Annotated in this window: 51 protein-coding genes and 1 pseudogene (2 of these 52 cut by a window edge); 31 read left to right on the top strand and 21 right to left on the bottom strand. The window is 62.5% G+C overall.

Features of this window, described 5'->3' with window-relative positions; genetic code table 11:
* The 3 genes in view from hemL to NIBR502773_RS11475 are tightly spaced (at most 32 nt apart) and all read right to left on the bottom strand, a layout consistent with a single transcriptional unit that may run on beyond the window.
* Nucleotides 1-1,198: the 5' portion of a glutamate-1-semialdehyde 2,1-aminomutase gene (gene hemL, locus NIBR502773_RS11485; RefSeq protein WP_141156091.1), read on the bottom strand. It extends 86 nt beyond the left edge of the window; 1,198 of the gene's 1,284 nt are visible here — the first part of the coding sequence; it begins with the start codon at nt 1,196-1,198; its stop codon lies beyond the left edge, outside the window.
* An 18-nt stretch (nt 1,199-1,216) separates the two neighbouring features.
* Nucleotides 1,217-1,840 carry a thiamine phosphate synthase gene (thiE, locus tag NIBR502773_RS11480; RefSeq protein ID WP_141156090.1) on the bottom strand — a complete coding sequence of 208 codons (624 nt, stop codon included), beginning with the start codon at nt 1,838-1,840 and terminating at the stop codon, nt 1,217-1,219.
* Between the two features lie 32 nt (nt 1,841-1,872).
* Complete coding sequence (locus NIBR502773_RS11475) at nt 1,873-2,670, bottom strand: hydroxymethylpyrimidine/phosphomethylpyrimidine kinase (protein WP_141156089.1); 798 nt, start codon at nt 2,668-2,670, stop codon at nt 1,873-1,875.
* Nucleotides 2,671-2,947: 277 nt separating this feature from the next.
* On the opposite strand from NIBR502773_RS11475, the gene NIBR502773_RS11470 reads away from it, so the two are divergent.
* The 4 genes from NIBR502773_RS11470 (at nt 2,948) to NIBR502773_RS11455 (ending at nt 9,472) form a co-directional block, all read left to right on the top strand.
* A complete protein-coding gene (locus tag NIBR502773_RS11470; protein WP_141156088.1) occupies nt 2,948-5,338 on the top strand; it encodes a hybrid sensor histidine kinase/response regulator in 2,391 nt (796 codons plus the stop codon).
* Nucleotides 5,339-5,441: 103 nt separating this feature from the next.
* Nucleotides 5,442-7,097, top strand: a complete 1,656-nt coding sequence (locus NIBR502773_RS11465; RefSeq protein ID WP_141156087.1) for an acyl-CoA dehydrogenase family protein — start codon at nt 5,442-5,444, stop codon at nt 7,095-7,097.
* Between the two features lie 195 nt (nt 7,098-7,292).
* On the top strand, nt 7,293-8,765 hold the full coding sequence (amn, locus tag NIBR502773_RS11460) for an AMP nucleosidase (protein WP_024077553.1): 1,473 nt from the start codon (nt 7,293-7,295) through the stop codon (nt 8,763-8,765).
* A 71-nt stretch (nt 8,766-8,836) separates the two neighbouring features.
* Nucleotides 8,837-9,472 carry a pseudouridine synthase gene (locus tag NIBR502773_RS11455; RefSeq protein ID WP_141156086.1) on the top strand — a complete coding sequence of 212 codons (636 nt, stop codon included), beginning with the start codon at nt 8,837-8,839 and terminating at the stop codon, nt 9,470-9,472.
* Here NIBR502773_RS11455 and NIBR502773_RS11450 read toward each other — a convergent pair.
* A complete protein-coding gene (locus NIBR502773_RS11450) occupies nt 9,467-9,676 on the bottom strand; it encodes a DUF2788 domain-containing protein (protein WP_025999909.1) in 210 nt (69 codons plus the stop codon). The genes NIBR502773_RS11455 and NIBR502773_RS11450 overlap by 6 nt on opposite strands.
* Nucleotides 9,677-9,896: 220 nt before the next feature.
* Here NIBR502773_RS11450 and NIBR502773_RS11445 point away from each other — a divergent pair, with 220 nt between their 5' ends.
* Entirely contained in the window at nt 9,897-11,045 is a 1,149-nt protein-coding gene (locus NIBR502773_RS11445) for an integrase core domain-containing protein (protein ID WP_141156085.1), read from the top strand.
* A gap of 138 nt (nt 11,046-11,183) precedes the next feature.
* On the opposite strand, the gene NIBR502773_RS11440 is transcribed toward NIBR502773_RS11445, so the two are convergent.
* Nucleotides 11,184-11,663, bottom strand: a complete 480-nt coding sequence (locus tag NIBR502773_RS11440) for an Lrp/AsnC family transcriptional regulator (RefSeq protein WP_003194418.1) — start codon at nt 11,661-11,663, stop codon at nt 11,184-11,186.
* Between the two features lie 431 nt (nt 11,664-12,094).
* Between NIBR502773_RS11440 and NIBR502773_RS11435 the strand changes: the two genes are divergently transcribed.
* Entirely contained in the window at nt 12,095-13,156 is a 1,062-nt protein-coding gene (locus NIBR502773_RS11435) for a DUF6515 family protein (RefSeq protein WP_141156084.1), read from the top strand.
* Here the strand turns inward: NIBR502773_RS11435 and NIBR502773_RS11430 are convergent.
* On the bottom strand, nt 13,153-14,046 hold the full coding sequence (locus NIBR502773_RS11430; RefSeq protein ID WP_065938350.1) for a cation diffusion facilitator family transporter: 894 nt from the start codon (nt 14,044-14,046) through the stop codon (nt 13,153-13,155). The two genes, NIBR502773_RS11435 and NIBR502773_RS11430, sit on opposite strands and share 4 nt — an antisense overlap.
* Before the next feature lie 9 nt (nt 14,047-14,055).
* The gene (locus NIBR502773_RS11425) at nt 14,056-14,475 is read right to left on the bottom strand and encodes a polyribonucleotide nucleotidyltransferase (protein WP_115487529.1); all 420 of its coding nucleotides are present in this window, start codon (nt 14,473-14,475) and stop codon (nt 14,056-14,058) included.
* A gap of 110 nt (nt 14,476-14,585) precedes the next feature.
* Here NIBR502773_RS11425 and hrpB point away from each other — a divergent pair, with 110 nt between their 5' ends.
* The gene (gene hrpB / locus NIBR502773_RS11420; RefSeq protein WP_141156083.1) at nt 14,586-17,093 is read left to right on the top strand and encodes an ATP-dependent helicase HrpB; all 2,508 of its coding nucleotides are present in this window, start codon (nt 14,586-14,588) and stop codon (nt 17,091-17,093) included.
* A gap of 141 nt (nt 17,094-17,234) precedes the next feature.
* On the opposite strand, the gene NIBR502773_RS11415 is transcribed toward hrpB, so the two are convergent.
* Both NIBR502773_RS11415 and NIBR502773_RS11410 read right to left on the bottom strand, forming a co-directional pair.
* Entirely contained in the window at nt 17,235-18,323 is a 1,089-nt protein-coding gene (locus NIBR502773_RS11415; RefSeq protein WP_141156082.1) for an endonuclease/exonuclease/phosphatase family protein, read from the bottom strand.
* Nucleotides 18,324-18,363: 40 nt separating this feature from the next.
* On the bottom strand, nt 18,364-19,023 hold the full coding sequence (locus NIBR502773_RS11410; RefSeq protein WP_141156081.1) for a YciC family protein: 660 nt from the start codon (nt 19,021-19,023) through the stop codon (nt 18,364-18,366).
* A 180-nt stretch (nt 19,024-19,203) separates the two neighbouring features.
* On the opposite strand from NIBR502773_RS11410, the gene NIBR502773_RS11405 reads away from it, so the two are divergent.
* The 3 genes from NIBR502773_RS11405 (at nt 19,204) to NIBR502773_RS11395 (ending at nt 21,199) form a co-directional block, all read left to right on the top strand.
* Complete coding sequence (locus tag NIBR502773_RS11405; RefSeq protein WP_141156080.1) at nt 19,204-19,947, top strand: DUF2076 domain-containing protein; 744 nt, start codon at nt 19,204-19,206, stop codon at nt 19,945-19,947.
* Nucleotides 19,948-20,064: 117 nt separating this feature from the next.
* Entirely contained in the window at nt 20,065-20,541 is a 477-nt protein-coding gene (locus NIBR502773_RS11400) for an NYN domain-containing protein (protein WP_065938345.1), read from the top strand.
* A gap of 46 nt (nt 20,542-20,587) precedes the next feature.
* A complete protein-coding gene (locus tag NIBR502773_RS11395) occupies nt 20,588-21,199 on the top strand; it encodes a PolC-type DNA polymerase III (RefSeq protein WP_065924992.1) in 612 nt (203 codons plus the stop codon).
* A 72-nt stretch (nt 21,200-21,271) separates the two neighbouring features.
* Here the strand turns inward: NIBR502773_RS11395 and NIBR502773_RS11390 are convergent, their stop codons facing one another.
* Together NIBR502773_RS11390 and NIBR502773_RS11385 are read right to left on the bottom strand one after the other, a co-directional pair.
* The gene (locus NIBR502773_RS11390) at nt 21,272-21,970 is read right to left on the bottom strand and encodes a cyclase family protein (RefSeq protein ID WP_141156079.1); all 699 of its coding nucleotides are present in this window, start codon (nt 21,968-21,970) and stop codon (nt 21,272-21,274) included.
* Nucleotides 21,960-22,415 carry an Lrp/AsnC family transcriptional regulator gene (locus NIBR502773_RS11385; protein WP_141156078.1) on the bottom strand — a complete coding sequence of 152 codons (456 nt, stop codon included), beginning with the start codon at nt 22,413-22,415 and terminating at the stop codon, nt 21,960-21,962. Before NIBR502773_RS11385 ends, NIBR502773_RS11390 begins: the two co-directional genes overlap by 11 nt.
* A gap of 161 nt (nt 22,416-22,576) precedes the next feature.
* Between NIBR502773_RS11385 and yedA the strand changes: the two genes are divergently transcribed.
* Both yedA and NIBR502773_RS11375 read left to right on the top strand, forming a co-directional pair.
* On the top strand, nt 22,577-23,473 hold the full coding sequence (gene yedA, locus NIBR502773_RS11380; protein WP_115487534.1) for a drug/metabolite exporter YedA: 897 nt from the start codon (nt 22,577-22,579) through the stop codon (nt 23,471-23,473).
* A gap of 48 nt (nt 23,474-23,521) precedes the next feature.
* Complete coding sequence (locus tag NIBR502773_RS11375) at nt 23,522-24,859, top strand: DEAD/DEAH box helicase (protein WP_141156077.1); 1,338 nt, start codon at nt 23,522-23,524, stop codon at nt 24,857-24,859.
* Nucleotides 24,860-24,982: 123 nt separating this feature from the next.
* Here the strand turns inward: NIBR502773_RS11375 and NIBR502773_RS11370 are convergent, their stop codons facing one another.
* Both NIBR502773_RS11370 and NIBR502773_RS11365 read right to left on the bottom strand, forming a co-directional pair.
* Nucleotides 24,983-26,209: a TIGR03862 family flavoprotein gene (locus NIBR502773_RS11370; RefSeq protein ID WP_141156076.1), complete on the bottom strand. Its 1,227-nt coding sequence runs from the start codon at nt 26,207-26,209 to the stop codon at nt 24,983-24,985.
* A gap of 171 nt (nt 26,210-26,380) precedes the next feature.
* A complete protein-coding gene (locus NIBR502773_RS11365) occupies nt 26,381-27,301 on the bottom strand; it encodes a histone deacetylase (protein ID WP_141156075.1) in 921 nt (306 codons plus the stop codon).
* Between the two features lie 76 nt (nt 27,302-27,377).
* Here NIBR502773_RS11365 and NIBR502773_RS11360 point away from each other — a divergent pair, with 76 nt between their 5' ends.
* Genes NIBR502773_RS11360 through NIBR502773_RS11350 form a run of 3 tightly spaced genes read left to right on the top strand, consistent with a single transcriptional unit; the run spans nt 27,378 to nt 29,484 of the window.
* Complete coding sequence (locus tag NIBR502773_RS11360) at nt 27,378-27,947, top strand: GNAT family N-acetyltransferase (protein ID WP_141156074.1); 570 nt, start codon at nt 27,378-27,380, stop codon at nt 27,945-27,947.
* Nucleotides 27,948-27,988: 41 nt separating this feature from the next.
* Nucleotides 27,989-28,858, top strand: coding sequence for an acyl-CoA thioesterase II (gene tesB, locus NIBR502773_RS11355; RefSeq protein ID WP_027605282.1), 870 nt, complete (start codon nt 27,989-27,991; stop codon nt 28,856-28,858).
* Nucleotides 28,855-29,484 (top strand): HAD family hydrolase, encoded by a 630-nt coding sequence (locus NIBR502773_RS11350; protein WP_141156073.1) that lies wholly within the window; start codon nt 28,855-28,857, stop codon nt 29,482-29,484. Before tesB ends, NIBR502773_RS11350 begins: the two co-directional genes overlap by 4 nt.
* Here the strand turns inward: NIBR502773_RS11350 and NIBR502773_RS11345 are convergent.
* The 3 genes from NIBR502773_RS11345 to NIBR502773_RS11335 are packed head-to-tail and all read right to left on the bottom strand — an operon-like array spanning nt 29,474 to nt 31,794.
* Nucleotides 29,474-30,451 (bottom strand): alpha/beta hydrolase, encoded by a 978-nt coding sequence (locus NIBR502773_RS11345; protein ID WP_141156072.1) that lies wholly within the window; start codon nt 30,449-30,451, stop codon nt 29,474-29,476. The genes NIBR502773_RS11350 and NIBR502773_RS11345 overlap by 11 nt on opposite strands.
* Entirely contained in the window at nt 30,452-31,336 is an 885-nt protein-coding gene (locus tag NIBR502773_RS11340) for a neutral zinc metallopeptidase (RefSeq protein ID WP_092488487.1), read from the bottom strand.
* Nucleotides 31,337-31,380: 44 nt separating this feature from the next.
* Entirely contained in the window at nt 31,381-31,794 is a 414-nt protein-coding gene (locus tag NIBR502773_RS11335; RefSeq protein WP_141156071.1) for a membrane lipoprotein lipid attachment site-containing protein, read from the bottom strand.
* Between the two features lie 258 nt (nt 31,795-32,052).
* On the opposite strand from NIBR502773_RS11335, the gene NIBR502773_RS11330 reads away from it, so the two are divergent.
* Entirely contained in the window at nt 32,053-32,871 is an 819-nt protein-coding gene (locus NIBR502773_RS11330) for a DMT family transporter (RefSeq protein WP_373682382.1), read from the top strand.
* Here the strand turns inward: NIBR502773_RS11330 and NIBR502773_RS11325 are convergent, their stop codons facing one another.
* Entirely contained in the window at nt 32,872-34,206 is a 1,335-nt protein-coding gene (locus NIBR502773_RS11325; protein ID WP_141156070.1) for an MFS transporter, read from the bottom strand.
* Nucleotides 34,207-34,429: 223 nt separating this feature from the next.
* Here NIBR502773_RS11325 and quiC point away from each other — a divergent pair, with 223 nt between their 5' ends.
* Nucleotides 34,430-36,331 carry a 3-dehydroshikimate dehydratase QuiC gene (gene quiC, locus NIBR502773_RS11320; protein WP_141156069.1) on the top strand — a complete coding sequence of 634 codons (1,902 nt, stop codon included), beginning with the start codon at nt 34,430-34,432 and terminating at the stop codon, nt 36,329-36,331.
* A gap of 80 nt (nt 36,332-36,411) precedes the next feature.
* Nucleotides 36,412-37,077 (top strand): TetR/AcrR family transcriptional regulator, encoded by a 666-nt coding sequence (locus tag NIBR502773_RS11315; RefSeq protein WP_027605289.1) that lies wholly within the window; start codon nt 36,412-36,414, stop codon nt 37,075-37,077.
* A 43-nt stretch (nt 37,078-37,120) separates the two neighbouring features.
* Here the strand turns inward: NIBR502773_RS11315 and NIBR502773_RS11310 are convergent, their stop codons facing one another.
* Nucleotides 37,121-37,969 carry a shikimate dehydrogenase gene (locus NIBR502773_RS11310; RefSeq protein WP_115487544.1) on the bottom strand — a complete coding sequence of 283 codons (849 nt, stop codon included), beginning with the start codon at nt 37,967-37,969 and terminating at the stop codon, nt 37,121-37,123.
* The gene (gene aroQ, locus NIBR502773_RS11305) at nt 37,966-38,415 is read right to left on the bottom strand and encodes a type II 3-dehydroquinate dehydratase (RefSeq protein ID WP_010206717.1); all 450 of its coding nucleotides are present in this window, start codon (nt 38,413-38,415) and stop codon (nt 37,966-37,968) included. The genes NIBR502773_RS11310 and aroQ overlap by 4 nt, the downstream gene beginning before the upstream one ends.
* 207 nt (nt 38,416-38,622) lie before the next feature.
* Between aroQ and NIBR502773_RS11300 the strand changes: the two genes are divergently transcribed.
* The 9 genes and pseudogenes from NIBR502773_RS11300 (at nt 38,623) to NIBR502773_RS11260 (ending at nt 49,413) form a co-directional block, all read left to right on the top strand.
* Nucleotides 38,623-39,144 (top strand): RNA polymerase sigma factor, encoded by a 522-nt coding sequence (locus tag NIBR502773_RS11300; RefSeq protein WP_065925006.1) that lies wholly within the window; start codon nt 38,623-38,625, stop codon nt 39,142-39,144.
* A gap of 63 nt (nt 39,145-39,207) precedes the next feature.
* Nucleotides 39,208-40,206 (top strand): FecR family protein, encoded by a 999-nt coding sequence (locus NIBR502773_RS11295; RefSeq protein WP_141156068.1) that lies wholly within the window; start codon nt 39,208-39,210, stop codon nt 40,204-40,206.
* Between the two features lie 152 nt (nt 40,207-40,358).
* Nucleotides 40,359-43,109, top strand: a complete 2,751-nt coding sequence (locus tag NIBR502773_RS11290; protein ID WP_141156067.1) for a TonB-dependent receptor — start codon at nt 40,359-40,361, stop codon at nt 43,107-43,109.
* 103 nt (nt 43,110-43,212) lie between these two features.
* Nucleotides 43,213-43,833, top strand: coding sequence for a heme acquisition protein HasA (locus NIBR502773_RS11285; RefSeq protein ID WP_027605294.1), 621 nt, complete (start codon nt 43,213-43,215; stop codon nt 43,831-43,833).
* Between the two features lie 173 nt (nt 43,834-44,006).
* Entirely contained in the window at nt 44,007-45,743 is a 1,737-nt protein-coding gene (locus NIBR502773_RS11280) for a type I secretion system permease/ATPase (RefSeq protein ID WP_141156066.1), read from the top strand.
* Nucleotides 45,740-47,065, top strand: coding sequence for an HlyD family type I secretion periplasmic adaptor subunit (locus NIBR502773_RS11275; RefSeq protein ID WP_141156065.1), 1,326 nt, complete (start codon nt 45,740-45,742; stop codon nt 47,063-47,065). The genes NIBR502773_RS11280 and NIBR502773_RS11275 overlap by 4 nt, the downstream gene beginning before the upstream one ends.
* Nucleotides 47,062-48,390, top strand: coding sequence for a TolC family outer membrane protein (locus NIBR502773_RS11270; protein WP_141156064.1), 1,329 nt, complete (start codon nt 47,062-47,064; stop codon nt 48,388-48,390). The genes NIBR502773_RS11275 and NIBR502773_RS11270 overlap by 4 nt, the downstream gene beginning before the upstream one ends.
* Nucleotides 48,391-48,525: 135 nt before the next feature.
* Nucleotides 48,526-48,949, top strand: a pseudogene (locus tag NIBR502773_RS11265) (DUF4160 domain-containing protein).
* On the top strand, nt 48,946-49,413 hold the full coding sequence (locus tag NIBR502773_RS11260; RefSeq protein WP_065938320.1) for a DUF2442 domain-containing protein: 468 nt from the start codon (nt 48,946-48,948) through the stop codon (nt 49,411-49,413). Before NIBR502773_RS11265 ends, NIBR502773_RS11260 begins: the two are co-directional and overlap by 4 nt.
* Here the strand turns inward: NIBR502773_RS11260 and trmA are convergent.
* Both trmA and NIBR502773_RS11250 read right to left on the bottom strand, forming a co-directional pair.
* The gene (trmA, locus tag NIBR502773_RS11255; protein ID WP_115487552.1) at nt 49,396-50,475 is read right to left on the bottom strand and encodes a tRNA (uridine(54)-C5)-methyltransferase TrmA; all 1,080 of its coding nucleotides are present in this window, start codon (nt 50,473-50,475) and stop codon (nt 49,396-49,398) included. The genes NIBR502773_RS11260 and trmA overlap by 18 nt on opposite strands.
* Nucleotides 50,472-51,767: an NCS2 family permease gene (locus NIBR502773_RS11250; protein ID WP_053137959.1), complete on the bottom strand. Its 1,296-nt coding sequence runs from the start codon at nt 51,765-51,767 to the stop codon at nt 50,472-50,474. The genes trmA and NIBR502773_RS11250 overlap by 4 nt, the downstream gene beginning before the upstream one ends.
* A gap of 188 nt (nt 51,768-51,955) precedes the next feature.
* Between NIBR502773_RS11250 and NIBR502773_RS11245 the strand changes: the two genes are divergently transcribed.
* The 4 genes from NIBR502773_RS11245 to NIBR502773_RS11230 all read left to right on the top strand — a co-directional run.
* Nucleotides 51,956-52,402, top strand: coding sequence for a DUF4879 domain-containing protein (locus tag NIBR502773_RS11245; protein WP_065938392.1), 447 nt, complete (start codon nt 51,956-51,958; stop codon nt 52,400-52,402).
* A 96-nt stretch (nt 52,403-52,498) separates the two neighbouring features.
* The gene (locus NIBR502773_RS11240; RefSeq protein WP_141156063.1) at nt 52,499-53,023 is read left to right on the top strand and encodes a (2Fe-2S)-binding protein; all 525 of its coding nucleotides are present in this window, start codon (nt 52,499-52,501) and stop codon (nt 53,021-53,023) included.
* The gene (locus NIBR502773_RS11235; RefSeq protein ID WP_141156062.1) at nt 53,020-54,009 is read left to right on the top strand and encodes a xanthine dehydrogenase family protein subunit M; all 990 of its coding nucleotides are present in this window, start codon (nt 53,020-53,022) and stop codon (nt 54,007-54,009) included. The genes NIBR502773_RS11240 and NIBR502773_RS11235 overlap by 4 nt, the downstream gene beginning before the upstream one ends.
* On the top strand, nt 54,006-55,961 hold the 5' portion of the coding sequence (locus tag NIBR502773_RS11230; protein ID WP_115487555.1) for a xanthine dehydrogenase family protein molybdopterin-binding subunit. It continues 228 nt past the right edge of the window; the window shows 1,956 of its 2,184 coding nt (coding positions 1-1,956); its start codon is at nt 54,006-54,008; the stop codon falls past the right edge of the window. The genes NIBR502773_RS11235 and NIBR502773_RS11230 overlap by 4 nt, the downstream gene beginning before the upstream one ends.

Here is a 55,961-nt window from a genome sequence, read left to right as displayed (position 1 = left end):
CTTCGAAGGCACTCGGCGCCAGGTACACGCCGCCTTCCAGCATCAGGTGGAAGAAGCGCTTGAACAGGTCGGCATCGCTGCCCATCACATCATCAAAGGTGACGATGTCATCGGCGCCGCTGAAGTACAGGCCAAACATGCCGCCTGCTTGCGTGGTCACGAACGGGATACCGGCGGCGTCGGCGCGCTGTTGCAGGCCGTCCAGCAGGCGGGTGGTGTAGTCGGTCAGCTCGGCGTGGAAGCCCGGGCGGCTGATCAGGCGCAGGGTGGTCAGGCCGGCCGCCATGGCCAGCGGATTACCCGAGAGTGTGCCGGCCTGGTACACCGGACCCAGCGGCGCGATGTGCTGCATGATTTCACGCTTGCCGCCGAAGCAGCCCACGGGCATGCCGCCCCCGATGATCTTGCCGAATGTGCTCAGGTCCGGCGTGACGCCGTAGTGCGCCTGGGCGCCGCCGAGGGCAACGCGGAAGCCGGTCATCACTTCGTCGAAAATCAGCACCACGCCGTGCTTGTCGCACTGTTCGCGCAGGCCTTCCAGAAAGCCCGGGGCGGGCGGCACGCAGTTCATGTTGCCGGCCACCGGCTCGACGATGATGCACGCCACGTCCTGGCCGACTTCGCTGAGCATCTGCTCGACGGCACCGATGTCGTTGAACGGCAGGGTCAGGGTGTGTTTGGCGAACGCTGCCGGTACGCCGGCCGAGCTGGGTATGCCTTGGGTCAGCGCGCCGGAACCGGCTTTGACCAGCAGGCTGTCGGAATGGCCGTGGTAGCAGCCTTCGAACTTGATGATGCTGTCGCGGCCGGTGAAACCACGGGCCAGGCGAATCGCACTCATGGTGGCTTCGGTGCCGGAGCTGACCATGCGCACCATCTCCATCGAAGGCACGATGCTGCAGACCAGATCGGCCATCTCGGTTTCCATGGCGGTCGGCGCGCCGTAGGACAGGCCGTGTTCCAGCTGCCTGCGCACGGCGTCCAGCACGTCGGGGTGGCTGTGGCCGAGGATCATCGGGCCCCAGGAGCCGACGTAATCCACGTAGCGCTTGTCATCTTCGTCGGTGACGTAGGCGCCTTCGGCATGCTTGAAGAACAACGGCGTGCCGCCCACGCTTTTGAACGCACGCACGGGAGAGTTCACACCGCCGGGGATGTGTTTCTGGGCATCGGCAAACAGGGTTTCGGAACGAGACATGGTGAGGGCTCTCTGAATTCAGGATTTGATTAATGCGTTGAAGGCGCGGGCGCGGCGCGTGACTTCCTGGGTACTGTCGGCACCGAACAGGCCGTGGACCACGGCCAGCAGGTCGGCACCCTGGGCCACCAGCGGTCCGGCGTTCTCCAGGGTGATGCCGCCGATCACGCAGATCGGCACATGCAGGCGCTTGCGGGCCTCGGCGAGCATTTCAGCGGTGGCGGCCGGAGCGCCCGGCTTGGTGTTGGAATTGAAGAAGCGGCCGAAGGCGACATAACTGGCGCCTTCTCTTGCCGCCTGTTCGGCCAGTTCGATCTGGCCGTGGCAGGTGGCGCCGATGATCGCCTTGGAACCGAGCAACGCACGGGCCGGCGTCAGTGGGCCGTCGGTCTGGCCCAGGTGCACGCCGACGCCCAGGCGCGCGGCCAGGTCGAAGTCATCATTGATAATAAGCTGGGTCTTGTAGCGCGAGCACAGCTCCCGCAGTTTTTCGGCTTCGCGCAGGCGCCGGGCTTCATCGCTGCTTTTGTCGCGGTACTGCAGCAGGGTCACGCCACCGTCCAATGCCGCTTCGACGTAGGCGAGGAACTTGCCGGCCAACAGTTGGCTGTCGGTAATGGCGTAAAGGCCACGTAGTTTCATCGGGCAGGCCTCTTGCTGTTAAGAGCAGATAGTTACGAGCAGAAATCCAGTGGCAGACGGCGCGGTACGAACTGGCCCTGGCCGAGTTGTTCGGCGTCACGCAGGGTGCGCCAAGTGTAGTTAAGTGCCGACTGCACCGCACTCACCAGCCCTTCGCCTTGGGCGATCCGTCCGGCCAGGGCGCTGGCCAGGGTGCAGCCCGAACCGTGATAGCTGCCGGGCAGGCGCTGGCAGGTAAAGGTCTGGCGCGTGCCATCACGGCTGTAGAGACGGTTGTGCACTTCGTGCTCATCGCCATGGCCGCCGGTGATCAACAGGTGCTTGATAAACGGCAACAGCTTCGCAGCGCATTCGTCGGCGGTGCCCTCAGGCAGTTCGGCGAGGATACGGGCTTCAGGCAGGTTCGGCGTGGCGATCAGCGACAACGGCAACAGCCGCTCGCGCATGGCATAGCCGACTTCGTCCTTGCCCAGGCTGCCACCGCCGCCGGCGCGCAGCACCGGGTCGCACACCACCGACAGGTGCGGGTGCGCCTGCAGCAGTTCGACCACGGTGTCGACCATCGCGGTGGAGCCGAGCATGCCCAGCTTGACCGCCGCCACGTCGGAGTCACCGAGGACGGCATTGGCCTGGGCCATTACCCACTCACGGTCCAGTACGCGGAAATCGCTGACATTGACGGTGTTCTGCACGGTCAGGGCAGTGACGGCCGGGGCCGCATGGCAGCCTTGGGCGAGGAGGGCTTCGATATCTGCCTGCAAGCCGGCGCCACCACTGGGATCATGGCCGGAGAGACAGAGGACAACGGGGCGAGAGCTGTAGATATTCATGGTGCGCGAGCTTACCACCAAACGCTTTTGGCGGGGCCTTCGGGCGATGCTTGAATGTTGTCGCGCAAACGCCGCTTTTTTGGCGTGTGCTCGGCTGCGAAAACGCTCTGAAAGCCTTGTCCTAGAGCCTTTCAAAAAATTATTTCAATGGTGTCCAATGGCCTTTAGCGGCTATGCTAAAGTGGATTCAAACAACTTAACTGTACCGCCGGTGTACGTCTTCTCAAAAGGAATGGGGGGCTTTTGACATAACCGGACAGGCCACGCTGGGGCTCGCATGCGCTATTTGCTGATCTTATTGTTGTGCGGGCTACCGATGCTCGCCAGCGCCATCGAGTTCAACCAGGACACCCGAAGCCTGCCGCTGGGCCGAGCCATGCAAGTGCTCGAAGACCCCACCGATGCCCTCACCATCGCCGAAGTAAGCTCCCCCGCCTACGCCGCTCAATTCAAGCACCATGACAAAGCCACCCTCAACGCCGGCTATTCGCGCTCGGTGTTCTGGCTCAAGGTCGACCTGCATTACGTGGCCAAGGACCCCCGTGCCCCCCGCACCTGGTTCCTGGAGTTGGCTTACCCGCCGCTGAATCATCTGGACCTGTACCAGAATGATGGCACCGGCAACTATCGGCTGGCCAGCCGTACCGGCAGTGCGCTGCCTTTTTCCAGCCGTGAGGTCAGCCAGAGCAACTACCTGTTCAAGCTCAATTTCGTGCCCGACCAGCAGCAAACGCTCTACCTGCGCCTGCAAAGCGAGGGCTCGATCCAGGCGCCGTTGACGCTCTGGGCCGGCACCGCTTACCTGGAGCAACAACCGCTGCGCCTGTCTGTGCTGGGGGTGATCTATGGCGTATTGCTGGGGATGCTGGTCTACAACCTGTTCATCTACCTGAGCGTGCGCGACACCAGCTACCTGTATTACATCCTCTATATCGCCTCGTTTGGCCTGTACCAACTGTCGGTCAATGGCGTGGCCGTGCAGTACTTCTGGCCGAACAACCCGTGGTGGGCGAATGCGGCGGTGCCGTTGCTGATCGGTTCGGCGGCGCTGTTCGGCAGCCTGTTCGCCCGCAGCTTCCTGCATACCGCGCAGCACAGCCGCTGGCTCAACCGGCTCTTGCTGGCACTGGCGGTGTGCGGTGGCGTAGTGATGGCGCTGGCGCTGCTGACCAGCTACGCCCTGGCCTTGCGCCTGGCGACCGGCCTGGCGCTGGTATTCACCGTGACCATCTTCGTCGCCGCCATCAAGGCCTGGTACTGCGGCCAGCGAGTGGCGCGGTATTTCATCATCGCCTGGTCGGCGTTCCTGCTGGGCGGGGTGGTGAACACGCTGATGGTACTGGGCTACCTGCCCAATGTGTTCCTCACCATGTACGCCAGCCAGATCGGCTCGGCAATTGAAGTGGCGCTGTTATCCCTGGCCCTCGCCGACCGCATCAATGCCATGCGTGAACAACAGGCACAGATCCTGTTCGATGCCAGCCAGAAGCTCGAAGTGCTCAACCAGCAACTGGCCCGCAGCAACCGTCTCAAGGATGAATTCCTCGCGACGCTGACCCACGAACTGCGCACGCCCATGAACGGTGTGATCGGCTCCCTTGAGCTGATGCAAACGGTGCCGCTGGACGACGACCTGGCGCAGTACCAGCAAACGGCCGCCGGTTCGGCACGGGACATGATGCGCATGGTCAATGGCATCCTCACCCTCACCGAATTGCAGGCCGGGCGCCTGAGTGCCCAGCCTCGGGTATTCAGCCTGCGGGGCGTGCTCGACACCCTACGCCAGCAATTCACCACCAGTGCCCAAGGCAAAGGCCTGGCGTTTTCCATCGATGTGGCCGATGAGCTGCCGGACCGCATGGTGGGCGACGCCGACAAACTGCTCCAGTGCCTGGATTGCCTGTTGGACAATGCGTTCAAGTTCACCCGCGAAGGTTCCGTGCGCCTGCGGGTGGTGGGTGTGCCTCACAGTGACGGCGATGTGCGCCTGAGCTTCATTGTGACCGACACCGGTATTGGCTTCGCCTTCCTTGACGAGGCGACCTTGTACCAGCGCTTTTTCCAACTCGATGGCTCCATGACCCGCGAATACGGCGGCCTGGGCATCGGCCTGGCCATCTGCCGGCAATTGATCGAGCTGTTGGGCGGGCGCCTTACCCATCATTCCGAGCCGCACAAGGGCAGCCGCTTCCAGCTGGACGTGAACGTCAGCCCGGTGCCGCCGGAAGCAAAACCGGCGCCCGGCCGGCAACGCGCGCCCCAGGATTGCGCGGTATTGCTGGTGGATGACAACAGCGTCGGCCAGTTGGCGGTGCGCGGCATGTTGCTCAAGCTGGGTTACCGGGTGAAAACCGTGGACAGTGGCCCGGCGGCGTTGGCGGCCTTGCAGGGGCAAAACTTCGACGCGGTCTTGCTGGATGTGCCCGAAGGCGGTTTCTCGTTGTGTTGTCAGATCCGTGCACTGCCGGGCTGCGGTGAATTGCCGGTGATCGCCTTGAGTGCGTCGCTGCACACGTCCGAGCGCGAGCGCAGCCATGGCGTCGGCATCACCGACCGTCTGGCCAAGCCGGTGCGCTTCGAGGCGCTGCAGTCGGTACTGGAGCGCCGCTTGTTGAGCGCGCCCGAGGGCGAAAGCGCCGGGCATTCGGCGGGTATGCCACTTTTTTAACCCGGATGACGGTGCTTAACTGAAAAAACCGGCCTCAATCGATCTGCGCCTTTCTTTATGGGTAGGTGCGCATTCGACAGGGCCTTTTTCCAGGAGGCCCGTCATGAACCTGCATCAGTTCGCCGAAACCCACGACGTCACCAACCAGCCGCCCTCCCTGGACGGCACCAACCTGTACCGCATCGACGTGCCCCTGCAAGACTGGTCGCGGCGCTTTGGGGCCGGCTGGGCGCAGGCGCGCATCGATGCGTACGGGGCGTTGGCCGGCGGGCCGCTGATGGCGGCCGGGTTCCTGGCCAACCAGAACAAACCGGTGTTCAGCAGCCATGACCGGTATGGGCATCGCATCGACCTGGTGGAGTTTCACCCGGCCTACCACGAACTGATGCGCGCCGCGGTCGAGCATGGCCTGCCGTCGCTGCCGTGGGCCCATCCACAGTCCGGTGCCCATGTGGCGCGTGCGGCCATGACCTACCTGCACAGCCAGGCTGAGGCCGGCACCGGCTGCCCGCTGACCATGACTTTTGCCTGCGTCCCGGCCCTGCGCTTGCAACCGGACCTGGCGCAGGCCTGGCTGCCGAAAATCCTCAGCACCCACTATGACCCGCGCAATGTCGGCATTGTCCACAAGGCCGGTGCAACCATCGGCATGGCCATGACCGAGAAACAGGGTGGCACCGACGTGCGTGCCAACACCACCCGCGCCTATCCGGTGGGCGCTGGCGGGCCCGGGCAAGCCTATGAGCTGGTCGGTCACAAGTGGTTCTGCTCGGCGCCGATGTGCGATGCCTTCCTGACCCTGGCCCAGACCGACAAAGGCCTGACCTGTTTCCTGCTGCCCCGGCATCGCCCGGATGACACCCGCAACGAGTTCTACATCCAGCGCCTGAAAAACAAGCTGGGTAACTGCTCCAACGCCTCAAGTGAAGTGGAGTTTCGCGGTGCCCTGGCCTGGATGATCGGCGAAGAGGGGCGTGGCGTGCCCACCATCATCGAGATGGTCGCCATGACCCGTTTCGATTGCATGGTCGGTTCCAGCGCCTTGATGCGCCAGGCGCTGACCCAGGCCAGCCATCACTGTGCTCATCGCCGGGTCGGTGGCCGTGTGCTCAGCGAGCAGCCGCTGATGCAAAACGTGCTGGCCGACCTGGCTCTGGAAAGCGAAGCCTCGCTGGCCTTGAGCATGCGCATGGGCTGCGCCCTGGACAACCTGGGCGATGAGCGCGAAGCCAAGTTCGCTCGGCTGGTAACGGCGGTGGGCAAGTATTGGATCTGCAAGCGCGCCCCGGCGATGATCAACGAAGCCGCCGAGTGCATGGGCGGCGCGGGCTATGTGGAGGACAGCATTCTGCCGCGCCTGTACCGTGAAGCGCCGGTGAATTCGACATGGGAAGGTTCCGGCAATGTGCAATGCCTGGACGTGCTGCGCGCACTCTCCAAGGAGCCCGGCGTGCTGGAAGCGCTGTTTGTCGAACTCGGTGACGGGCATGGCGATAAGCAACTGGCACGGCATATCGAACACCTGAAGTCGGCGTTCATGGACACCCAGGACATCCAGTACCGCGCGCGGCAGTTGACCGAGGATATTGCCGTGGCGCTACAGGCCAAGTTGCTGCTGGAGGCCGGTCATGCGGCGGTCAGCGATGGTTTTATCGCCAGCCGTTTGGGCCAGTCGTCTGGCCGCGTCTACGGCACCTTGCCGCGTGGCGTCGATGTCGGGGCCATCGTCGCGCGCTCAAGTCCCAATGTCTCTGAATAAACACGGTCCACATGTGGGAGGGGGCTTGCTCCCGATGGCTGAGTGTCAGTCAGCCTATCTGTAAACTGACCCACCGCTATCGGGAGCAAGCTCCCTCCCACAGGGATTGCAGCCCTCTTGAGAGGGCACTCCAATTCAAGGTTTGCGTCTGACAGGGATACAGGCAAGATAAAGGCCTGCAAGTCAGAACACAGGATGCTTACCGTGACCGAAGCTTTTGTTGTCGTTCAAACCGCCGAAGAAGCCGTGGATCGGCTGGCGGCCCTGCATGAGCGGGCTACCGGCGCGCTCAATCAAGCCCTCAAGCAATACCTCAAGGACCGCGTCGAACCCGACGCCGAACAACGCGCGCTGTTTCGCTACCCGGAACTGCGCCTGACTTACCACTGCCACGGCGAAGTCCCACAGACTACCCGGGCGTATGCCAAGGTCCAGTTACCTGGGACCTACAGCGTAACCGTCACGCATCCGGCGGCGTTCCGTAAGTATTTGCTGGAACAACTGGTGCCGCTGATGCACGACTTCACCGTGACCGTGGAAGTGGGCGTCAGCCAGCAGAACATTCCTTATCCGTACGTGGTGGAGCAGGGCGACGAACTGGCCGGCTCCGGTGTGACCGCCGCGACCTTGGCGCGCGTGTTCCCCAGCACCGACCTGTCGGCCGCCACCGACGGCATCGCCGATGGCCTGTACGACTGGGAAAACACCGACCCGCTGCCCCTGGCGCTGTTCGATGCGGCGCGCGTGGACTTTTCCCTGCGTCGGCTGGTGCATTACACCGGCAGCGACTGGCGCCATGTGCAGCCGTGGATCCTGCTGACCAACTACCACCGTTATGTCGACCAGTTCATCCTGCATGGCCTGGAACAACTGCGCAGCGACCCGCGTTTTATCCGCATGGTGCTGCCGGGCAACGTCATCATCGACAAGAGCATGGACCACGGCGAAGCCTCGGCGATTGCCGCCGGCGTAGTGTGGCACCGCTACCAGATGCCGGCCTATCACCTGCAGGCCAGCGATGGCCACGGCGTGACCCTGGTGAACATCGGTGTGGGCCCGTCCAACGCCAAGAACATCACCGACCACCTGGCGGTGCTGCGTCCGCATTGCTGGCTGATGATTGGCCACTGTGGCGGCCTGCGCCAATCCCAGACCATCGGCGACTACGTACTGGCCCACGCCTATATGCGCCGCGATGGGATTCTCGACCGGGTGGTACCGCCGAACATCCCGATCCCGGCCCTGGCCGAAGTGCAGATGGCCTTGCAGCAGGCGGCGGCGAATGTCACCGGTGAGAAAGGCGAAGAACTGAAAAAACGCCTGCGTACCGGCACCGTGCTGACCTACGACGACCGCAACTGGGAACTGCGCTGGGCCCAGGAACGGCCGTTGATCAACCTGTCCCGCGCCGTGGCGGTGGACATGGAAAGCGGCACCATCGCTGCTCAGGGCTACCGCTTGCGCGTACCGTACGGCACGTTGTTGTGTGTGTCGGACAAGCCACTGCACAGCGAGATCAAGCTGCCGGGCTCGGCCAACGCGTTCTACGAACGTGCGGTCAGCCAGCACTTGAAGATCGGCATCGAGGCGGTGGACCTGTTGCGCACCGAGCTCAACTCGTTGCACTCGCGCAAACTGCGCAGCTTCGACGAGCCGCCGTTCCGCTAAGCGGTTGGGATGGTCATTTAGCGGTCAGGCCACTAGCATTGTCGGTCCTGACCGTTAGATGCTCCTTTGCCATGTCCCGTCCCACCCGTTCCGATTCGCGCCGCCCTGGCGTGAAACCTCCGTATTCTGCCGCGCGCCGTGTTGCCAAGGCACCACCGGCCGAGCCGAAGTTGGTGCTGTTCAATAAACCTTTCGATGTGCTGACCCAGTTCAGCGACGAAGGCGGGCGCGCGACGCTCAAGGACTTTATCGACATCCCCGGCATCTACCCGGCAGGCCGCCTGGACCGTGACAGCGAAGGCCTGTTGCTGCTGACCAACGACGGCCAGTTGCAGGCGCGTATTGCCGACCCCAAGCACAAGCTGGCGAAAACCTACTGGGTGCAGGTGGAAGGCGAACCCACCGAAGCATTGCTGCAACGCCTGCGCGACGGCGTAGAGCTCAACGACGGCAAAACCTTGCCCGCCGAGGCCCGGCGTCTGGATGAGCCGGCGTTATGGCCACGCAACCCGCCGGTGCGCTTTCGCAAAAACCTACCGACGTACTGGCTTGAACTGGTGATTCGAGAGGGGCGTAACCGCCAGGTTCGGCGCATGACCGCCGCCGTGGGCCTGCCGACCTTGCGTCTGGTGCGAGTGCGTATCGGCGATTGGACAATCGACGGCCTGGACCAAGGCCAATGGAAGGAAGTACCCGCGCGTTTATAAAGCGCCGGACTCGATCAGGCCGATCACCACGCTCTTGATGATGAACGCGGCCACGCCCAGGCCCAGTACGAAAAACAGGATGAACGAACCAAAGCGCCCGGCCTTGGATTTCTTTGCCAGGTCCCAGACGATAAAGCCCATGAAAATGATCAGGATAGTGACCAGGCCGGTCATCATCCATTCTTCGAACAGGGCGGGGTCGATGTTGTTCATGGGCTCTTCCAACGGGACAGGCGGCAAGTATACGGCAGCGTCACAGGCGCAACATTGACCTGCGTCGGTGCGTCGCACGCAGACTTCACTGTTGAAACACAGGCCAAATGTGGGAGGGGGCTTGCCCCGGTACAAACCGGGGACATCGTTTACATTTCTAACCGGGGACATGGTTTACAGGCTAATACGCATGATCAGGAGGTAACTGATCATGCCCTGGAACCAAGAGTCCCCCATGAATCAAAGAATCAAGCTGGTAGCTGATTGGCTTTCTGGCAACTTCACCAAAAGCCAGTTGGCACGCCGCTTTGACGTTAGCCGACCTACCGTCGATAAGTGGATTGCCCGGCACGACGGCGATTTGAGGTCTTTATCCGAACTGTCCCGGCGACCTCACAACAGCCCAAATAAAACCGACGACGAGATTTTGGCCCGTGTAGTCGCGATGAAGGAGGCTCACGATAAATGGGGGCCGAAAAAGCTTCTCGAACTATTACGGCTGGAAGATCCCTGCGTCACCTGGCCCTCTCCAAGTACGGCCGGTCAATGGCTTGACCGACTTGGGCTCGTCAAAAAGCGGCGCTTCAAACGCCGACACAGCATTTCCCACGCACAAATGCGAAAGGCCGACGAACCTAACAAGACGTGGTGTGCTGACTACAAAGGGCAGTTCAAGATGCTTAATGCTCAGATGTGCTTCCCTTTGACCGTCACAGACCATGCGTCGCGGCTGATTTTAGCGTGTAGGGCCCATCCCAAGATCATGACCCAGCCCGTAAAACAGGCCTTTGAGAGGCTTTTTCAGGAGTACGGCATGCCGGAAGTTATCCGTTCAGACAACGGGGTACCGTTCGCCTCTCCTGGCCTGGCAAGAATATCCACACTGGCAGTTTGGTGGATTCGGCTGGGTATTTATCCCGAGCGAACCATGCCGGGAAGACCTGCCCAGAATGGTCGCCATGAACGAATGCACCGTAGCTTGAAACTTGAGTTGCCCTTAGGGAAAAACTTAGTCGAGCAGCAGCTTTTGCTGGAGCATTTCAGGCATGAGTTTAATTACGTACGCCCTCACGAAGCGCTCGGCATGAAAAGTCCGGGAGACTTGTATGTGCCGTCCACCCGAATTTATCCAGGATGCTTGCCCGATGTGGAATATCCGGCAGAAATGAAAGTTCGAAGCGTCAGGCAGGACGGATCGATCAAGTGGAACGGCAAGTTGGTATTTATCAGCGAGGCGCTGTCCGGGGAAAGGATAGGGCTCAAAGAAGCTGAAGATGATGCTTGGGATTTGTACCTGTGTGATTATCCCTTGGGGAGGCTTGGACGAGGTATGACCCGCGTCCAGGCCTCAAATGTGTAAACGATGTTCCCGGTTTCAGATGTAAACGATGTCTACGGTTCTACACCCCGATAGCGGTGTGTCAGGCTGTGTATCTGGTGACTGATACTCCATCGGGGGCAAGCCCCCTCCCACATTTGATCTTCATTGTTCATGAGATCAGGTGCGCAGGTGGGTCAGCGGCAATTCGGTGCTGTTGAGCACCTGGTTGAGCACAAAGCTCGAGCGCACGCTGGTCACGCCTTCGATCCGGGTGAGGTGGCCCAGCAGCAGTTTCTGATAGTGGTCCATGTCCGGCACCACCACTTTCAACTGATAGTCCGCATCCATCCCGGTGACCAGGCTGCATTCCAGCACCTGGGGCAGGGTGCGGATGGCCGCTTCGAAGTTCTCGAAACGCTCGGGGGTGTGGCGGTCCATGCCGATCAGCACATAGGCGGTGAGGCTCAGGCCGAGCATCTTGCGGTCGAGCAGGGCGACCTGGCGCGCGATGTAGCCGTCGTCCTCCAACTGCTTGACCCGGCGCGAGCAGGGCGAAGGCGACAGGCCGATACGCTCGGCCAACTCTTGGTTGGAGATCCTCGCGTCGCGCTGCAATTCCGCCAAAATACTCAGGTCGTATCGGTCAAGCTTGCTCATTGGGTTGGCCTTTGTCGTAACTATTGCGGTGAATTATCCATGAAGGGTTAAAAATTGCGCAAGCACTGTTTATTGACGCAATCTTCGCAATCATCTGTCCGGCGCTGGCCTGTATCGTTATCAACAGAATCACCGCCTGGACAACAGTCCACAGCAGCTCGCCCAATCAGGCGTGCTGCGGCCGCCACCCCAGCAGGGTCGAGCCGGCCTCCAGGCTGCACACTGTCCACAAGACGGCGTGAGGTGAGCCAACGTCAAAAGCGTTGAGCATGGACGAAGTTCTCAAGGGGTGGCCGACGGGTCACCCCTTTTCTTTTGCCTTAAGAAAATTGTTCTTGTGACTGATAACCTGTCTCAGAACCGGGCGAGGCTTTTCCAGTCTCATCTATGAGGCCGGACCTTCCAGGCCCTTATCCGCAGTGAGGAATAGCATGAAGCGCATCTGGCGTATGGCAGGTGTAGGTTTGCTGATGGTCACCGTCGGCACGCAAGTGATGGCCGACGAGCCGCGCCCTGAGGGTGGCGGCCAGCATGAAAGAGGGCCGGAGGGCGGTCGGCAAGGTCAAGGTAACGAACAACCGCGCCCGCAAAATAACCAACCGCGCCCGCAGCCCCAGAACAATCAACCCCGGCCGGAAAATAATCAGCCACGTCCACAGAACCCGCATTTTGATCGCGCCGAGCAATCGCCCCACGGTGGCGGGCAGTGGCAAGGTCGCCCGCAAGGTGCCGAACAGCCTCGGCCAGCCCCGCAGCCTGCGAACAACCTGCCGATCCAGAGTCGCCCCGATACCGTGCGCCAGACCCAGGAACCGCGTCAGGGTTACTACCGTGACATTCCTCGACGCAACGACGATAACCGCAATTGGGAGGCCGGCGGTCCAGGTTCGCGGCCTGGCTACAACGGGCATCCCAACGATAACCGCTGGCCAGGTCGCCCCGACGGCCATGGCAACGGCTGGGGGCCTGGCCCGCAGTATCGGCCTGGCTATGTCGTCGACCGCTTCCCCGACCGCAACTACCGGGTGCCGTACCGTGGCCAGGATTACTTCTTCTCCGGCGGCTACTGGTACCGCCCCCAAGGCCCGCGCTATGTGGTCGTGGCGCCGCCGTATGGCATCCGCGTGCATTACCTGCCGGACTATGCGCGCGAAGTGTGGGTAGGTGGCTCGCTGCTGTTCCTGGCCGCTGGCGCCTACTACGCCTACGAACAAAGCACCCAGCAATACGTGGTGGTGCAACCGCCGACGCAAGTGCCGGCACCGCAGCCAGCACCCCAAGGCAATGGCTATGACGTGGTGGCCTATCCCGCCAACGGGCAGTCACCGGCGCAAGTGCAGCAGGACGGCTACGACTGTTATCGCTGGGCAGTGCAACAAAGCGGCTTCGACCCGCAGGCGGTCACCTACGCCCCTGATCCGGCGGTGGTGCAAACCTACCGCCAGGCCCAGGGCAACTGCCTGAGCAGTCGCGGGTATCAGGTGCAGTACTAGGCCTTGGCGCCCGTGACCACTTCTCGCGGGTCGGCGTGCACCAGCACTTCGGCGCGCGGGTAGGCTGCGTGAATGGCATCGGCGGCCTGGTCGCTGATGCCGTGGGCCACTGACAGCGTCAACTCCCCCGGCAGTTCCAGGTGCAACTGCACGAACCAGTGGTTGCCGGAGATGCGCGTGCGCAGGTCATGGGCACCCAACACCCCCGGTACGCCTCGCGCCAGTTCCAGCATGTGCTGGCTGACGTCCGGCGGCAGTTCCTCGTCCATCAACACCGCAAAGCTTTCCCTGGCGATCTGGATCGCGCTCCACAAAATGTAGGCAGCGATGCCCAGGCCGAACCAGGCGTCGACCTGATGAAAGCCCATGCCCGCCAGCACCAGCGCCACCAGGATGCTGCCGTTGAGCAGCAGGTCCGAGCGGTAGTGCAACGAGTCTGCCCGCACGGCATTGGAGCCGGTTTCGCGCACAACCCGGTGTTGCAGCATCAGCAGCGCCACGGTCAGTACCAGGGAAAACACGATCACCCCGATGCTCAGCCACGGCGCGCCGACCGGTTCCGGATGCTGCAGGCGCTCGTAGGCCTGCAAGGCGATCAACACCGCACTGCCACCAATGAACAGCGCCTGGGCCATGCCCGCCAGCGACTCCGCCTTGCCATGGCCGTAACGGTGATCGTCATCGGCCGGGCGCAGGGCGTAATGCACCGCCAGCAGGTTCAGCAGCGAGGTCACGCCATCGAGCAGTGAGTCGGTCAACCCGGCGAGCATGCTCACCGAGCCGCTGAGCCACCAGGCAATCGCCTTGGTGACGATCAACGCACAGGCCACACCCACCGAGGCGCGGGTGGCCAGGCGCAACAGCCGGGCGTGTTCGGGACTGCTGGTCATAAGCGTTCCTTAGGCGGCGGGTTTCAGGCCCAGGGACGCGAGTTGTTGCACGCTGCCCTTGAACTGGATCATGCGTGGATCGTCCAGCGGCAGGGTGCGGCCGGTTTCCTTCTGGATGATGCTTTGCAGCTTGGCGTTGTCGACCTTGCCGTCGGCGCCGATGGCTTCGTGGAGTTTTTCCGGGTCAACCTGGGCAGTCTTGCCGGGTTCGAAATAGATCGCGCCCGTGGCGAAGTCGACGCCGAACGCGATCAGGCCAGGGATCACGTAGAACAGCAGGCCAACGGCATCGAGCACGGCAATGGTCGGGTCGATCTTGCCATCGATCTGGCCGCGGCGGTCGGGGTAGAAAATCGACCCGCAGGCGGTGAGTTGGCTCAGCAGGGTGACGGCGAGGACACCGCCGATGACACGGGAAGCGATACGCATGGAGACTCTCCTGAACACGGTTGATACGGGACTATATAGCACTGCCATTGAGACCAGCGTCGGCATCCGGCAGTTCGCCGTTATACTCGCCGCTCTGCTTTGGAGCCAGTATGAATTCGTTGCCGATCGATGATGTTTTACCCGCCCTGCGTGACGCCTTGGCGAATCGCCATGAAGCCGTGCTGGAAGCGCCGCCCGGCGCCGGTAAAACCACCCGCGTGCCCTTGGCCTTGTTGAATGAGCCCTGGCTGGCCGGGCAGACCATCCTGATGCTCGAACCCCGGCGCCTGGCCGCCCGCGCCGCCGCGGAACGCCTGGCCAGCGAACTGGGGGAGAAAGTCGGTGAAACCGTCGGCTATCGCATCCGTCTCGACAGCAAGGTCGGGCCCAACACGCGCATCGAAGTGGTCACCGAAGGCATCCTCACCCGTCGTTTGCAGGACGATCCGGCACTGGACGGTGTCGGCCTGCTGATCTTCGACGAATTCCACGAGCGCAGCCTCGACGCCGACCTGGCGCTGGCCCTGAGCCTGAACGGCCGCGACCTGTTTCGCGACGAGCAACCGCTGAAAATCCTGCTGATGTCCGCCACCCTCGAAGGCGAGCGCCTGGCCAGCCTGCTGGACGACGCGCCGATCCTGCGCAGCGAGGGGCGCATGTTCCCGGTGCAGATGCGCTGGGGGCGGCCGTACCAGGCCGGTGAATTTATCGAGCCGCGCGTGGTGCAAACCATCCTCGAAGCCCTGCATGACCAAACCGGCAGCGTGCTGGTGTTCCTGCCGGGCCAGGCGGAAATTCGCCGGGTCAATCAGCAACTGGCCGACGCCCTGGGGAATAGCCCTGACGTGTTGCTCTGCCCGCTGCATGGCGAGCTGGACCTCAACGCCCAGCGTGCGGCCATCGATCCGGCACCGGCCGGTAAACGCAAAGTGGTGCTCGCCACCAACATCGCCGAGACCAGCCTGACCATCAATGGCGTGCGTGTGGTGATCGATGCCGGGTTGGCGCGGGTGCCGCGTTTCGACCCCGGCAGCGGCATGACCCGCCTCGACACTCAGCGCATCTCCCGCGCCAGCGCCACCCAGCGCGCGGGCCGGGCCGGGCGCTTGGAGTCGGGGGTGTGTTATCGGTTGTGGTCCGAAGACCAGCATGAAGGGCTGGCCGCGTATGGCAGTGCGGAAATCCTCGCCGCCGACCTCGCCGGCCTGGCCTTGCAACTGGCGCGCTGGGGCGTCACGCCCGCGCAGCTCGTGTGGCTCGACGTGCCACCGACCGCCGCGTATGCCCAGGCCCAGGACTTGCTGGTGCGCCTCGGGGCGTTGAATGAAGAAAAACTCACGGCTCATGGTCAGAAGATGGCCGAGTTGCCGGCCCATCCACGCATCGCCCATTTACTGCTGCGCGGGCAGGACCTGGGGCTGGCGGCCACCGCCTGTGATGTCGCTGCACTGTTGGGCGAGCGCGATATTTTGCGCGGTGGTGGCGCGGATCTGCACAGCCGCCTGGCGCTGATGTCCGGCGAAGAGCGTGCGCGCGGTACTCAAGGCGGCGTGCAACGCGCCAAGCAACTGGCGCGGCAATACCGTGGCTATTTGAGAGGCCAGGCGACCCGGGCGGTGGCCGACCCCGACCACCCGCGCTGGCTCGGCGCCTTGCTGGCGCTGGCCTACCCGGACCGTGTCGCCCAGCAACGTCGCCCCGGCGGTGCCGAATATCGCCTGGCCAATGGCCGCGCGGCATTATTCGCCGAGGCCGACAGCCTGATGAAACAACCTTGGCTGGTGATCGCCGACCTCGGCAGCCGCCAGGGCCAGCGCGAAGAACGCATCTACCTCGCAGCAGATTTTGACCCGACGCTGTTCGACACGGTGCTCGCGGAACAAGTGCGCAACGTCGATCAACTGGACTGGGACGAGCGCGAAGGCGTGCTGCGCGCCGAACGCCAGCGCAAAGTCGGTGAACTGGTGCTCAGCCGCGAACCGCTCACCGGCCTCGACGAAGCCGCACGCAGCCAGGCGCTGGTCAACCTAGTGCGGCGCAAAGGCCTGGAGCTGCTGCCCTGGACCCCGGAGCTGCGCCAATGGCAATCCCGTGTCCTGCTGCTGCGCCAGTTGGACGCCGGCAACACCAGCGAATGGCCCGACGTCAGCGACAGCGCCTTGCTCGCCGGCCTGGAGCACTGGCTGATGCCCTACCTTGGCAAAGTCTCGCGGCTGAGTCACTTCGCCAACCTGGATATCTCCAGCTACCTGCACAACCTGCTGCCCTGGCCGCTGCCCCAGCGCCTGGACGAACTGGCACCGCAGCATGTGAAGGTGCCATCGGGTTCATCGGTGCGGTTGGACTACAGCGAACAGCCGCCGATCCTGGCGGTGCGCTTGCAGGAACTGTTCGGCCTGGCCGACACCCCGCGCATTGCCGGCGGGCGCCAGGTGGTGAAGTTGCACCTGCTGTCCCCGGCACGGCGGCCGGTGCAGGTGACCCAGGATCTGGCGAACTTCTGGCGCAGTACGTACGCCGAAGTGAAGAAGGATCTGAAGGGCAGGTATCCCAAGCATTACTGGCCGGATGATCCGCTGATAGCCGAGCCGACCGCGCGGATCAAACCCCGAAAGTAAGCGTGGCAGAGATTCAAATGTGGGAGGGGGCTTGCCCCCGATAGCGGTGTGTCAGCCAACAGATCCGGCAGCTGACACACTGCAATCGGGGGCAAGTCGAATCGTCGCACCGCCCCTCCCACATTAATCCTGTTGTGTGGGTTATTGCGCGGCGGGCAACAGGAAGCGCGCAATCACCGGCAGATGGTTGGAAATACGCAACGTATCCTCCTGCCTCACCTTCGCCTCCACCCGCTTGATTCGCGGGCTGTAGAACAGGTAATCGACGGTGCGATCCGGACCATCGAGGCTCGGGTCATTGGGGAAATACGTCAGCCATTTCTCACGATCAATCCCGCTGGATTGGCTGTTGCTCGGGATCATCGGGTACTTGTCCCACAGTAAATGCAGCTCACTGTCCGGCGAATACTGCCCGCGCTTACCTGCCTCCAAACGCAGGAATTGCCCCAGGGGCAGCAGGTTGAAATCCCCGCCGATCAGCCAGGGCGTGCCACGGCCTTCGAACTTGTCCAGCAGCTTCACCGTCGTTTGCACCTGCTCCTGCACCGCACTGCGCCCCGGCGCGTCGCCGTCCAGGCGTGTGTTGAGCACCGCCAGTTGGCCGCCATCGCTCAGGGGCAGGTAGGTCAGCAGCAAGGCCGGCTTGGGTTGGAACTGGCGGCTGAGGATGTTGGCGTCCGGGGCCGGCAATTGCAGGCGTTCGGCGTGTTCGATCTGGTAGCGGCTCAGGGTCGCCAGCTTGCGGCCGACGCTGCCGAAGATATGCCGGTCGGGCACGAAGTCGGCTTTCCAGTCGAAGGCCTGGGCGCTGCACGGGTAGAGGTCGACGAGGCGTTCCTGCAAAAGCGCCAGTTGGTCCTGATAGTGGGAAGGCTTGGCGTTTTCGTCGAGTTCCTGCAACAGCAGGATGTCGGGTTGTTCGTCGCGAATCACCCGTGCCACTTCGTCGAGGCTGGCGGCCATATCCTCTACGGTGGGGCGATCGTCCGGGCCGCTGCCGTCGGCAGTGTCGTACCAGAACACGTAGTTTTTGCCGGCCAGGTATTGCACGTTCCAGGTCATGACTTTGAGCGCCTGCCCGGGCAACAGGGTTGGCGCACGGGGCGCGACGCAGCTGACGGGCAGGGTTTCCTTGGCGGCGGGGCGCCAGGTCAGGCTGTAGATCAGGGCCGTCAGCAGGCCTGCGACGATCAGCAGGCCCAGCAGGGTGATGCGCAATAAACGGGTCATCGGCTCGGCTTATAGCGTTTCAGGAGTGGCGTGGAGCATATCACCGCGCGTCGGCATCGCCACCGATCAGCATGAATAAACGGAACAGCACCACGCTGGTGAACAGTTGCAGGAAGCTGTGGGCGCTGTCCATCAACAGCCCCAGCAGCGGCGCGGGGTTGGGATAGGCCGCGACGCTGGCGCCCTTGAGCAGCCACAGGGGCGTCATGACACACAGCAGGCACACCAGGATTCGCCAGAAATGCCCACGGGTCAGGCGCAGACTTTCCTTCATCGCCTCCAGCGCCGGCATGCCGCGCAATACCAGCAGGTACTCGGCGAACGCCAACACCACCATCAGCCACAGGCCCGGCAGGAAATACAGCGACAGGCCCAGCAAAATCAGGAGGGTACTCATGGCGGTCAGCAGGGCGAAGCGCGGCCACAGGGTCAGGGCCATGGCCCAGATGTCCTTGGTGCGCGGCGACTCGCCACGGGTGCGGGCGTCGAGAAACAGGATCAAGGCACCGGTGTACAGCGGGCACACCAGCAAACCCACCACCACGCTGTAGCCGGGGAACGCATCCGCGCCGAGCGTATGGTCGAGCAGCTGTTGCAACAGGGCTTCGAGGATCACCAATGGCAGGCACAACTGGACGATTGCGCCCAGGTTGCCTCGGGTAAAACGGAAGGAGTCGCGCAATACGTCTAACGGATTCATCGGGTTCATCGCAGGCCTGAAAGCAAGGGCAACACTTTAACCGATCATTGCCAGCGGTAAGCAAATGTAAACCTTGAGTAAAGACCATTGAAACAACTCGTAACACCCCCATAACGGTTAAGCACCTGGCCTGATCACAGGCGAGGCCACGATTTCTACCGGCAATCTAACGAGGTCGCCATGAACAGCGAAGAGCAAACCCTGATCGATGGACTGTTTTCACGGTTGCAGCAAGCCGAAACGGACTCAGCCCCGCGCGATGCGCAAGCAGAAGCGCGGATCAAGGAGCATATGACTCGCCAACCGGCCGCCGGGTACTACATGACCCAGTCGATCCTGGTGCAGGAACACGCGCTCAAGAGTCTCGACGCGCAGAACAAGCAACAGGCGCAGCAGATCCAGCAATTGCAGGATGAGTTGCAGCGGGCCAAGTCTGCGCAACCGGCCCCGGCGAGCGGCGGTGGTTTCCTGTCGAGCATCTTTGGCGGCGGTTCCCGTGACCCGCAACCGGCCCAGAGCGCTCCGGCCTCTTCCGGCGGCGGCTGGCGTGAACCGGCGCGGCCGTCCTTTGGCCAGCCAGCGCCGCAACAGAACTATCAGCAGCCGCCGCAACCGGCCGCCGCCCCCATTGGCAGCGGATTCCTCGGTGGGGCGATGAAAACCGCCGCGGGCGTGGCCGGTGGTGTGTTGCTGGCCGAAGGCATCAGCAGCCTGTTCAACCACAACTCGCAACAGCCGCAGGTGGTGGAAGAGATCATCCGTGAAGAGCCGGCGCCCGCCAGTGACAACGGCAACTGGGGCAACGACGACCAGAAGTTCGCCGGCAATGACAGCTGGGGCAGCGACAATGCCTCGGACAGCTTTGCCGACAGCGACTATTCCGACGATTCCTCTTCCTTCGGCGACGACGATTCCTTCGTCTGACCCTCCCGGCCCGGGGCGCTGAGCCGCCCCGGTCTGATTTTTCCCGGCAACCTTCTCGCGGCTGGCATACTGGCACCCTTTCCGGGCCCTGGCGCCTGGCTGTCATGGGGAAGTGCGGTGAAGAAAATTGCAGTGTTCGCCGATGTACAAAACCTCTACTACACCGTACGCCAGGCCTATGGTTGCCATTTCAACTACGCCGCCCTGTGGGCTGATATCAGCTCGCGTGGGCAGATCGTCGAGGCCTATGCGTATGCCATCGACCGCGGTGACAGCAAGCAGCAGCAGTTCCAGCAGATCCTGCGCAACCTGGGGTTCACGGTAAAGCTCAAGCCGTATATCCAGCGCAGCGACGGCTCGGCCAAGGGCGACTGGGATGTGGGCATCACCATCGACATCATGGACGCCGCCGACCACGTCGACGAAATTGTGCTGGCCTCGGGTGACGGCGACTTCGACATGCTGCTCGACCGCATCATCCACAAGCACGGCGTCGACGCCGTGGCCTACGGCGTACCGGGGCTGACGGCCAACTCATTGATACGTGCCGCCAGCCGCTACGTGCCGATCGAAGGCGCGTTGCTGCTCAAATAAGCACAGCGGCTCACTAAATAAAGCGTTAGACGGAGTTGGAACAGGTTTGGAACGTATAGCGGTCATCGACTTTGAAACCACCGGCATCACCCCGAGCAGCCACTGCCGGGCCACGGAAATCGCGGTGGTTATCCTCGAACGCGGCCAGATCGTGGACCGCTACCAGAGCCTGATGAACGCCGGTGTGCGCGTGCCCGGTTTTATCGAGCAACTCACCGGCATCAGCAACGCCATGCTGCGCAGCGCCCCGCCGGCCGAGCGGGTGATGAACGAAGTCAACGAATTCGTCGGCACCACGCCGCTGATGGCGCACAACGCCGCGTTCGACCAGAAGTTCTGGGATTTCGAACTCGGCCTGATCCGCCGCACCCGCCTGCAAAAATTCGCCTGCTCCCTGCTGCTGGCCCGCCGCCTGATGCCGGCTGCGCCCAACCACAAGCTCGGAACCCTCAACGCCTACGCGAAACTGCCCCACACCGGCCAGGCCCACCGCGCGCTGGCGGATGCGGAAATGGCCGCGAACCTCACGGCGCACCTGGCCCAGGAACTGCGGCGTACCCATGGCTTGCGCGAACTGTCCCACGACCTGCTGTGCACCCTGCAGAAAGTGCCGGCGGCGAAGATCAATGAGCATTTGAAGAAACATCGCGGGTTCTGACAGAACAACGCCGTTCAAAAAAATGTGGGAGGGGGCTTGCTCCCGATGGCGGCGGTAGGGCCTATCTGCAAGTCAGGGAATAAACGCCATCACCGAGGCTGGTGATCCCGAACCGCCTTCCAGTCCCAGTACACCTATCACTAACGTGGCGCCCTTGGCCGGAAGCCGGTCGAGGTGGGTCAGGCATTCCAGCACAATCCCGTTTCCCGCCAACACGGCATGGTTTGTCGCGAAGGCGGTGCTTTGCCCTGGATCGACCCCGTGGGTATCAATGCCAACCCCGGCAATCTGGCGCTGTTCGAGTAAAAACCGAATCGCCGCTTCACCAATCCCAGGGAAGTGTGAGCCTTGCGCGTCCTGCCCAAAAAACGCTATCGGGTCGTTCCAGAGGTGTTGCCAGCCGGTGTACATCAGCACCACCGAGCCAGGTTCGATAAGCCCGTGCTGACGTTCCCACGCTTCAATATCCAGTGGGCTGATTTCGTAATCTGGATTGCTCTGGGTTTTACCGTGCACATCGATCACTACAGCGGGTCGCACCAAGTCTTCGGGTTGATAACCATCAATCCCCATCCCGTCGGCATAAAAACTGTTCGGCGCATTCATGTGCGTGGCGCTGTGTTCACCCATGCTGAAACGCCTTAGGAAATAGCCGTCCTTATCCCGTGACGCGACCTCTTCAAACGTCACCGGCGGGTCCCCCAGCCACAGCGGAATACGCGGGGTGATCGGGTGGCTGAGGCTGAAGACCTTGCTGTGCTTATCCACCATTTTTGCCCTCCAACTGCCCCAACGGCACCCGCCGCTCTATCGCGCTCGACAAAATAATCGAGGTCTTGCTGAACCCGAACTTCGCCAGCCGATTGATCAAGTTCTCCAACTCCGGCATCGAGCCCACCGCCGCTTGCATGATCACGCACGGATCGCCCGTCACCCGGTGGCACTCGGTCAGTTCCGGGATTTCGGCCAGTGCGTCATACACTTTCTGGCTGCCATGGTTGGTCAGCCTCAGCTCGATCACGCATTGAATCGGCAGGCCCACTTTCGATAGATCCACCTTGGCCTGGTACCCGGTGATCACCCCGCTGGCTTCCAGCTTGGCCACGCGTTCGGCCACGGCGGGGGCGGAGAGGTTTACCGTGCGGGCCAGTTGCGCGTAGGAGGCGCGGCCGTCTTCGAGCAGGGCGCTGAGGAGCATGCGGTCGTATTTGTCCATGATAAGGCTCTACTCGGGGATGGCTTTCGAAAACACGATTTATAGCCATCATAACCATGTTTTGGAAAGTGTATTGGCGGTTTAAACAGGTTTTGTAACTTATGTTTAACGACCTGTCTTTTTAGAATAAGCCTCTCTTATCTCTGCCTTCGAGCCGCCCAATGCCTGGCACACGTCGCTTTCCCTTACCGTTGATCGCCGCTTTTTTTGCTCTGTATGTCATCTGGGGGTCCACCTACTTGGTGATTCGCATCGGCGTGGACTACTGGCCGCCGTTGCTGCTGGCGGGGATTCGATTCTGCACAGCGGGTGCGCTGATGTATGGCTACCTCAGATGGCGCGGGGTGCCAGCGCCGACGTGGCCACAATGGAAGGCCGCCGGGATGATCGGCATTTTGCTGCTCACCTTCGGTAATGGCGGCGTCACGTTGGCCGAACATGCGGGCGTGTCGTCCGGTGTGGCTGCCCTGGCGGTGGCGACCGTGCCGCTGTTCACCTTGCTGTGCGGGTTTTTCTGGGGGGCGCGCAATACGCGGCTGGAATGGGCCGGTGTGATCCTGGGGATTGTCGGCATCGCCATGCTCAACATGGGCAGCACCCTGCAATCGAGCCCGGTGGGCGCCGCCTTGTTGTTGTTCGCGGCGGCATCGTGGGCATTCGGGTCCGTGTGGAGTCGGCAGTTGCCGCTGCCCCAGGGCGCGATGGCCAGCGCTGCGGAAATGCTGGTGGCGGGCGTGACATTGTTGATCGGCAGCGCGCTTTCCGGTGAGCACCTGCAGGCCATGCCGCCGCTGGAGGGGTGGCTGGCGCTGGCCTACCTGACGGTGTTCGGCTCGATCATCGCCTTCAACGCCTATATGTACCTGCTCAAGCACGTACGCCCGGCAGCTGCGACCAGCTATGCCTACGTCAACCCCGCCGTCGCAGTCTTGCTGGGGATTGTGTTCATCGGCGAGACCATCGGTGTGGAAGAGGCCCTGGCCATGCTGGTGATTATCAGCGCCGTGCTGTTGATCAGCCTGCCCCAGTGGCGAAAGCCCAAGCCGGAAATAAGGTAAACTGCCGCGCATTACGCCCTTGCGCTGAATTTTTCCTACGGTAACTACATGACTTTCGCCACACTTGGCCTGATCGAACCCTTGCTGCGCGCCCTTGAGACGCTCGGCTACCAGACCCCGACGCCGGTGCAGGCGCAAGCCATTCCGGCGGTGCTCGCCGGTCGCGACCTGATGGCCGCGGCCCAGACCGGCACCGGCAAGACCGCCGGTTTCGCCGTGCCGCTGCTGCAACTGCTGACCATGGAAGGGCCGAAAGTCGCCGCCAACTCGGCGCGCGCGCTGATCCTGTGCCCGACCCGCGAGCTGGCCGAGCAGGTTCACGCCAGCGTTGCCGAATACGCCCAGCACCTGCCGCTCACCACCTACGCGGTGTACGGCGGCGTGAGCATCAACCCGCAGATGATGAAGCTGCGCAAGGGCGTCGACATCCTGGTCGCCACGCCGGGCCGCCTGATCGACCTGTTCCGCCAGAACGCGCTGAAACTCAACCAGCTGCAAACCCTGGTGCTGGACGAAGCCGACCGCATGCTCGACCTGGGCTTCTCCGAAGAACTGGCGAACATCTATCGCATGCTGCCGAAAAAGCGCCAGACGTTACTGTTCTCCGCGACCTTCTCCGATGACATTCGCCTGCTGGCCGGGCAGATGCTCAACGACCCGCTGAGCATCGAAGTCAGCCCGCGTAACGTCGCCGCCAACACCGTCAAGCAATGGGTAGTACCGGTGGACAAGAAGCGCAAGGCGGAGCTGTTTGTGCACCTGATGCGCAAAGGCCGCTGGAAGCAGGTGCTGGTGTTCGCCAAGACCCGTAACGGCGTGGATGCGCTGGTGGATAAGTTGCAGGGCCTGGGCATCAATGCCGATGGCATCCATGGCGACAAGCCGCAAGCCACTCGCCAGCGTGCGCTGGACCGTTTCAAGTCGAGCGAAGTGCAGATCCTGGTGGCCACTGACGTCGCCGCCCGTGGCCTGGACATTGAAGACTTGCCGCTGGTGATCAACTTCGACCTGCCGATCGTGGCCGAAGACTACATCCACCGCATCGGCCGGACCGGTCGCGCAGGCAACACCGGTGAGGCGATTTCCCTGGTGTGTGCCGATGAAGTCAACATGCTGTCGGCCATCGAGATGCTGACCCGCCAGACCTTGACCCGCAAGATGGAACAGGACTTCGAGCCGGAACACCGCGTGCCGGATACCGATGCCAGCGGTCAGGTGGTGAAGAAGCCGAAAAAACCGAAGAAGCCCAAGGTGTCCGGTGGTGGCGGTGGTAAGCGCAACCTCGGCAAGTGGGTGGACAGTGGTGACGTGGCGCCGGTGGAGCCTTCGATCAAGCCGGTGCGCAAGGTGCCGGTGTTTAATACCGGGCCGCGTAAGAAGAAGTGATTTTGCGGGGTGGCTGATGGCCTAATCGGGGGCAAGCCCCCTCCCACATTTTTGATCTGTGAATACATTCAAACTGTGGGAGGGGGCTTGCCCCCGATGGCGGCTTTGAATCCACCGCAGATCTCAGCGGTTGAGCCACTCCAACATCCCCCGCCCAGCCGCTCTGCCACTGGCAAAACATCCCGTCAGCAAATACCCGCCGGTCGGCGCTTCCCAGTCCAGCATCTCCCCCGCACAAAACACCCCCGGCAATTGCTTGAGCATCAGCCGCTCATCCAACGCTTCAAAGGGCACGCCGCCTGCGGTGCTGATGGCTTCATCCATCGGCCGTGTCTTCACCACTGTCAGCGGCAACGCCTTGATAGCCACCGCCAATTGCGCCGGGTCACTGAAGTGTTCGGCGAGTGCCAACTCGCGCAACAGCGCCGCCTTGACCCCATCCAAACTCAATTGGCTGTGCAAATGCTTGCTCATCGAGCGCGAACCTCGCGGCTTGGTCAAGGCGGCCTGGACCTTGTCCAATGGCTTGCTCGGCAGCAAATCGATATGCACCGTCGCCGAGCCATTACGGTTGATCGCCTCACGAATCGGCGCCGACAGCGCGTAGATCAAACTGCCCTCGATACCGGTGGCGGTGATCACGCATTCGCCGAGTCGCGGCTTGTCATCCCCCAGCCCAATGGCGACGTTTTTCAGCGGTGCGCCGGCGAATCTGCTGACCATCAAGTCGCTCCAGGCCGACACCTCGAAGCCGCAATTGCTGGGTTGCAGGGCCACGTAAGGCACGCCTTTATCCTCCAGCAGCTTGAGCCAGGCGCCGTCGGAACCCAGGCGCGACCAACTGCCGCCGCCCAAGGCCAAGAGCACGGCATCGCTGTGGACAACTTTTTCGCCGTCCGGGCTGTGGATAAGTAAATCACCCTCGGCATTCCAGCCCACCCAACGGTGCCGGGTGTGGATAACCACGCCCTGGTCGCGCAGGCGTTTAAGCCAGGCACGTAATAGCGGGGCGGCTTTCATATCGGTAGGAAATACGCGACCGGAGGTGCCGACAAAGGTTTGGATACCCAGGCCATGAATCCATTCGCACAACGCTTCGGCACCAAACCCACGCAGCAACGGTGCTATTTGCGGGGCTCGCTCGGCGTAGCGCGACAGGAACGCCGGGTACGCTTCGGAATGGGTGATGTTCATGCCGCCCACGCCCGCCAGCAGGAACTTGCGCCCCACCGACGGCATGCCGTCGTACAGGTCTACCCGCACCCCGGCCAGGCTCAAGACTTCGGCGGCCATCAGCCCGGCAGGGCCGCCGCCGATGATGGTGACGTGTCGAGAGGAAATATCGGACATGGGCAGGGCTACGATCGCGGAAATAAGCCGGGCATTCTACCCGAGGCGCGCGGCGCTGACTGATCAAAAAATGTACAGCTTCCTACAGGCTAGACAGCTACGGGCTCTTAGACGCTTACGCTCAAGTTATCCACAGGCCGTTCCACAGGCATTGTGGGTAACGCCCACACTTCAATGACACCCTGATGACGTCCACACCCGCTGCGCGCTGTGGTGCAGGATGCCGTGGCGGCGGGCCAGGGCGGGGCGATCCTTGCTGTAGCCGCCACCGATCACGCCCATCACCGGGATATCGCGGCCCAGGCAATGGCGCATCACGCTTTCATCGCGGGCGGCCACGCCTGCGTCTGTCAGCTTGAGGTAACCGAGGGCGTCATCCTTGTGCACATCGACGCCGGCGTCGTACAGCACCAGGTCCGGCCGGTAGAGCGGCAGCAGGTAGTTGAGGGCGTCGTCCACCACCGTGAGGTAGTCGGCATCGCCCATGCCCATGGGCAGCGGGATGTCCCAATCGCTCTGGGCTTTGCGCGCAGGGAAGTTCTTTTCGCAGTGCAGGGACACGGTGATCGCCTCCGGCGTGTCGTGGAGGATGCGCGCAGTGCCGTCGCCCTGGTGCACGTCGCAGTCGAAGATCAGCACGCGGTTGACCCGGCCGCTGGCCAGCAGGTAATGGCTGATCACCGCCAGGTCATTGAAGATGCAAAAGCCCGCCGGGTAGTCGTAGTGGGCGTGGTGGGTACCGCCCGCCAGGTGGCAGGCCAGGCCATGTTCCAGCGCCTGCTCCGCCGCCAGGATCGAGCCGCCGACCGCGCGCACGGTGCGCCGGGCCAGGGCTTCGCTCCAGGGCAGGCCAAGACGCCGTTGGTCTTCGCGGGACAACTCGCCGCTCATGTAGCGTTCGATATACCCAGGTTCATGGGCGAGGGCCAGAATCTCCGCCGGGCACAGCGACGGGCGCAGCAATTGGCTGTCTTCGGTCAGGCCGCTGGCCACCAGGTGGTCACGCAGCAGGCGGAACTTGTCCATGGGGAACCGGTGGTCTGCCGGGAACTCAGGGCTGTAGTCATCGTGGTAGATCAATGGCAAAGGCATGGGATTTTCTGACGGGGATCTGCGAAGGATCTTAACAGCGCTGTACACTCACGCACATGGCAAGGGGAGGGGACCCATGGAGGAGATATTGCAATTGGAAAGCGCGCGCCTGGTCATGCGCCAATGGCGTGATGCCGACCTGACGGAATTTGCGCGCATGTGCGCCGACCCGCAGGTGATGCGCTATTTCCCGGCCAGATTGAGCCACCTGGAAAGTGCCGCCCTGATCGGCCGGATTCGCGGCCACTTCGCCGAATACGGTTTTGGCCAGTGGGCGCTGCAACGCAAGGATACCGGTGAGTTCATCGGCCTGACCGGGTTGCAGAACGTCAGCTTCGAAGCGGGCTTTACCCCGGCGGTGGAAATCTGCTGGCGCCTGGCCCGTGAGCATTGGGGCCTGGGTTATGCCAGCGAGGCGGCTTGGACCGCGCTGCGCTGTGGTTTCGACCGTTTGCAGTTGGACGAAATCGTCGCTTTCACCACTCAAGCCAATCTGCCATCACAAAAAGTCATGCAGGCCATCGGTATGCATTACGATCCCCAGGCAGATTTTGCACACCCCAAGGTCGCAGCCGATGACCCGCTGCGCCCCCACGTTTTGTACCGCATCACCCGCGCCCAATGGTTGGACACGCTGCACGGATAAGCAGCCCGGAATGCCCTATCGATTGTTGTAGGAGTTGCTCTATGAGCCAAGTATTGGAAGATCTGGTGGACTTGCTGACCCTGGAGCCGATCGAGGAAAACCTCTTTCGCGGCCGCAGCCAGGACCTGGGTTTTCGCCAACTGTTCGGTGGCCAGGTGCTCGGCCAGTCGCTGTCGGCCGCCAGCCAGACCGTCGAAGAAGCGCGGCATGTGCATTCCCTGCATGGCTATTTCCTGCGCCCCGGCGATGCGAAGTTGCCGGTGGTGTACTCGGTGGACCGTGTACGCGATGGCGGCAGTTTCAGCACGCGCCGCGTGACGGCGATCCAGAAGGGCCACCCGATCTTCACCTGCAGCGCTTCGTTCCAGTACGACGAGGCCGGCTTCGAGCACCAGACCACCATGCCCGTGGTGGTCGGCCCGGAAAACCTGCCGTCGGAGCTGGAGCTGACCCAGCAGCGCGCGCACCTGATCCCCGAGCATATGCGCGACAAGCTGCTGTGCCCCAAGCCCATCGAAGTGCGCCCGGTCACCGAAAAAGACCCGTTCAACCCGCAGCCGTCCGACCCGGTCAAATACGTGTGGTTTCGCGCCGATGGTGCCCTGGCGGATACGCCGGCGCTGCACAAATACCTGCTGGCCTACGCCTCGGACTTCGGCCTGCTGACCACCTCGTTGCTGCCCCACGGCAAGACCGTATGGCAGAAAGACATGCAGGTCGCCAGCCTCGACCACGCGTTGTGGTTCCACGCCGACCTGCGTGCCGATGACTGGTTGCTGTACGCCATGGACAGCCCATGGGCCGGCAATTCCCGTGGGTTCTCCCGCGGCAGCGTGTACAACCGCGCCGGGCAACTGGTGGCGTCGGTGACCCAGGAAGGCTTGATTCGCCATCGCAAGGATTGGGCATGAGCCTGACGGACGTTAAGCACTGGGTGTTCGACATGGACGGCACCCTGACGGTGGCGGTGCATGACTTTGCGGCGATTCGCGTGGCCCTGGATATTCCCCCCGAGGACGACATCCTTACTCACCTTGCCGCATTACCGGCGGACATTGCAGCGGCCAAGCACGCCTGGTTGCTGGAACATGAGCGCGAGCTGGCGCTGGGCTCCGTCGCGGCGGACGGTGCGGTGGAACTGGTGCGCGAGCTGGCCGGGCGCGGTTATCGCCTGGGCATTTTGACCCGCAATGCGCGGGAGTTGGCGCATATCACCCTGGAGGCGATCGGCCTGGCGGACTGCTTTGCCGTGGACGACGTGCTGGGGCGCGACGATGCGCCGCCCAAGCCGGATCCGGGTGGGTTATTGAAATTGGCGGCGGCGTGGGATGTATCGCCGAGCGAGATGGTGATGGTCGGCGATTACCGTTTTGACCTGGACTGCGGCCGGGCGGCAGGGGCGCGGACGGTGTTGGTCAACCTGCCGGAGAACCCGTGGCCGGAGCTGGCGGATTGGCATGCTGCAGACTGCGCTGCATTGCGCCGGATGATCCAGCTCCCACATTTTGAGACTGTTTCGTCAGGTATTACTGAGTGAACAGTACCTTCTGGCCCTCGGGCGACGTAAACATCCCATCCCCGTCATGCCCCACCCCCGGCACTTCCACCAGCGTCTGGCGCAACTGCGGATGGCGCTGCTTGAGGTAGTCAAAGTAGTTGTGCCCACGAATCAGCCGATACGCGCCCTGGGTCTCGGCTTCGCAGCTTTTATCCAGCGCCGGGTGGTTCGGGTCGGTGTCCTGCTGGCCCAGCAGGTAAGTGATGGTGCGTGATACGTAGGCTTGTTCCAGCTGCTCGGCGCTTTGGCCGTTGGCGTAGGCCGGCAGGTGCTGCATGCCGTACTTCCAGGTGTTGAAGCCCGGGCAACTGGCGGTCTCGAACGTCACCGGCCGCTGTGGGCTGAAGTAGGCATAGGACGAGGGGTTGGCCACCACATAACGCAAGCGGATGCCCTCGTTTTGCAGGGCCGGGTGCGCGTGGCCGGTGAGGGCGAAGCGCTGCACCACCTGGCCACCGCCGGAGTGACCTGCGACCACGATTTCCTTCAGCGCCGGGAACAGCGTGCGGTTGCCCAGGTGCTTGACGATCTGGTCGAGGGCGCCGAAAGAGCTGATCTGGCCGGGGCCGGTGGAGGCATCGCCGGCCATCCAGTCATTGCCCTTCCAGCGCAGCAACTGATTGCCCAGATGGTTGCGCTTGACGTCGGCCCCATTGAGAAACTGCGGCGCGATTACCAATGTGGTGGGGCCAACGCCTGCGTGTTCGGCGGCATCCATTCCGCTTTGCAGGTAGGTCTGCGCATTACGCAGGCGCCCGTGCACGATGATCAACGCGCGGGTGACGTCGGGCAGTGGCTGGCGCCAGTCCTGGCTCAGGCCGAGGCTGAGATCGCCTGCCTCCAGATGAAAACGCTCGGGGCTGACCACCTTGACGCCCTGCTCGGCGGCCCAGGCGGATGACGAGATGAGCAACAGGCCCAACAGCAGTCCCAATCGTTGATTCATTTATAGGCTCTTGGCAGCGAACGTGTCGCATTGAGTGATCTGGCCCTGGGCGAAGCCGGTCTTGAACCAGCGCACCCGCTGTGCCGAGGTGCCGTGGGTAAAGGAGTCCGGCACCACGCGGCCCTGGCCCTGTTGCTGCAAACGGTCATCGCCGATGGCGTTGGCGGCGTTCAGTGCTTCTTCGATGTCGCCAGGCTCCAGCCAGTTCAGGCGCTTTTGCGCACGGTTGGCCCACACACCGGCGAAGCAGTCGGCTTGCAGCTCCTGGCGCACCAGCAGGCCACCATCACCTTGCATCTGTCGGCCTTGCTGGCGTGCGGCCTGGATCTTCGACGAAATGCCGAGCAATGTTTGTACGTGGTGCCCGACTTCGTGGGCGATCACATAGGCCTGGGCGAAATCGCCGGCCGCCTGGAAGCGTTGGGACATTTCCCGGAAGAAATCCAGGTCCAGATAGACCTGCTGATCAGCCGGGCAATAGAACGGGCCGCTGGCCGAGGTGGCGCCACCGCAGGCGGAATTGACCCGGCCACGGAACAGAATCAGCTTCGGGTTCTTGTAGGCCAGGCCGTTTTCCTGGAACACCTGGCCCCAGGTGTCTTCGGTATCGCCCAGCACCGCGCGTACGAAGTCGGCCTGCTCATCGTTGGCCGGCGGTGCCTGGCGTGACTGCGTGCTCACCGAGGGCGCCTGTTCCATCTGGCCGGTCAACTGGCCGAGGATCTGCATCGGGTCCTGGCCGGTCAGCCAGCCGATGCCGACGATCAGCACAATCGCGGTCAGGCTCAGGCCCTTACCGCCACCAAAGCGCATCCCGCCACCGCCGCCACTGTCATCGCGTGCATCCACCACGTTGTCGCTGCGTCGGCCTTTTTTCCATAGCATGGGGCAATCCTCTGTGTGCTAACCGTGATTGAGTATGGTCGGTATTAACGGCAATAGCCTTCGCCGGTGGCGACGATCAGGCAGTCTTTTTTGTCCGCCAGCCATTTCAGCCCGGTCGCTTCTCCGTCGCCGGCGCGTAGGAGTTGTGGGCCGTCCGGACGGGTGAAGGCGATGCCGTCTTCGGCCGCTTCACCCTTGAAGGTGCCCGAGTCGTCGGCGTCGAGGCCGTATTGCATGGTCAGGAGGTAATGGCCACGGCCGATGCTGTCGTCCTTGGCGATGGTCAGGTGCAGGCCTTCGACGCCGATCCATTTGCCGACCCATTTATCCGTGGGCGGGGTTTCGGGTACCAGGGTGGCCTGCACGGAAGGCGGTGCGGGTTTGGGCGCTTGCTTGGACGCCTGGTCGCAGGCGGTCAGCAGGGCAAGGGCAGAAAGAACAAAAAGAATTTTTTTCATCGCGGCAAGGCCTTGGTTAAAAAGTATGCAATGCGCAGGCTAAGGTGCTGCGTTGGACTCGAATCCAGTGATTTAGTGCGCTGTTCGCCCGCTGTTTGGTTATGCTCTTGGGGCAGGCGCCAGCCCGGCTGCTAGATTACCGGGTTGAGCGCTGCTTCGTTCAGTGCTCAGCGTTCCGCTCGCCACGCAAGAGAATTCCATGACTGTCAGCACCCCCTATCCGGCGTCAACCATCCCTTCAAAGGCATTTTGCTGATCGTGTTGGCGACATTCCTGTTCTCCAGCCACGATGCCTTGTCCAAATACCTGGCCGGGTTCTACCCGATCGTGATGGTGGTGTGGGCGCGCTACGTGGTGCATACCTTGCTGATGGCCGGGATTTTCCTGCCGCAATCGGGTTTGCGGGTGCTGCGCAGTAAGCGACCGGGGATGCAGGTGGTGCGGGCCTTGTGCCTGTTGGGCACCAGCCTGTTTTTCACCACGGCGCTGCATTACATCCCATTGGCGGAAGCCACGGCGGTGAACTTCCTCGCGCCGATCCTGGTGACTGCACTGTCGGTACCGCTGCTCGGCGAGCACGTGACACGCGGCCAATGGCTGGCGGTAATCTGCGGTTTCGTCGGCGTGCTGGTGATCATTCACCCAGGCGGTGAGTTGTTTACGCCGGCGGTGTTGCTGCCGCTGTGTTCCGCGCTGTTCTTCTGCTTCTACCAACTGCTTACGCGCATCCTCAGCCAATACGACACGCCCACCACCAGCAACTTCTTCGCCGGGCTGTGCAATACCTTGGTGATGAGTGCGATGGTGCCGTTCTTCTGGCAGGTGCCCACGCTGTGGCACGGGGTGCTGATGCTGGCGCTGGGCACCTGTGGGATGACTGCCCACTTGATGCTGACCCAGGCGTTCCGCTTTGCCGCACCGGCCTTGCTGGCGCCGTTCGGCTATTGCCAGATCGTCTTCGCGGGGTTGTTGGGCTGGCTGGTGTTCAACCATACCCCCGATGTGACCACGGTGGTCGGCATCGGGGTGATCTGCATGAGCGGTCTGGCCGCTGCCTGGCAGCAGCGGCGCAGGTGATCAGGCGTCTACGGTCGGAATCTTGCGCGGTGCCATGAAGTACATCCAGGTCAGCGCAATGAAGTACATCGCCGGGATCAGGGTGAACAACACGGTGTAGTTGTTGTTGGTGACGGTGAGGATGTGGCCGACGATCTGGGTCATGAACATGCCGCCGATGGCCGCGCACATGCCGCCGAAACCGAACACCGTGCTCATCATGTGCTTGGGCGTGTAGTCCATCACCAGGCTCCAGATGTTGGCGGTCCACGCCTGGTGCGCACCGATGGCCAGGGAAATGGCAAACACCGCAACCCATAGCTGGCTTGAGCCGGCGGCCATGATCACGCCGACGATGCAGCAGGCAAACAGCAACATCGATAGCAACCGCGCCTTGATCGAGTTCATCCCACGGCCGATCAGGAACGACGACAGAATCCCCCCGCCCACACTGCCGAAGTCGGCAGTCAGATAGATGATGATCAGCGGGATACCCATCTGGGTCACGTTGATGCCCAGGTTGTATTGCTGGTTCAGGAACGGCGGCAGCCAATACAGGTAGAACCAGAACACCGGTGCGGTGAGTGCATAGGCGATGGCGAAGGCCCAGGTGCCGCGCATGCGCAGGATGCGGCTGAAGGGGACGCCGGGTTGTTCCGGTTCGATTTGCTGTTGCACGTAGTCCAGTTCGGATTGTTTAACGCTCGGATGGTCTTCCGGGTTGTAGTACTTCAAGCCCCAGAACACCAGCCAGATCGCGCCCAGCGATGCCATGCACAGGAACGCCGCCTGCCAGCCCCACACATGCAGGATCAGCGGCAGCAGCATTGGCGTCATCATCGCGCCGACGTTGGTACCGGCGTTGAAGATACCGGTGGCCACCGCACGCTCACCGGCGGGGAACCACAGGCGCGTGGTCTTCACGCAGGCCGGGTAGTTGGCGGCTTCGGTCAGCCCGAGGATAAAGCGGCAGACCATAAAGCCGACCGCCGAAGTGGCCAGTCCATGGGCACCGGTGGCCAGGCTCCACAGCAGTACGGCGCAGAAGAACACGCGCTTGACGCCCACGCGGTCGATCAGGCGGCCTTGCAGCACAAAACCGACGGCGTAGCCGACCTGGAACCAGAAGTTGATATTGGCGTAGTCCATCGCCGTCCAGCTCATTTCCTTGGCCAGGATCGGTTGCATCACGCCCAGGGCGGCGCGGTCGATGTAGTTGAGGGTGGTGGCAAAGAACACCAGGGCCAGCATGCCCCAGCGGGTTTTACCCACGGCGAGGGCGCCGCGGATCTTGTCGCCGATGCCGGCGTGCGGGGTGCCCGGGCGCGCGGCCAGGGCGGAGTTTTGCGAAGGCATGTGGTTGTACCCGTTTTTTGAAATTTTTATGAGGTGTTGTGGGTCTTCTTTTGGGTGTCGCTGCGTGATTGATGGTGCGCAGTGGCTAAAAAATCGTCAATTCGCCAAAGAGGCTTAGTGTTCGATAATCGCACCAAAAACTAACCGGTTCGTACATTTTAATTGCTGCGGGTAGTCTGGGGGCGAATAATTTGCCACAAACAACAATTGCCGGGAGTCGCCCATGCAACGTTCCATCGCCACCGTGTCCTTGAGCGGTACCCTGCCGGAAAAGCTCGAAGCCATTGCTGCCGCCGGGTTCGATGGGGTCGAGATCTTCGAAAACGACTTGTTGTATTACGACGGTAGCCCCCGTGAGGTCAGGCAGATGTGCGCCGACCTCGGCATCGCCATCACCTTGTTCCAGCCGTTTCGCGACTTTGAAGGCTGCCGCCGCGATCGCCTGGCGCGCAACCTGGAGCGCGCCGAGCGCAAGTTCGACCTGATGCAGGAACTGGGCACCGACCTGGTGCTGGTGTGCAGCAATGCCTCGGCCGATTGCGTCGGGGATGAACGCATCCTGCTCGACGACCTCAGCCTGTTGGCCGAACACGCCGGCCGTCGCGGCTTGCGCATTGGCTATGAAGCGTTGGCCTGGGGCAAGCATGTGAACACCTGGCAGCAGGTGTGGAACCTGGTGCGCCAGGTCGATCACCCGAGCCTTGGGGTGTTGCTCGACAGCTTCCACACGCTGTCGCTCAAGGGCGATCCGAGCGCCATCGCGCAGATCCCCGGCGACAAGATCTTCTTCGTGCAGATGGCCGACGCGCCGATCCTGGCCATGGATGTGCTGGAGTGGAGCCGGCATTTTCGCTGCTTCCCCGGCCAGGGTGAATTCGACCTGGCGGGGTTCCTCGCGCCGATCATCAAGAGCGGCTACACCGGGCCGTTGTCCCTGGAAATTTTCAACGATGGCTTCCGCGCCGCGCCAACCCGTGCGAATGCGGCAGATGGCCTGCGCTCCCTGCTGTACCTGGAAGAGAAAACCCGCGAGCGCCTGCAACAGGAGGCGCCCGCGCAACCTGTCGAGATTCTGTTTGATACCCCGGCGGCCAGCGAGTACGACGGTATCGAGTTCCTCGAATTCGCCGTGGATGAAAACCTCGGCGCCAAGCTCACCCATTGGCTGGAACGCCTGGGTTTCGTCAAGGCCGGCCAGCACCGCTCCAAGAGCGTGAGCCTGCTGCGCCAGGGTGACATCAACCTGATCCTCAACTGCGAACCCTATTCCTTTGCGCATAACTTTTTCGAGGCCCATGGGCCATCGTTGTGCGCCACGGCGATTCGGGTCAAGGACAGCGCCAAGGCCCTGGAACGGGCGGTGGCCTACAAAGGCCAGCCCTACCGCGGCCTGGTCGGGCCCAATGAGCTGGAGCTGGCAGCAGTACGTGCGCCGGACGGCAGCCTGATTTACCTGGTTGATCAGAGTGAGGGCGGGATCTACGACACCGATTTCAATCTGCAAGCGTCCAGCGCTGCCGGCGGTGGTTTGCTGCGCATCGACCATATGGCCATGGCCTTGCCGGCCGACAGCCTCGACAGCTGGGTGCTGTTCTACAAGAGCCTGTTGGATTTCGAAGCCGATGACGAAGTGGTGCTGCCCGACCCCTACGGCCTGGTGAAAAGCCGTGCGCTGCGCAGCCGTTGCAGCTCGATTCGCTTACCGCTGAATATTTCTGAGAACCGCAACACCGCGATTTCCCACGCGTTGTCGAGCTATCGCGGCTCGGGTGTGCATCACATTGCCTTTGACTGCGTGGATATTTTTGCCGAAGTGCGCCGTGCCAAGGAGGCCGGGGTGCCGCTGCTGGATATTCCGCTCAACTACTACGATGACCTGGCCGCGCGCTTTGATTTCGATGATGAGTTCCTCAGCGAACTGGCGTACTACAACGTGTTGTACGACCGTGACGCCCAGGGCGGTGAGTTGTTTCATGTGTACACCGAGCCCTTCGAAGGACGGTTTTTCTTCGAGATCATCCAACGCAAGAACGGTTACGCCGGCTACGGCGCGGCCAACGTGGCGGTGCGCCTGGCGGCGATGGCCAAATCCCGCAGCGGCGCGGTGCGCCAGGCGCGTTTATAACGGTGGGCCTGGTGCTTCCTTCGTAAGACGCCTCGGCCCATAATCGCGGCCTGCACAACAAAAATGGCCGTGAGCGCACCATGACCTCAAGTCCCGAACTCCCCGCGGTGTCCGACGCACCGCGCAAGAGTCGTAAGAACAACCCGGAAAAGACCCGCGAGAACATTCTCCAGGAAGCCATCGTCGAGTTTGTTCAGCAGGGCCTGTCCGGCGCTCGCGTGGATGCCATCGCCGAGCGCATCCATACCTCCAAACGCATGATCTATTACTACTTCGGCAGCAAGGAGCAGTTGTACGTCGAGGTGCTGGAGAAGCTCTACGGCGATATTCGCAACACCGAAACGCGGATGAACCTCACCGCCCTTGAACCGCGTGAGGCGATCCGGCGGCTGGTGGAGTTCACCTTCGATCACCACGATCAGAACGTCGATTTCGTGCGTATCGTCAGCATCGAAAACATCCACAATGCCGAGTACGTGAAACGCACCGAAACCATCAAGGCGATGAACAGCAAAATCCTCGAGGGGCTGGGCGTGACCTTGCGCCGGGGCGCCGAGATGGGGCTGTTCCGTGAAGGGCTGGAACCGTTGGACGTGCACCTGCTGATCAACTCATTCAGCTTTTACCGGGTGTCCAACCGCCATACGTTCAGTGAGATCTTTCAGATCGACCTGTCGGATGAGGCGGTTAAACAACGGCATCGCGAGATGATTTGCGAATCGGTGCTGCGCTACCTGCAGGCCTGAATCCACCGCCTATGTGGGAGGGCGCTTGGCCCCCTCCCACATTTCAGCTGTTCATGCTCTTGAAGTGCGCGAGCATCCGCTGCGCATCCGGCACCTCGCCGCTGAACAACTCAAACGCCTTTACCGCCTGGAACACCGCCATGTTGCCGCCATCCAGGGTGCGGCAGCCCAAGGCGCGGGCATCGCGCAGCAGTTCGGTTTCCAGCGGGAAATACACAATTTCAGCCACCCACAGTTCGGCTCTCAGCAGAGCCGCGGGCACCGGCGTGCCGGGCAGCTTGGCCATGCCCATGGGCGTGGTGTTGACCAGGCCATCGGCCTCGGCCATGGCGTTCTCCAGGTGGGTGCCGACCTGGGCGCGACCGGCGCCGAAACGCTGGGCGAGGTTATCCACAAGGTCGCGGGCGCGGCTGGGGTCCACGTCGAAAACGCTCAACTGTTCCACACCTTCGGCCAGCAGTGCATGCGCCACTGCGGCACCGGCGCCACCCGCGCCCATCTGCACCACGCGTTGGCGCGGCACATCGTTGAGGTTGCGGCGAAAGCCTTCGGCAAATCCCAGGCAGTCGGTGTTATGGCCGATGCGCTTGCCGTCCTTGAACACCACGGTGTTCACTGCTCCGATGCCTCGGGCCTCGTCGGACAAATCATCGAGCAACGGCAGGATTGCCTGCTTGCACGGGTAGGTAATGTTCAACCCGGTGAAGTGCATCAACTCGGCGGCGTCCAGCAGGTCGGGCAGGGCGTTGATGTCCAAGTGCAGGGGCTCGAGATCGATCAGGCGATACAGGTAGCGCAAGCCTTGGGCGTCGCCTTCCTGCTCATGCAAGGCGGGGGTGCGGGAGGCCTGGATGCCGGCGCCGATCAGGCCGGCGAGGATGCGCGGTTTCATCGGGCCGACCCCTTCAACAACTGGCTGAAATGTTCCAGGGCCAAGTGGTAGCCATGGCTGCCAAAGCCCGCGAGCACCGCCTTGGCGATGGGCGACACAAACGAGTGATGCCGAAACGCCTCGCGCGCATGCACGTTGGATAAGTGCACCTCGATCACCGGCACTTCACTGGCCACCAAGGCGTCGCGAATCGCCACCGAGGTGTGGGTCCAGGCTGCCGGGTTGATCACGATACCGGCGCAGCGGGCGCGGGCGCCGTGGATCCAGTCGAGCAGTTCGCCTTCGTGGTTGGTCTGGCGGAATTCGATTTTAAGCCCCAGTTGTTCAGCGCTGCGGCCGCACAGGGCAGCGACGTCGGCCAGGGTTTCATGGCCGTAGGTGGCGGGTTCGCGGGTGCCGAGCAGGTTGAGGTTGGGGCCGTTGAGCACCAGCACGATGGGCGGCATACGGGGGATCTCCACAGTTCTTGTTGGTTGTGGGGATAAAATGTACTGGTTAGTTAATTTGGTCAATTGATGACGGCAGATGTGTTCGATTACCGAACTGTTAATCAGACATGTCCGGCGCTCGAATCAGATTAGATATCAATTGAAAATCATTCTCGACAACGCTTAAGATGCCCGCCTGTTTCCTTTACATTCCAGGGAGTCGGTTTGTCGGACGTGGATCTCAAAGGCCTGTTTCTCAAGCACGCCGATACCCTGCGCGGGTATCTGGCGCGCAAGGTACGGGACCCGCAGTTGGCGGCCGACCTGGTGCAGGAGAGCTTCCTGCGCCTGGCGGAAAAACCCGCCGGCGAGCGTATCGACAACTCCCAGGGCTATCTCTATCGAACGGCGAGCAATCTGCTGATCGACCATATTCGCCAGGAAGCGCGGCGCAAGACAGACTCCGTGCCCCATGAGGCGCTGGCCGAGATTGAAGATGAAGTGGCCGGGTTGGAGGCTCAGGCAATGGCGCAGCAACAGCGACAGGCATTGAAGCAGGCGTTGGCGGAATTGCCGGAACGCACCCAGCAGATCTTCCGTCTGAACCGTATAGAGGGCATGACCCACGCCCAGGTTGCCCGGCATTTGGATATCTCCGACAGCTCCGTGCAAAAGCACCTGGCCAAGGCGCTGGCGTATGTGATGCAGCGCTTGCAGGACGGCGAGGTGGAGCCAGCCGACGAATGAATTACGGAAAAACCTCAGCTCAGACGTCACAGCGTCATATAACGAAAAATTCGAGATTCACACGTGAATAGCCAGGGTCCGCAACAGCACAGCATTACCGAGGAGGCCGCCGAGTGGGCGGTGCGCCTGCACGCCGGTGCCCTGACCGACCAGGAGCAGGCCGAACTGCGCCAGTGGATCGCCTGCGACAGCCGCCACGAAGCGGCGCTGCGCTTTGCCGAACAGACCTGGGCGGCGTTGGGCGAGGTGCATAAGGACGAGAGCGTTCACCGCCAGCGCCCTGCGACCGCAGCGCTGCCTGTGCGTCGCTCCCTGCGGCGCAGGCCCTGGCAGCGTGCGGCGGCGGTCGCGCTGGTCGTGGTGGCGGCCGGCGTCGGCTGGCTGCGCGGGCCGGACGCCTGGCTGCGCATGCAGGCCGACTATGTCACCCAAAAGGGCGAGGTACGCACCGTGCACTTGGCCGATGGCAGTACGGTGGAGCTGGATTCCGCCAGTGCCATCCGCCTGGATTACGACGGCGTGCAGCGGCGTATCAGCCTGATCCAGGGCTCGGCGATTTTTGATGTGGCGCCGATGGTGGGTCAAGAGACCCGTCCGTTCGTGGTGCAGAGCGCCGGCGGGCAGACACGGGCGTTGGGCACGCGGTTTGTGGTGGAGCGCGAGGCCGAACGCCGGGCGTGGGTGGGCGTGTTGCAGCACAGCGTCGAAGTGTCTTTGCACGCCTCGCCGAAAAAAGGCCCGAGCGATCGGGTGCTCCAGGAGGGCCAGGCTGCGCGCTACAACGCCCAGGAGGGCGTGGTGCCCCTGGATCAATTTGATGTAGACCGTGCCACCAGTTGGCGACGCGGCGTGCTGATCTTTGATCGCCAGCCCCTGGCCAAGGTTATTGAGCAGCTCAATCGCTACCGTCCGGGGCGGGTGGTGTTGACCCATTCCGATTTGGGCGAGCGCGAAGTCAGCGGCGTCTTCCGTCTCGACATGCTCGACAGCGCCCTCGGAACGCTCACCCAGGAACTTCAAGTGCAACGCTTGGACCTGGCAGGCCTCAGCCTGATCTATTGATGACCCGGTGGGAGGCCTGCTCTCACCCGCTTAAACCCCCCCCTGCGCAAAAACTTTTTAAAAAACCTTACTGACTTCCTGCGCCTCGTACGTCTTGCTAGGTGAGAAGCATTCGCATAAACAAACATACGATCAGCGCAGGGAAACCAGAAATGTCAGCACTCACCAAGGGGCGTATCACCGGTAGCCGGTTAGCCCTGGCCATCCACTTGGGTCTGTTCGCCGCGGCCGCTCCCGTGTATGCGGTGCAACCTCAGGTGGACGCTGCCCAGTCGGCGGTGCGGGTGTTCGATGTCCCGGCGCAATCCTTGGGCAGTGCCGTATTGGCCTTTGCCGACCAGGCCGGTCTGCAGGTGCTATTTGACAGCCCGCGCCTGCAAGGCTTGCGCAGCACCGCGCTCAAAGGCAGCTTCAGCGTGCAGGAAGGGCTTGGCCGTTTGCTCGGTGCCACGCCGGTGGAGTACCGCTTTACCGGTGAGCGCCAGGTCACCCTCAACCGTGTCAGTGACGACCCCGACGGCACCATGACCGTGGGCACCACCACCATCACCGGCAACACCAACGGCCAGGCCAGCGACTGGGTGTACCAGACCCCAAAGTCCGTGGCGGTGATCAGCCGCGACATGATCGATAAACGTCCGCCCCGTCACGCCGCCGACATGCTCGAAGAAACCGCCGGCGTCTACACCGCCGTCAACCAGCGCGACCCTGGCCTGTCGGTGAATATTCGCGGTGTGCAGGACTATGGCCGGGTGAACATGAACATCGACGGCATGCGCCAGAACTTCAACGTCAACGGCCACCAACAGCGCAACGGCACCATGCTGATCGACCCGGAGTTCATCTCCAGCATCGAGATCGACAAAGGCAGCCAGTCGGGGCAGGGCGGTGCGGCCGTACTGGGCGGCATTGCTTCGTTCAAGACCCTGGATGCCAGTGAGTTCCTCAAGGACGGCAAGGACTACGGCGGCCGCCTTCGCGCCGGCAGCGGCATTGGTGAGCTGGGTAACGGCACCGACTTCAACGGCAGTGGCGTGTTTGCCTTTGGTGATGAGCGCGGTGATGTCGTGCTGGGCTACAGCGAGCGGCATTTCGGTAACTACCGCGCCGGCAGGCACAACGACGACAACCTGGGCACCAACCTGCGCGCCAGGTCATCTGCCCCTGCGGCCTTCGACGACTGGTTGAACAGCGAAGTCGGCGACACCGGCAGCGTGACCCGCTCGCAGATCGTCAAGTTCGGCCTGAACCTGCCCAACGACCAGCGCGTGCAGTTGAGCTACCTGGAAACCGACACCGACAGTAACGATGCCTGGGGCTATATCGCCAACGACCTTCAGAGCACCTACTACGTACGCACCAGCAAAAACAACCTCAACGCCAAAAACGTCGCGCTGGACTACAGCTACAGCCCGGATAACCCGCTGATCGATCTCAAGGCCAAGCTCTATTACGTCACCACCCAGATGGATCGCAGCAACGCTCCCAACCTGTCGTCGCCAGGTACCGGTAACTACGTCGGCGCCTATACCGATCACTTTCAGACCGACACCTGGGGCCTGCAGGGGGACAACACCTCACGGTTCGATTTCGGCGAACAGGGGCATGTCACCTGGAACTACGGGGTGGAGCTGTATCAGGACGAGTTCAAGCCCCGCACCAACAAAGTTGAAGCCACCAACAACCTGGGCTTGTTGCCTTACGCAGAGGGCAGCACGCCAGGGGGCAAACGCACCATCGCCAGCCTGTTCAACAACGCGCAGTACGAATATGGCGGCTGGCTGACCCTGGATGCGGGCTTGCGTTATGACCGCTATCGGCTCGAAGGCGAAACCGGCATGACCCTGTACCGGCGTGATCGCTTCTACAACAGCCTTGTCGGTGCCAGGCGTGTCTCGGAAGTGATCGAGGTCGACCGTGAGGAAGGCCAGTTTTCCCCCACCTTCGGTCTTGCGGTGAAGCCGGGCGTGGACTGGCTGCAACTCTATACCCGGTGGGGCAAGGGCTGGCGGCCACCGGCGGTGACCGAAACCTTCATGACCGGCCGGCCCCACGGTGGCGGTTCGGGAGAGCGCGTATTTCCCAACCCCTACCTCAAGCCTGAAGAATCACGGGATTGGGAAGTGGGCATGAATGTCTTCAAGGAAGGCTTGTTTTTCAGTGACGATCGCCTCGGCATGAAGGTGGCGTACTTCGATACCCGGATCGAAAATTTCTCTTTCCTCAACACCAGCGTCAGCTTGCCGGAAACCCAGGTGGGTGGATTTCTCGGGACCATGGCTTACGTCAATAACACCAACCCGACGCGTTTTCGCGGGGTCGAATACCAGCTCAATTACGACATGGGGCGCGCGTACGCCAACCTCAGCTACACCCACATGATCGGCAGCAATGAGTTCTGCTCGAAGAACTATTACATGGGCGGTGCCAAGACCACCGGGCCAAGGACTACTCGCCTGGAGCGTTTCACCCTGCCGGATGGGCGCATCAGCATACGGCCGGTCACCACCTATGAAGTGTTGGATGACGACGTCGCCAACAACAAGGAAAGCTGCGGGCGAATCATGGGGAACGCCACGTACATGCCAGCCGATCGCGGCTCGCTGACCCTGGGTGCACGCTTCCTGGAAAAACGCCTGGATACGGGGGTGCGTGTGCGCTACAGCTCGGGCAACGGCGAAAACCTCAATCAGCAGGGCTACGAGCTGATGGATCAGGCGATGTGGCCCAAGTACACGCTCTACGACCTGTACGCCAGTTACTGGATGACGGATCAACTGAACATTGCACTGGCGTTGGAAAACGCCACCGATGAAGCCTATTTCGTCGCCATGGGCGACGCCAACAACCTCAGTCTGGCGCGCGGGCGAACCCTGAGCGGCATGTTGGAATACAAATTCTGATCAGCGTGCGCAGGCACTTGATCAACGATTTTGCCCATGGGTGGGCAAAAAGGCGCGCCGCACCGGCGTGCTCATCAACAACGTTGTTTAACGAGGTTTAGCGATGACTATTTCTGTTAGCTACGATTCGGGCCTGGGTTCTCTGTCGGTATCGGACTACCTGAGCTCCTGGGCAGTGGGGTTCAACACCGCAGGGCACGGCACCAGCAACACCGGCGGCTTCAGCAACGGCACCCTCAGCGGCGACCAGTATTCGACCCACGGCGCCAACAACTCCGAGTACGCGTTCATCGCCGACAGCGACACCAGCAATGGCCTGCACTATGTATTCAACCCGTCGTTGCCCGCCAGCAGCAACCTGAACCACTACCTGTGGGGCGACCTGGATAACGTGCAACTGGGCACAGGCCTGGGCGGCGGCAATGGCAGCGACTTCTCCCTGAGCGACTTCAAGGTCGCGTTCAACGGCCTCGACCTGAGCGCCGCCGAGGGCGCCGGCCGAGCTGGCAACGACGTACAGAGCGTGATCTACGGTTTGATGCAGGGCAACACCGCCGCGCTGGAAACCGTGCTCAACAACCTGCTCGACGACTTCGGCCTGTCCACTGCCAGCACCTTCGACGAAGTGTCGGCGGGCCTGGCGGCACACGCCAGCGCAGTGTCCACCGATGTTGCCCTGGTGGGCGTGCAGGACGTGGCACAGGACTGGGCACTCGCTGCCTGAACCTGCTGCCGCCTGAAAAAAGCGAATGGAAGATCGCTCTCCCATTCGCCGTATTACACCGCCGTCGCCCAAGCCTTCTAACTCTTCCGGCGACGGCGGTGCCGAATTCTGCGCAGCGTCGTATTGGCTGTCAACGCGGCGACGCTGCACGTTCAACCCCACGAGAATCCCAGATGCGCCACGTCGGCAACGAAACCCTGGCCGCCCTCACGGCCTACAAAAGTGGCTTCTTCAACATCGGCCTGTTCTCGGCGGTGATCAACCTGCTGATGCTGGCTCCGGCGCTGTACATGCTGCAGGTATATGACCGGGTGCTGGCCTCGGGTAATCAGATGACCCTGTTGATGCTGACGCTGATGATCCTCGGCCTGTTCGGCCTGATGGGCGCGTTGGAGTGGGTGCGCAGCCAGGTGGTGATCCGCCTCGGCACGCAGATGGACATGCGCCTGAACCAGCGAGTCTATGACGCCGCGTTCGAAGCGCAACTCAAGGGCGGCACCCAGGCGGCAGGCCAGGCGTTGCATGACCTGACCACCTTGCGCCAGTTCGCCACCGGCCAGGCGCTGTTCGCGTTTTTCGATGCGCCGTGGTTTACGGTGTATCTGCTGGTGATCTTCCTGTTCCACCCCTGGCTTGGCCTGCTGGCGCTGGGCGGCGCGGCGATACTGATCGCGTTGGCGTGGATCAACCACCATGTCAGCCAGGCGCCGATGGCCGAGGCCAGCCAACTGTCCATCCACGCCAGCCAGCAGGCCACGGCCAACCTGCGCAATGCCGACAGCATCGAAGCCATGGGCATGCTCGCCACCTTGCGCGGGCGTTGGTTCAACCAGCACCAGGCGTTCCTCGCCCAGCAAAACCTGGCCAGTGAAAAGACCGCCGCCGTCACCGCCTGGTCCAAGGGCGTACGCCTGGCCTTGCAATCGCTGGTCCTCGGCCTGGGCGCGTTGCTGGCGGTGCAGGGCGACATCACGCCGGGTATGATGATTGCCGGCTCGATCCTGATGGGGCGGGTGCTGAGCCCCATCGACCAACTGATCGGCGTCTGGAAACAATGGGGCTCGGCGCGCCTGGCGTACGAGCGGCTGTCGCAGCTGCTGGCGGCCAACCCGGCGCGACCGCCGCGCATGAACCTGCCGGTGCCCAAGGGCCAGTTGAGCGTCGAGCACATCAGCGCCTGCGCCCCCGGCAGCCGTCGTCCGGCACTGGTGAACCTGGGGTTTAACCTGCCCGCGGGGGATGTGCTCGGCGTGATCGGGCCTTCCGGCTGCGGCAAATCCACCCTGGCGCGGGTGCTGGTGGGCGCCTGGGCACCACTGGCCGGCAAGGTGCGGCTGGACGGCGCCGACCTGGCCCAGTGGGACAAACAGCAACTCGGCCCGCACATCGGCTACCTGCCCCAGGACATTCAATTGTTCGCCGGTAGCATCGCCGACAACATCGCACGGTTTGCCGAGCTGGATACCGACAACGTCCTCGCCGCCGCGCAAATGGCCGGCGTACATGAACTGATCCTGCAACTGCCCCAAGGCTATGACACGCAGTTGGGGGAGGGCGGTGCGGGGTTGTCCGGTGGGCAAAAGCAACGCGTGGCCCTGGCCCGTGCGCTGTACGGCCTGCCGGCGTTGATCGTGCTGGATGAGCCCAACGCCAACCTCGACGAAGTGGGCGAGCAGGCGCTACTCCAGGCCATCACCCAGCTTAAGCAGCAGCGCCGCACGGTGATCCTGATTACCCACAAAGCCAATGTGCTGAGCCTGACCGACCAGTTGCTGATCCTCAAGGACGGCCAGTTGCAGGCCTTTGGTCCGACGGCGCGGGTGCTGGAGGCACGGCAGAAACCGGCAGCCTCCAAACCGGTGTCGACCCTGAGCATGAGCTACCGCCTCGGCGAAGGAAAACAGGCATGAGCATGAGTAAGCCGGTGCTGGTCAGCGACCGCCCTCACACGGTGTTGGCGCTGGATGACAAAAAATATTCGCGCCTGGGCTGGTTGTTGGTGCTCGGCGGCTTTGCCGGATTTATCGGCTGGGCCGCGCTGGCTCCGCTGGACAAGGGCGTGGCGGTGTCGGGCAAGGTCATGGTCTCTGGCCATCGCAAGACCGTGCAGCATCCTGCCGGGGGCATCGTCGAGCGTATCGAGGTGCGTGACGGTGATGTGGTCAACGCCGGCCAGGTGCTGCTGCGCTTGAAGGAGACGCCCTTGCGCGGGCAGATGCAGTCGCTGCGCAGCCAGTACCTGGCGTCCCTGGCCAGTGAGGCGCGCTTGAGTGCGGAAAGCGAAGGGCTGCCCGCCATCACCTTCGGTCCTGAATTGCTCAACGAGCCGGAGGCGGCCAACACCCTGAACCTGCAACGACAACTGTTCACCAGCCGCGCCCAGGCGCTGGCCACCGAGCAGCAAGGCCTGCGCGAAACCATCGCCGGCGCCGAGGCGCAGTTGCGCGGCACGCGGGATTCCCAGGCGAGCAAGCTGCAGCAACGCGCGGCGTTGAATGAGCAACTGCAAGGGCTGCGCGAGTTGGCGCGCGATGGCTATATCCCGCGCAATCGCCTGCTCGACAGCGAGCGCCTGTACGCCCAGGTCGACGGCGCGATTGCCGAAGACTACGGGCGCATCGGCCAGTTGCAGCGTCAGGTTCTGGAACTGCGCCTGCGGATCCGCCAGCTCGGCGAAGACTTCCAGAAAGACCTGCGCGGCCAGTTGGCCGAGACCCGCACCCGCAGCTATGACCTGCGCAACCGGCTGGCGTCGGCCGAGTTCGAACTGGCCAACAGCCTGGTGCGGGCGCCGGCCTCGGGGGTGGTGGTCGGGTTGGAGGTGTACACCGAAGGCGGCGTGATCAAGCCCGGCCAGGCCCTGATGGACATCGTGCCCCAGGGCGAAGCGTTGTGGGTGGAAGCGCGGGTGCCGGTGCAAATGATCGACAAGGTGCATCCGGGCCTACCGGTGGAGTTGCTGTTCTCGGCCTTCAACCAGGCCACCACCCCACGGGTGGCCGGTGAGGTGACGCTGGTCTCCGCCGACCGCCAGGTCGATGAGCGCACCGACGAGCCTTATTACACCGTGCGCGCCCAGGTCAGTGCGGCGGGCATGCAACAACTGGACGGCGTGCGGATTCGTCCGGGCATGCCGGTGGAAACCTTCATCAAGACCGGTGAGCGTTCGATGCTCAACTACCTGTTCAAACCCTTGCTGGACCGTACCCACATGGCCCTGGTGGAAGAATGAAGGCGCTGTTTTTGACCCTGTGCCTGAGCGTTACACCGGCGGCACATGCCTTGGGTTTGCTCGACGCCTACGACCTCGCCCTGCGCAATGACCCGACCTTCCAGGCCGCCATCCAGGAACGCGAGGCCGGTGAAGAGAACCGCGTGATCGGCCGAGCGGCGTTATTGCCGAACCTGTCCTGGAGCTATAACAACTCGCGCAACGAATCCGAAGTTACCCAAAGCACCGCCGTTGGCGATGTCACCAGCGACCGTGATTACCGCAGCTACGCCTCGACCCTGACCTTGCAGCAACCGTTGCTGGACTACGAAGCCTATGCGCGCTTTCGTCAAGGCACGGCCCAGGCGTTGATGGCCGATGAGCGTTTTCGCGGCAAGAGTCAGGAGTTGGCCGTGCGCGTGCTCAGTGCCTACAGCCAGGCGCTGCTGGCGCAGGAACGCATCGAGTTGAGCCGTGCGCAGAAACGTGCGTATGCCGAACGCCTGCAACTCAATGATCGTCTGCTCAAAGGCGGTGAAGGCACGCGCACCGATGTACTCGAAACCCAGGCGCGCTTGAGCCTGGCCCAGGCGGAGGAAATCGAGTCGCTGGACGCCCAGGACAGCGCCTTGCGCGAGCTGGAAGCGATTGTCGGCCAACCGTTGCAAATCGAAGCGCTGGCGCCCCTGGCCCGACAATTTGACATCCAACCCCTGGAGCCCAACCGCTTCGAAACCTGGCGCGAACTGGCCATGGCCAATAATCCAGAACTCAAGTCCCAGCACCACGCGCTGGACGTGGCCTCTTACGAAGTGGAGCGTAAACGCGCCGGCCACTTGCCCAAGGTCAGCCTGTACGCCAGCAGCCGCCAGACCAGCTCCGATTCGGAAAGCAGCTACAACCAGAAGTACGACACCAACAGCGTCGGTATCCAGGTCAGCCTGCCGTTGTTTGCCGGCGGCTCGGTGTCGGCCTCCACGCGCCAGGCGGCCAATCAACTATCCCAGGCCCAATACGAGCTGGACGCACACACCTCTGCGACGCTGGTGGAGCTGCGCAAGCAATTCAACCTCAATACCAGTGGCGCAGCGAAAGTGCGTGCCTACGAGATGGCCGTCAGCTCCGCCACCGCGCTGGTCATCGCCACCAAAAAGAGCGTCAGCGGCGGTGAGCGGGTCAACCTCGACGTGCTCGACGCCGAACAACAACTCTTCACTGCCCGCCGCGACCTGGCCAATGCGCGGCATGCGTATCTGCTGGCCAGGATTCAGTTGAAGTATTACGCGGGGTTGCTGAGCGAGCAGGACTTGCAGGCCTTGGCGGGGTACTTCCAGCCTTCGGCATGAGTGGTTACAACCCGGCATTCGCCGGGTTTTTTGTGGTTACTAATCTGTGAAACAGCTTCGGGAATAGGGAGCCGGTTGTCGGGTGGCAGGGGGAAATTGTTACCTGGCGGAAAATAACCTAACTGATGGGTTACGATGAAAGTAGGTGCTTACAAGGGATATGTCATCTCGGTGTTTATCAGGGACGAGCATTGTCCGCCTCATGTACATGTCAGGGGCAAGGAGTGGGATGCGCGGTTTCGTTTCAGTTTTTTGGATGGGGACGTTGAGTTGTGGGACGTAGAGCCTGAACGGAGGCGGCCACCCACTGCGGTCCTGAAGGAAATACGCAATCATGCAGCGACATTATCTGGCACGGGCACGCAGGATTAGGTGGGAAAAACTGCAAACGGTTTGCCTGGAGAACCATTCATGGAACTGGGACACCAGTGAATTGGTTCCAGGGTTAGTCATTCGACGTGGTGTCTACGTCATCGCAAGCGCCTGGCACGACGCTGTAGCGCAACGGACTATTTTGAATCTGGTAAGAGCGCCAGATTGCGTGGGGATTAATTTATGAAAATCGTAAAAGCCAAAGTCATACCTTATGTACCTCTCACTGACGCCGACATCGACAAGGCAATCGCCCGTGGCCGCAGGCTAAAGCGCCTGTACGCCAACGCCAGCAATGTGCGTTATGTAGACGACTGCATTTCCATCGGTTTCAGCGACGGCAGTCGCGTCATGCTGCCGGTGGCAGGGCTGCCGGAGTTCGAAGGGTTTTCAGAGGAAGATTTCCAGCAGTTGGAAGTCAGTTTCGGTGGCAAGGCTATTAGCTGTGAGGCTCAGGATCTGGATGTTTCGATCACGGGCCTGATCGCCACAAGCCAGCCGCTGATGGACCTGGCCACCAGCCTGGTAGCGTCACGCAACGGTCGCAAGAGCAGCGCCGCCAAATCCGCCGCCGCCCGAGCCAATGGCAAGAAGGGCGGCCGGCCACGCAAGAAGGAGCCTGAGGACGCTGAATTACCGCCGGGTCAATAACACCCCGGATTCCATATGGTGCGTCCAGGGGAACTGGTCAAACATCGCACACCGGGTAATGCGGTGGGTGTCATGCAGTTGCGCAATGTTCGCCGCCAGCGTCTCCGGGTTGCAGGAGATGTACAGGATATTGTCGAAGCGTCGGGTCAGTTCGCAGGTGTCCGGGTCCATGCCGGCGCGGGGCGGGTCGACGAATACGCTACCGAATTCATAGCTCTTCAGGTCGATGCCGTGCAGGCGGCGGAATGGGCGCACTTCGTTCAGCGCTTCGGTGAGCTCTTCGGCGGAGAGGCGCACCAGGGTGACGTTACCCACCGCGTTTTCATCGAGGTTGCTCAGGGCCGCATTCACCGAGGTCTTGCTGATCTCGGTAGCCAGCACTTTACGCACACGGGTGGCCAGGGGCAGGGTGAAGTTGCCGTTGCCGCAATACAGCTCCAGCAAGTCATCCGGGCGATCGCCCAAGGCTTCGTATGCCCAGTTGAGCATCTTCTGGTTCACCGTGCCGTTGGGCTGGGTGAAGGCGCCTTCGGGTTGGCGGTAACTGAAAGTGCGGCCGCCGACGTCGAGTTTTTCCACCACGTAGTCGTGGCCGATCACATCGCGCTTGCCCTTGGAGCGGCCGATGATGCTCACATTCAATTCAGTCGCCAGCTTATTCGCCGCCGTGTGCCAGTGCTCGTCCAGCGGGCGGTGATAACACAGGGTGATCATCGCGTCGCCGGCCAGGGTGGTGAGGAACTCCACCTGGAACAGCTTGTGGCTCAGGGCAGCGCTGGCTTGCCAGGCGGCCTTGAGCTGGGGCATCAACTGGTTGATGCGCTGGCTGGCGATGGGGAACGCTTCGATCAGGATCGGCGTGCGCTTGTCGTCCTGGGAAAACATCGCGTAGTGGCGTTCACCGCCTTCGCGCCACAGGCGGAACTCCGCCCGCAGGCGGAAGTTCTGCAGCGGCGACTCGAAGACCTGCGGCTCGGGTGCGTCGAACGGTGCCAACAGGTCACGCAAGCGCGTGACCTTGTCTTGCAGTTGAGCGGTGTAGCGTGTGGCGTCAAAAGTCATGCGTTGAACCAGCCCAGCTTGATCACGAACAGAATCGACAGAATCACCAGTGCCGGGTTGAGCTCACGGTAGCGGCCCGAAAGCAGCTTGATGGCGGTCCAGGCGATGAAACCGAAGGCAATGCCGTTGGCGATGGAGTAAGTGAAGGGCATCGCCAGGGCGGTGATCACCACCGGCGCTGCAACGGTGATGTCATCCCAGTCGATTTCGGCCAGGCCCGAGGTCATCAATACGGCGACAAACAGCAGCGCCGGCGCAGTAGCAAAGGCCGGTACGCTGGCGGCCAGCGGCGAGAAGAACAGCGCCAGCAGGAACAGGATCGCCACCACGATGGCGGTCAAGCCGGTACGGCCACCGGCGCTTACGCCCGCAGCGGATTCGATGTAGCTGGTGGTGGTCGACGTACCCAGCAGCGAACCGGCCATGGCGGCGGTACTGTCGGCGATCAGCGCACGGCCCATTTTCGGCATGTGGCCGTCCTTGCCCATCAGCCCGGCGCGCTTGGCCACGCCGATCAGGGTGCCGGAGTTGTCGAACAGGTCGACGAACAGGAAGGCGAAGATCACGCTGACCAGGCCGATGTCCAGCGCGCCCTTGATATCCAGCTGCAGGAAGGTCGGGGCCAGGGACGGCGGCATCGACATCACGCCGCCAAACGCGGTGACGCCCAGCAGAATGGAGACGATGGTCACCGCCAGGATGCCGATCAGCACCGCGCCGCGTACGGCCAGGGCTTCCAGCGCAACGATCAGCATGAAGCCGAGGATGGCCAGGATAGGCGCCGGCTTGGTCAGGTCGCCCATGCCCACCAGGGTGTTGGGGTTGCCGACCACGATCCCGGCGTTGTGCAGGGCGATCAGCGCCAGGAACAGGCCGATACCGGCGGCAATCGCCGAACGCAGGGGCAGGGGAATGCTGTTGATGATCCACTCACGGATACGGAAGATCGACAGCAGGAAGAACAGCACCGCCGAAATGAATACCGCACCCAGCGCAACCTGCCAGGTGTGGCCCATGTGCAACACCACGGTGTAGGTAAAGAAGGCGTTGAGGCCCATGCCCGGTGCCAGCGCGATCGGGTAGTTGGCGATCAGGCCCATCACGGTCGAACCGATGGCCGCCGCCAGGCAGGTCGCGACAAATACCGCGCCCTTGTCCATGCCGGTCTCGCCGAGGATGCTCGGGTTCACGAACAGGATGTAGGCCATGGCCAGGAATGTCGTGATGCCCGCGAGGATCTCGGTGCGCACGTTGGTGTTGTGTGCCTTGAGTTGAAACAGCTTTTCCAGCATGCCTGCTCCCTGTGACGCTATGTTGCGTCGTTATTTGTTGACCTCTAAGTCAAAGCACAAACTGCGCCAAGCGCCTGTGGTTCCAGAGAGGATCGGAAAAAGCGGCGCATCATACCAGCAGCCGAGGCTGTGTGGCGCATGGCCTTGAGGCATACTGCGGCGACGTTCAACAGCAGGTCATCGACAGCATGAAAAAAGCCAACGCGTGGAGTCTAGCCCTGATCCCCTGTCTCGGCCTGTGGTTGGGCGCGGCACCGGTGTGGGGCGCGACTGCACCGCCCTTGAGCGAGGTGCGCGTATTCAAGGTCGAATCGGCGCACTGCACGGAAACCATCCCGGAACGCGCGCAAAGCACCCAGATGTGCACGCACCGTGGGCCCACCCAAGTGTCGGTGATGGAAGTCGGCCTGGGTAACAACCCGATGGGGCGCTTCAATGGTGCCGAACTGAACGGGCAACGTACGCCCGTGTGCCAGGTCGGCAGCGTCAGCGAGGCCTGCAGCGGGGCAGGCACGCTGATGGGCTACATCTATGTATTTGACCTCAATGTCCAGGCCCAAGGCTGGTTCGAATACAGCAACTCGTCGATCAACGGCCCGCGGAACACCTTGAAGACCCTGCTCAATATCCGCTGATCAATCAGCTTGAACGCTCAAAACCCCGGGAAGTCGTACCCCTGAGACGGCGACTTTCCTGAACGCCGCGGATGTACACCAACCCGTGAGGTGTTTATGAGCGCGATCCCCAATGGCGCGGCGGCCCAACCGTTCGTCGCCCACTCCATACGCTTGACCCTCAATGGTCAGGACCGCCAACTCGACGTATTGCCCTGGACCACGTTGCTGGACCTGCTACGCGAGCAATTGGACCTGGTCGGCAGCAAAAAAGGCTGCGACCACGGCCAATGCGGTGCGTGCACAGTATTGCGCGACGGCAAACGCATCAACGCCTGCCTGACCCTGGCGGTGATGTGCGACGGCGCCGAGCTGACCACCATCGAAGGCCTGGCCGACGGCGACCAACTGCACCCGATGCAGCAAGCCTTTATCAAGCACGATGCCTTCCAGTGCGGTTACTGCACGCCGGGTCAGATTTGCTCCGCCGTCGGCCTGGTCAATGAAGGCCGTGCCCACGACAGCGCACAGATCCAGGAGCTGATGAGCGGCAACCTGTGCCGCTGCGGCGCCTACAGCAATATCCGCGATGCCATTGAAGAGGCTTTGCCGGCGTGCCGCGTCCAGGGAGGCGAGCAATGAATCCCTTCCAGTACAGCAAACCGGCGGATGTCCACGCAGCCGTGCACCTGAGCAGTGCCGCGTCGCGCTTTATTGCCGGGGGCACCAACCTGCTGGACTTGATGAAAGAAAACATCAGCCGTCCCGAGCACCTGATCGATATCACCGGCCTGCCGCTCAATGAGATTGAACAAACCGCCGAGGGCGGCCTGCGCATCGGCGCGCTGGTGAGCAATGCCGACCTGGCCTGGCACCCGCTGATCGAACAGCGTTACCCGTTGCTGTCCCAGGCGATCCTTGCCGGTGCTTCGCCGCAACTGCGCAATATGGCCAGCACCGGCGGCAACCTGTTGCAACGTACCCGGTGCTACTACTTCTATGACGCCAGCGTGCCGTGCAATAAGCGTGAGCCCGGCAGCGGCTGCCCGGCGCGCACTGGCTTGAACCGTATCCATGCGATCCTCGGTGCCAGCGAGCAGTGTGTGGCCACTCACCCGTCGGACATGTGCGTGGCCCTGGCGGCACTGGAGGCGCGGGTGCATGTGCAAGGGCGTGGTGGCGCGCGGGTTATCGAGTTTGCCGACTTCCACCGCTTGCCCGGTGATGCGCCGCAACGCGACAACCAACTGGCCGACGATGAGCTGATCACCGCCATCGAATTGCCCGCCGACCACCTGGCCCGTCACAGCCATTACCTGAAAATCCGCGACCGCGCGTCTTACGCGTTTGCCTTGGTGTCGGTGGCCGCCGCTCTCGAGTTGGACGGCGATCGAATCGTCGACGCGCGCCTGGCCCTTGGCGGTGTGGCCCATAAACCCTGGCGCGACCGTGCGGTGGAAGCCTCGCTGATCGGCCGGGCGGTCAGCCGCGAAACCTTCAGCAACGCCGCCGACGCCCTGTTGCAAGACGCCGAGCCGCTGGAACACAACGGCTTCAAGATCAAGCTGGCGCGCCGCGCAATCATCCGTGCCCTGAGCGACGCCGCCGTCGCAGGAGATCGCCCATGACCGCTATTGGCAAACCCCTGGACCGTGTCGACGGTCTGCTCAAGGTCACCGGCCAGGCGCGTTATGCCGGTGAGTTTCCCGAGGACGGCCTGCTCCACGGCAGTGTGGTGTCCAGCACCATCGCCAAGGGCCGTGTGCTGGCGATCGACGCGTCCAGGGCACTGGCCCTGCCGGGCGTGGTGGCGGTTATCCATCACCTCAACCGGCCGACAATCGCCCGTTACGACGAGGCCTTCCAGGATGACGATGCGGCGGACGGTTCGCCGTTTCGCCCGCTGTATAACGACCGTGTGCTGTACAGCGGCCAACCCCTGGCCCTGGTGATCGCCGACAACCTGGAACTGGCGCGACATGCCGGCTCGCTGGTAGCGATCGACTACGCACGGGAAGACTTCGAGACCGACCTGCTCGCCCAGCAGGAACAGGCCCATGCTTCACCGCAGGCGCCGCCCAAGCCGCGCGGCAATTTCCAGGCCGAGTGGGCCGCTGCCGCCGTCAGCCTCGACCTGCACTACAGCACGCCCATCGAACACCACAACCCCATGGAACCCCACGCCAGCACCGTGCTGTATCAGCCGGACGGCACCCTGCATATCCATGACAAGACCCAGGGCCCGCAGAACTGCCAGGCCTATGTGCAAGAGGTGTTCGGCCTGGATAAAAGCCAGGTACGGATCTTCGCCGCGTTCGTCGGCGGCGCGTTCGGCTCGGGCTTGCGCCCGCAGTATCAATTGCCGCTGGCGGTGATGGCGTCCCTGGCGCTCAAGCGCTCGGTGCGCGTCACCCTGACCCGCCAACAGATGTTCACCTTCGGCTACCGCCCGCGCACCTTGCAGCGTTTGCAGATGGGCGCCGCCGCCAATGGTCGCCTGCTGGCATTGGGGCATACGGCGATTGGCCAGACCTCGCGCTTCGAAGACTTCAGCGAGCACGTGGTGGAGTGGAGCGGCATGCTTTATCACTGCGACAACGTGCAACTGACCTACAAACTGGTGCCGCTGGATGTATTCACGCCCCTGGACATGCGCGCGCCCGGCGCTGCCTTGGGCGTGATCGGCCTGGAGTGCGCCATGGACGAGTTGGCCAGCGCCTTGGGCATGGACCCGGTGCAACTGCGGCTGGTCAACTACGCCGAGCGCAACCAGAACGAAGACAAACCCTGGTCGAGCAAGGCCCTGCGCGAGTGTTACAGCGAAGGTGCCGAGCGCTTCGGCTGGAGCCAGCGCAATCCGGAACCGCGCAGCATGCGCGACGGCTGCCAGTTGATCGGCTGGGGCATGGCCGGTGGCGTGTGGGAGGCCATGCAGATGAAGGCCAGCGCCAAGGCGCGCATCGACGCCGAGGGCAAGCTGACCGTCAGCAGTGCGACCACCGACATCGGCACCGGCACCTACACGGTGATGACCCAGATCGCGGCGCAGGCCAGTGGCGTGGCGGTTGAGGACGTGGTGTTCCTGCTCGGCGACTCTTCATTGCCCACCGCGCCGCTGCAAGGCGGCTCGTTCACCGTGTCGTCCGTCGGCACCGCCGTGCAGCAAGCCTGCGAAGCGTTGAGCGCGAGGCTGCTGACCATCGCCCGGCAGACTTACCCGGTGTTCAAGGATGCCGAGTCCGTGCGTTTTGAAGACGGCCAACTGCACACCGGCGACGTGAGCGTGTCGTTGGCACAGCTGGTCAAGGACAGCGGTGAAGAGAGCGTGGAAGTCCAGGTCGACAGCGAGCCGGACAAAAAGCGCGAGGGTTACGCCACCGCGACCCATTCGGCGGTGTTCGTCGAAGTGCGGGTGGATGAAGACTTGGGCACGATCAAGGTCAGCCGCGTGGTCAGCGCCATTGCGGCCGGTCGGGTGGTCAACCCGAAGATGGCCCGCAGCCAGATCCTCGGCGGGGTGGTGTGGGGCATCGGCATGGCCCTGCATGAGGAGACCCAGATCGACCATCAGTTGGGCCGC

The organism is Pseudomonas sp. NIBRBAC000502773 (genome assembly GCF_006517195.1).
Classification (GTDB): Bacteria; Pseudomonadota; Gammaproteobacteria; order Pseudomonadales; family Pseudomonadaceae; genus Aquipseudomonas; species Aquipseudomonas marginalis.
Note: the sequence above shows the minus strand (reverse complement) of the source record. Positions and strands in the feature narration are given on the sequence as shown.

Excerpts from the sequence above, each read along its gene's own strand:
- thiE (WP_141156090.1), bottom strand. The coding sequence starts at position 1,840 with ATGAAACTACGTGGCCTTTACGCCATTACCGACAGCCAACTGTTGGCC.
- NIBR502773_RS11475 (WP_141156089.1), bottom strand. The coding sequence starts at position 2,670 with ATGAATATCTACAGCTCTCGCCCCGTTGTCCTCTGTCTCTCCGGCCAT.
- NIBR502773_RS11470 (WP_141156088.1), top strand. The coding sequence starts at position 2,948 with ATGCGCTATTTGCTGATCTTATTGTTGTGCGGGCTACCGATGCTCGCC.
- NIBR502773_RS11465 (WP_141156087.1), top strand. The coding sequence starts at position 5,442 with ATGAACCTGCATCAGTTCGCCGAAACCCACGACGTCACCAACCAGCCG.
- amn (WP_024077553.1), top strand. The coding sequence starts at position 7,293 with ATGCTTACCGTGACCGAAGCTTTTGTTGTCGTTCAAACCGCCGAAGAA.
- NIBR502773_RS11455 (WP_141156086.1), top strand. The coding sequence starts at position 8,837 with ATGTCCCGTCCCACCCGTTCCGATTCGCGCCGCCCTGGCGTGAAACCT.
- NIBR502773_RS11445 (WP_141156085.1), top strand. The coding sequence starts at position 9,897 with ATGCCCTGGAACCAAGAGTCCCCCATGAATCAAAGAATCAAGCTGGTA.
- NIBR502773_RS11440 (WP_003194418.1), bottom strand. The coding sequence starts at position 11,663 with ATGAGCAAGCTTGACCGATACGACCTGAGTATTTTGGCGGAATTGCAG.
- NIBR502773_RS11435 (WP_141156084.1), top strand. The coding sequence starts at position 12,095 with ATGAAGCGCATCTGGCGTATGGCAGGTGTAGGTTTGCTGATGGTCACC.
- NIBR502773_RS11430 (WP_065938350.1), bottom strand. The coding sequence starts at position 14,046 with ATGACCAGCAGTCCCGAACACGCCCGGCTGTTGCGCCTGGCCACCCGC.
- NIBR502773_RS11425 (WP_115487529.1), bottom strand. The coding sequence starts at position 14,475 with ATGCGTATCGCTTCCCGTGTCATCGGCGGTGTCCTCGCCGTCACCCTG.
- hrpB (WP_141156083.1), top strand. The coding sequence starts at position 14,586 with ATGAATTCGTTGCCGATCGATGATGTTTTACCCGCCCTGCGTGACGCC.
- NIBR502773_RS11415 (WP_141156082.1), bottom strand. The coding sequence starts at position 18,323 with ATGACCCGTTTATTGCGCATCACCCTGCTGGGCCTGCTGATCGTCGCA.
- NIBR502773_RS11410 (WP_141156081.1), bottom strand. The coding sequence starts at position 19,023 with ATGAATCCGTTAGACGTATTGCGCGACTCCTTCCGTTTTACCCGAGGC.
- NIBR502773_RS11405 (WP_141156080.1), top strand. The coding sequence starts at position 19,204 with ATGAACAGCGAAGAGCAAACCCTGATCGATGGACTGTTTTCACGGTTG.
- NIBR502773_RS11390 (WP_141156079.1), bottom strand. The coding sequence starts at position 21,970 with ATGGTGGATAAGCACAGCAAGGTCTTCAGCCTCAGCCACCCGATCACC.
- NIBR502773_RS11385 (WP_141156078.1), bottom strand. The coding sequence starts at position 22,415 with ATGGACAAATACGACCGCATGCTCCTCAGCGCCCTGCTCGAAGACGGC.
- yedA (WP_115487534.1), top strand. The coding sequence starts at position 22,577 with ATGCCTGGCACACGTCGCTTTCCCTTACCGTTGATCGCCGCTTTTTTT.
- NIBR502773_RS11375 (WP_141156077.1), top strand. The coding sequence starts at position 23,522 with ATGACTTTCGCCACACTTGGCCTGATCGAACCCTTGCTGCGCGCCCTT.
- NIBR502773_RS11370 (WP_141156076.1), bottom strand. The coding sequence starts at position 26,209 with ATGTCCGATATTTCCTCTCGACACGTCACCATCATCGGCGGCGGCCCT.
- NIBR502773_RS11365 (WP_141156075.1), bottom strand. The coding sequence starts at position 27,301 with ATGCCTTTGCCATTGATCTACCACGATGACTACAGCCCTGAGTTCCCG.
- NIBR502773_RS11360 (WP_141156074.1), top strand. The coding sequence starts at position 27,378 with ATGGAGGAGATATTGCAATTGGAAAGCGCGCGCCTGGTCATGCGCCAA.
- tesB (WP_027605282.1), top strand. The coding sequence starts at position 27,989 with ATGAGCCAAGTATTGGAAGATCTGGTGGACTTGCTGACCCTGGAGCCG.
- NIBR502773_RS11350 (WP_141156073.1), top strand. The coding sequence starts at position 28,855 with ATGAGCCTGACGGACGTTAAGCACTGGGTGTTCGACATGGACGGCACC.
- NIBR502773_RS11345 (WP_141156072.1), bottom strand. The coding sequence starts at position 30,451 with ATGAATCAACGATTGGGACTGCTGTTGGGCCTGTTGCTCATCTCGTCA.
- NIBR502773_RS11340 (WP_092488487.1), bottom strand. The coding sequence starts at position 31,336 with ATGCTATGGAAAAAAGGCCGACGCAGCGACAACGTGGTGGATGCACGC.
- NIBR502773_RS11335 (WP_141156071.1), bottom strand. The coding sequence starts at position 31,794 with ATGAAAAAAATTCTTTTTGTTCTTTCTGCCCTTGCCCTGCTGACCGCC.
- NIBR502773_RS11325 (WP_141156070.1), bottom strand. The coding sequence starts at position 34,206 with ATGCCTTCGCAAAACTCCGCCCTGGCCGCGCGCCCGGGCACCCCGCAC.
- quiC (WP_141156069.1), top strand. The coding sequence starts at position 34,430 with ATGCAACGTTCCATCGCCACCGTGTCCTTGAGCGGTACCCTGCCGGAA.
- NIBR502773_RS11315 (WP_027605289.1), top strand. The coding sequence starts at position 36,412 with ATGACCTCAAGTCCCGAACTCCCCGCGGTGTCCGACGCACCGCGCAAG.
- NIBR502773_RS11310 (WP_115487544.1), bottom strand. The coding sequence starts at position 37,969 with ATGAAACCGCGCATCCTCGCCGGCCTGATCGGCGCCGGCATCCAGGCC.
- aroQ (WP_010206717.1), bottom strand. The coding sequence starts at position 38,415 with ATGCCGCCCATCGTGCTGGTGCTCAACGGCCCCAACCTCAACCTGCTC.
- NIBR502773_RS11290 (WP_141156067.1), top strand. The coding sequence starts at position 40,359 with ATGTCAGCACTCACCAAGGGGCGTATCACCGGTAGCCGGTTAGCCCTG.
- NIBR502773_RS11285 (WP_027605294.1), top strand. The coding sequence starts at position 43,213 with ATGACTATTTCTGTTAGCTACGATTCGGGCCTGGGTTCTCTGTCGGTA.
- NIBR502773_RS11280 (WP_141156066.1), top strand. The coding sequence starts at position 44,007 with ATGCGCCACGTCGGCAACGAAACCCTGGCCGCCCTCACGGCCTACAAA.
- NIBR502773_RS11275 (WP_141156065.1), top strand. The coding sequence starts at position 45,740 with ATGAGCATGAGTAAGCCGGTGCTGGTCAGCGACCGCCCTCACACGGTG.
- NIBR502773_RS11270 (WP_141156064.1), top strand. The coding sequence starts at position 47,062 with ATGAAGGCGCTGTTTTTGACCCTGTGCCTGAGCGTTACACCGGCGGCA.
- NIBR502773_RS11260 (WP_065938320.1), top strand. The coding sequence starts at position 48,946 with ATGAAAATCGTAAAAGCCAAAGTCATACCTTATGTACCTCTCACTGAC.
- trmA (WP_115487552.1), bottom strand. The coding sequence starts at position 50,475 with ATGACTTTTGACGCCACACGCTACACCGCTCAACTGCAAGACAAGGTC.
- NIBR502773_RS11250 (WP_053137959.1), bottom strand. The coding sequence starts at position 51,767 with ATGCTGGAAAAGCTGTTTCAACTCAAGGCACACAACACCAACGTGCGC.
- NIBR502773_RS11245 (WP_065938392.1), top strand. The coding sequence starts at position 51,956 with ATGAAAAAAGCCAACGCGTGGAGTCTAGCCCTGATCCCCTGTCTCGGC.
- NIBR502773_RS11240 (WP_141156063.1), top strand. The coding sequence starts at position 52,499 with ATGAGCGCGATCCCCAATGGCGCGGCGGCCCAACCGTTCGTCGCCCAC.
- NIBR502773_RS11235 (WP_141156062.1), top strand. The coding sequence starts at position 53,020 with ATGAATCCCTTCCAGTACAGCAAACCGGCGGATGTCCACGCAGCCGTG.